The sequence below is a fragment of the Rhizobium sp. AG207R genome (assembly GCF_027109195.1).
Lineage (GTDB): Bacteria > Pseudomonadota > Alphaproteobacteria > Rhizobiales > Rhizobiaceae > Rhizobium > Rhizobium dioscoreae.
Map to the genome: position 1 here is coordinate 168,515 of NZ_JAEPVT010000005.1, position 56,035 is coordinate 224,549.

Sequence of the window (56,035 nt, forward strand, 5' to 3'; positions counted from 1 at the left end):
AGCTGGATCGACGGCGTGCCACTTGGCCAAAGTGGCGTGCCGCTGTCGCATTCGGCCGAGATGCAGGCCGACATCTTCTTTCGCGTCGGACAGAGCATGGCGACCATGCACGAACTTGCCGATGCTTGGGAGCCTCCGGAGCGTTTTCGCCGCCCAGCATGGAACGTCGAGGGTTTGGTCGGCGAAAAGCCGTTATGGGGTCGCTTCTGGGATTGCCGGGGCCTTTCGTCCGAGAGCACCACTGCGCTCTCGGCATTACGCGACGAACTACGCCGCACCCTTGGAGATGCAGAAGCTCAAGACTTCGATTACGGGCTGATCCATGCCGATCTGGTGCGGGAAAACATCTTTCTGACGGGAGCCGACGGCGATGTCGCCTTCATCGATTTCGACGATGCGGGACATGGTTTCCGCCTGTTCGATCTTGCCACCACCCTACTCAAGAACCGCAGAGAGCCCGCCTATCCTGCAATCGAGCAAGCGCTGATAGCAGGTTATCGCAGCCGGCGATCCCTCTCCGACGCGGCGCTGGCGGCCCTGCCCCTATTCATGGTGCTGAGGAGCCTTACATATATTGGATGGCTCGCGGGACGTCCGGAAATTCCGGGCAGTGTCGAGCGTCTGTCGCGTTACGTCAATGAAAGCCTGAAGATGGCAAGAGAGCTCGACTTTGCCGCTTGACATCTGCGAGATATTTATTAACGTGTTAAGTAATTACGGTCTCGGGAGGACTCAATGCCACATCTCGCCATCGAATATTCGGCCAATCTGGAGGGTCGCACCGATATCGGTGCGCTCTGCGAGCGACTGCTGAAGACGGTGCTGGAGACCGGACTTTTCGAGGTCGGGGCTGCGCGCGTGCGCGCCTTTCGCGCCGAGCACTACGCCATCGCCGACAAGCTGCCCGAAAACGCCTTCATCGACTTGAACTTCCGCATTGGCAAGGGCCGCACGCAGGAAGAAAAGAAACGCACCGGCGAGGCAATCTTCGCCGCAGCGATCGACGTTCTCGGCCCGCTTTTCGAGACGCCGCATTTCGCCCTTTCGCTTGAGATCCGCGAGATCGATGCGGAGCTCAGCTGGAAGAAGAACGCCATTCATCCGCGGCTTCGCGGCAAGTGACATTCCCTTCGTGGGACGACATAACACCAAAGGAATAGACGATGTCCAAACTGCAGGAAAACATCGCAAAGGCGGAAGGCTTTCTCGCCCGTTTCAAGGATCGCGGCATTCTCAACCGCATCAATGGCGAGGATGTCTCGGCCGATGACGGTTCCACTTTCGAAACGATTTCGCCTGTGGATCTGAAGCCGCTCGCTACCGTGGCCCGCGGCAAGGCAGCCGATATCGATCGCGCTGCAAAGGCCGCAAAGGCTGCCTTCGCAGAGTGGGCCGCGATGCCTGGTGAAGCCCGCAAGAAGCTCCTGCATAAGATCGCCGATGCGATCGTCGCGCGCGCCGAAGAAATCGCCTTCGTCGAGTGCATGGATACCGGACAATCCCTGAAATTCATGGCGAAGGCCGCTCTACGCGGTGCGGAAAACTTCCGCTTCTTCGCCGATCGCGCCCCGGAAGCCCGCGACGGCAAGACGTTGCGTGCGGAAGGTCAGGTGAACCTGACGACACGCGTGCCGATCGGCCCGGTCGGCATTATCACGCCCTGGAACACGCCCTTCATGCTGTCGACCTGGAAGATCGCGCCGGCGCTTGCCGCCGGATGCACCATCGTCCACAAGCCGGCCGAATTCTCGCCACTCACTGCGCGCCTTCTAGTGGAGATCGCCGAGGAGGCCGGCCTGCCGAAGGGTGTATGGAATCTCGTCAACGGTCTCGGCGAGGATGCCGGTCGCGCATTGACCGAACACCCGCTGATCAAGGCGATCGGCTTCGTCGGCGAAAGCCGCACCGGCTCGATGATCATGAAGCAGGGCGCCGACACGCTGAAGCGTGTGCATTTCGAGCTCGGCGGCAAGAACCCTGTCATCGTCTTTGCCGATGCCGATCTGGAACGCGCAGCCGACGCTGCCGTCTTCATGATCTATTCTTTGAATGGCGAGCGCTGCACGTCGTCCTCGCGCCTGCTGGTGGAGGAAAGCGTCTACGACAAGTTCACCGCGATCGTCGCTGAGAAGGCCAAGCGCATCAAGGTCGGACATCCCCTTGATCCGGAAACCGTCGTCGGCCCGCTCGTCCATCCCGTGCATGAAAAGAAGGTGCTGGAATATATTCAGATCGGCCGTTCGGAAGGCGCGACGCTCGCCGCTGGCGGCGAGAAAGTCAACGGCCCCGGCGGCGGTTGCTATGTCTCGCCCACGCTCTTCACTGGCGCCAACAACCAGATGCGCATCGCTCAGGAAGAAATCTTCGGGCCGGTTCTGACCGCCATTCCCTTCAAGGACGAAGCCGATGCGCTGGCGCTGGCTAATGAGGTCCAATACGGCCTGACCGGTTATCTCTGGACCTCGGACGTCACCCGCGCCTTCCGCTTCACCGATCACCTCGAAGCCGGCATGATCTGGGTGAACTCGGAAAATGTGCGTCACCTGCCCACACCCTTCGGCGGGGTCAAAAGCTCCGGCATCGGCCGCGACGGCGGCGACTGGTCCTTCGATTTCTACATGGAAACCAAGAACATCGCCTTCGCCACCAAGCCGCACGCCATCCAGAAACTCGGCGGCTGAGCCGCCAATATCTATAAGTACGCATAAGAGGAGGAACAAATGCCCCTGCCGAAACCCAATCTCTATCCGCCTTTCAACATCGTGCGTCTCAGCCATGTCGAATTCGGCGTTACCGATCTTGCCAAATCCCGCGCCTTCTATGTCGACACGCTCGGTCTGCAGGTGACGGATGAAACGGCCGATACGATCTATCTCAGGGCGATGGAGGAACGCGGCCACCACTGCATCGTGCTGAAGAAATCCGACAAGGCCGAAGCCCGCGATCTCGGCTTCAAGGTCTTCAGCGACGAGGATCTCGACAAGGCGGCGCATTTCTTCAAGGGCAAGGACCTGCCGGTCGAATGGATCGAGCGCCCCTATCAGGCGCGCACCTTCCGCACCCGTGACCCGCACGGCATCCCGCTCGAATTCTATTCGAAGATGGACCGCCTGCCGCCGATCCATCAAAAATACGCCCTCTACAAGGGCGTGAAGCCGCTGCGTATCGACCACTTCAACTGTTTCTCGACCAATGTCGATGAAAGCGTCGCCTTCTATAATGAGCTCGGTTTCCGCGTGACCGAATATACCGAGGATGCGGAAACAGGCCGCCTTTGGGCCGCCTGGACGCATCGCAAGGGCGGCGTCCATGACATTGCCTTCACCAACGGCCGCGGTCCGCGCCTGCATCACACCGCCTTCTGGGTGCCGACGCCGCTTAACATCATCGACCTGCTCGATCTGATGGCGACGACCGGCTGGGTCGCCAATATCGAGCGCGGGCCGGGCCGCCACGGCATCTCCAACGCCTTCTTCCTCTATATTCTCGATCCCGATGGCCACCGCATCGAAATCTATTGCTCGGACTATCAGACGGTCGATCCCGATCTGGAACCGATCAAGTGGGACCTCAAGGATCCGCAGCGCCAGACATTGTGGGGCGCCCCCGCTCCCAAATCCTGGTTCGAACATGGTAGCCTGTTTGCCGGTGCGGAAGTGGCCGAGCCTGATCTGAAGGCGCAGCCGATTATCGCGCCTTAAGCGTTACCATTGAGAGCGGGTGAAAAACGCCCGTTCCTCATCAACGTTCGAAAGTGCGAGGAGTCCGTCATGAATTTGAAAGACGCAACATTGTTCCGGCAGGCCGCATTGGTCGGCTGCGAGTGGATCGAGGCCGATCCCTCCAACGCGATCAAGGTCGACAACCCCGCAACGGGCGAGATCATCGGCCTCGTTCCCAATCTGGGCGCGGCCGAGACCAAAAAGGCGATTGCCGCAGCCGAAGCCGCGCAGAAGGAATGGGCCGCCCGCACCGCCAAGGAGCGCTCCGGCATCCTCAGGCGCTGGTTTGAGCTGATGATGGAAAACCAGGATGACCTCGGACGCATTCTGACGGCCGAACAGGGCAAGCCCCTGCCTGAAGCCAAGGGCGAAATCGCCTACGGCGCCAGCTTCATCGAATGGTTTGCCGAGGAAGCCCGCCGCGTCTATGGCGACATCATTCCCGGGCACCAGAAGGACAAGCGCATTCTGGTCATGAAGCAGCCGATCGGCGTCGTCGCGGCCATCACCCCCTGGAACTTTCCAAACGCCATGATTACCCGCAAGGCCGGCCCTGCCTTTGCCGCCGGCTGCGCCATGGTGCTGAAGCCTGCCTCGCAGACGCCATTCTCGGCCATTGCAATCGCCATTCTTGCCGAGCGCGCCGGCCTGCCCAAGGGCCTATTCAGTGTTCTCACAGGCTCGGCCCGCGCCATCGGCGGCGAGATGACCGCAAGCCCGGTCGTGCGTAAGCTCACCTTCACCGGCTCGACGGAAGTCGGCGCCGAGCTCTACAAGCAGAGCGCGCCGACCATCAAAAAACTCGGGCTGGAGCTCGGCGGCAATGCACCCTTCATCGTATTTGACGATGCCGATCTCGATGCCGCCGTCGAAGGCGCGATGATCGCCAAATTCCGCAACAATGGCCAGACTTGCGTCTGCGCCAACCGTCTCTACGTGCAGGACGGCGTTTATGATGCCTTTGCCGAAAAACTCTCGAAGGCGGTCGGCTCGCTGAAGACTGGTAACGGCTTCGATGAAGGCATCAATCTCGGCCCGCTGATCGACGAGGCGGCCCTTGCCAAAGTCGAAGAGCATGTCGCCGATGCGCTTTCCAAGGGCGGCCGCGTCGTTGCCGGCGGCCATCGCCACCAGCTCGGTGGACGCTTTTATGAGGCGACGGTACTTGCCGACGTCACGCCTGCCATGGCCGTAGCCAGGGAAGAAACCTTCGGTCCCGTGGCTCCCCTCTTCCGCTTCAAGGATGAGGCCGATGTCATTGCACAGGCCAACGACACCGAGTTCGGCCTTGCCTCCTATTTCTATGCCAAGGATCTCGCTCGCGTCTTCCGCGTCGCCGAAGCCCTGGAGTATGGCATGGTTGGCGTCAATACCGGCTTGATCTCGACAGCCGAAGCGCCGTTCGGCGGCATCAAGCTTTCCGGCCTCGGCCGTGAGGGTTCACGCTACGGAATCGAGGAATTCACCGAAATCAAATATGTCTGCCTCGGCGGCGTCATCTGAGGTCAAGAGAAGGCCATGAAAGCATGACCCATCCCAGATTCCTGTCTTTTTCGAGAAACGGCCGTCATCGCTACGGGCTCGCGGTCGACGGCGGTGTCGTCGACCTCTCGGCTCGCCATGGCGCGACATGGCCGACGCTGCGCGAAGTGATCGAGGTCGGTCGCCTCGTTCAACTCGCCGAGGAAGCCAAGACGTTAAAGCCGGATTTCGCGCTCGACGACATTCGCTTCGAAATTCCCATTCCGTCACCGGAAAAGATCATTTGCGTCGGGGTCAATTTCCCCGATCGCAATGAGGAGTACAAGGATGGGCAGGCAGCTCCCCCCAATCCCTCGCTTTTCATCCGCTTTCCGCGGTCTTTCACCGGGCACGATCAACCCCTGATCCGCCCGCCGGAAAGCCCGCAGCTCGATTATGAAGGCGAGGTCGTCATCGTCATCGGCAAAGGCGGTCGCCGCATTGCCGAGGCCGATGCCTTCTCGCATATTGCCGCTCTTTCGCTTTGCAATGAGGGCACGATCCGCGACTGGGTGCGGCATGCGAAGTTCAATGTCACCCAGGGCAAGAACTTCGACAATACCGGCTCGATCGGCCCGTGGCTGATCCCCTTCACGGATGCGGCCCAGATTGAAGACATAGCGCTCACGACCCGCGTCAATGGCGAAGTGCGCCAGAGCGACCGCACCAGCCGAATGATCTTCTCCTTCCGCAAGATCATCAACTACATCTCCACTTTCACTACGCTCGTCCCCGGCGACGTCATCGTCACGGGCACGCCGACAGGCGCCGGCGCCCGCTTCGATCCGCCGATCTGGCTAAAGCCGGGCGATGTCGTCGAAGTCGAAGCCGATGGCCTCGGTATCCTGAAAAATACCATTGCCGACGAGGTGCGCTGATGCTGTCGCAAGATGAAATCCAGGCTGCGGCCGAAAGCCTCGATCAAGCGGAGCGGACGCGCGTCCAGACCGGACTCCTCTCCCTCAAGCATCCCCAGATGACGATGGACGATTCCTATGCCGTTCAGGGCGCCTGGGTCAAAAAGAAGATTGCGCGCGGCCGCGAGCCGATCGGCTGGAAGATCGGGCTGACGTCGAAGGCAATGCAATATGCCCTAAACATCAACATCCCGGATTCCGGCGTACTCTTCGACGACATGGTGTTCGAAGATGGCGCCACCGTGCCGGCCGACCGCTTTATCCAGCCGCGCATCGAGGCCGAGATCGCCTTTGTCATGAAGGCGCCGCTCAAAGGCCCGAATGTTTCGATCTTCGATGTGCTGAATGCCACCGACTATGTGACGCCGGCTCTTGAGATCCTCGACACGCGCATCCTTCGCGTCGATCCCGATACGAAAAGGGCGCGCACAATCGTCGACACCATCTCCGACAATGCCGCCAATGCCGGCATCGTCACAGGCGGCCGCGCCGTGCGGCCTGATGAGATCGACATGCGCTGGATGGGTGCGATCGTCAGCCGCAATGCCGAAGTGGAAGAAACCGGGCTTGGCGCCGGCGTGCTCAACCAGCCCGCACGTGGCATCGCCTGGCTTGCCAATCGACTGTCGCAATATGGCGATGGCATCGAAGCCGGCCAGATCGTGCTTGCCGGCTCGTTCATCCGCCCGATCGAGGCGCGGCATGGCGATACGATCAATGCCGATTTCGGTCCCTACGGATCGGTTAGCCTGTTCTTTGCATGAAGGAGCGAGCCATGCCTGCGCCGAAAAACCTCTTCAAACAGGCCCTGAAGGAAGGGCGGGCGCAGATTGGCCTCTGGCAGGCGCTCGCCAATGCCTACACGGTCGAAATCTGCGCCGGCGCCGGCTACGACTGGCTGCTGCTGGATGCGGAGCATGCCCCGAACGATGTGCCGCTTCTCGTCTCGCAACTCCAGGCGATGAAGGGCACGGCGAGCCATGCTGTGATCCGCCCGCCAATCGGCGAGACCTGGATCATCAAGCAGATGCTCGATATAGGCGCACAGACTTTGCTGATCCCGATGGTCGACAGCAAGGAAATGGCCGAGGCCATGGTCAAGGCTGTTAGATACCCGCCGCATGGCGTGCGCGGCGTCGGCGCAGCCCTTACCCGCGCCTCCGCCTTCAACCGCATTCCGGATTACCTTGCGACGGCCAATGACGAGATCTGCCTGCTGCTGCAAGTGGAAAGTCGCGCCGGGCTTGCGGCGCTCGACGACATCGCCTCGACGGTAGGCGTCGATGGCGTCTTCATTGGACCATCCGATCTCGCAGCCGACATGGGCTATCTCGGCAAGCCGGGTGCCCCTGAAGTTCAGGCAGAAGTCGAAAAAGCGCTCACAAAAATCCAGTCGCATGGCAAGGCCGCCGGCATCCTGATCGGCGATCTTTCGCTGGCCAAACGCTATCTCGAACTTGGTGCCACTTTCGTCGCGATCGGCAACGACGTCACCCTGCTTGCCAATGCCACAATCAAGCTCCTTGACGATTTCAAGAAGGCGGATGCCGCCAAGCCGTCTCAAGACGTCAAGGTCTATTGAGCGCCGACGCCACCCTCCCTGCGTCGCGAGACCTTGCGCCTCATCGCGCAAATTTCGGCATGGGGAAAGCCTTGTGCACGCTCAGTCAAAACGGACTGCACAGCTGGACGCGACGCCTCCGCGAGCATCGGTCATGATGAACCCGAAAGCCAAGAGGAGGAAACATGCGTTTCAAGAACAAGACTGCCCTGATCACCGGCGGCGGCACGGGCATTGGCGCGGCCGTCGCCCGCCGTATTAGGCAGGAAGGCGGCAATGTCGCACTCGTGGGGCGCCGTCCCGAGCCGCTGAGAAGTGTTGCCGATGAAATCGGCGCTACCATCGTCGCGGCCGATGCCGCCGACGGCGCCGCGATGAAGGCTGCCGTCGAGAAGGTCGTCGCAACCCACGGCGGCCTCGATATCCTGATTGCCAATGCCGGCGGCCATGGCGTCGGGCCGACGGTCAGCATGTCGGACGAGACCTGGGATCTCGCCGTTCGTCTCAACCTCAACACCGCCTTCGTCAGCGCCCGCGAATCCCTGCCGCATCTCATCAGGAACCAAGGCAACATCGTCGTCCTCGCCTCGATTGCCGGACTCTTTGCCGGGCCGGATGCGGCGGGCTACGTCACCATGAAACATGGTTGCATCGGCCTCGCGAAATCGCTGGCGCGCGACTACGGCCGCAAGGGCGTGCGCACCAATACCGTCTGCCCCGGCTGGGTCACGACCGCCATGGCCGATGAGCAGATGGAATTCATCGTCAAGAAATACAAGCTGAACGGCATCGAGGAGGCCTACGCGCTCGTCACCAAGGACGTGCCGCTCGGCCGGCCGGCAACCGCAGAGGATGTCGCCAATGCCGTCTGCTTCCTGGCATCCGGCGAGGCATCGATGATCAACGGCGCGGTGCTCACCGTCGACGGCGGCGCCGGCACCGTCGACCTGCCGACGCTGGCTTTTGTAGAATAAAGGGAGGAAATAGAGATGAACCAGAATCCCAAGGACTGGAAAACCTACGACGAATTCGCCTATGGCATCGACACGAACCGTCTGCCCGCCACGGAGGCCCTGACCGGCTCGAGGCACAAGATCGCGTTCGACGATGGCCGTAGGTTGGAACTCTCCTTCGCCAAGGGTGAGGTGAAATGGTCGGATGGCAAGGACAGCGGGAACGACTTGTCCGAGGTGATCGAAGTCGCGCCGAAGACTTATTTCGTCGAGATCATCTTTGCCGGCCGCCCCAGGGAAGCCGAGACGCTGATCCTCAACACCGAGACGCGCCGCGTGCTTTCCATTTACTCGGTCGTTCGCGAGCTCAAGGATTCCGTCGGCGAGCCGCAGGTCGCGCAGATCTTCCGGCCGGGTGTTATTGAAGGTGGCGCCGCAAGCGGGCCGGTGCCGCACGAGAGCCGCGACCTGATCGGGCTCAGGGCTCATTTCACCTACAGCCCCAATCATGTCTACGAGCACACCTATCTCTCGTCGCAGCGCTATGCCTGGCAATGCCTTGTCGGCGTGCAGCGCGGCCACGGCGATGTTGATCTCACGACGACCTATAAGTTTGATGAAAATCTCTACATCTTCACCTTCCGTGAATTCAAAATCGCGGTCGCATCCACATTCTTCTACAATTTCAAGGATATGCGCTCGACAGGCAAGTTCCTCGGCATCACTGGCGACGGGCGCATCCAGAACAGCCCGGCCGGCGCCTTCATCCGCAAGGCCTCGATGACCTATTACCTGCCCGGCCAGGAACCCGTGTGAGGACGCCATGCGCACAGCATTCGATATCGTAAAGGCGCACTACGACGCCAATGACCGCCGCGACATGGATGGCATGCTTGCCGACATCGCCCTCGACTGCCGCTGGACCGAGATGGATGGCTTCCCTTGCGCCGGCACCTATGTCGGCCCGCAGGAGATCTTCAGAAACGTCTTCCAGGCACTCGGAGAGGCCTTCGAAGGCTACACCTTCAATCTCGAACGCCTGCTCGACGCCGGCGACGAGGTCGTTGGCGTAGGAGACTATAGCGGCACCAACAAGCAGACGGGAAAGACCTTCAAAGCCCGGGTCGTGCATGTCTGGGGCGTGGCGGGCGGCAAGATCCGGCGTTTCGAACAGTTCACGGACACGCTGAGAGTGGCTGAATCCATGAAATGAGAAACGAGGCGACCCGGCTCCGGCAGGGCCGCTTCATCAACTAAGACATATTGGCCTTGCGCCATTGCGACGGCGACACACCATATCGAAGGCGGAAGGCGCGCGAGAAATGCGCGCTGGAGGAAAAGCCGAGCGCGAATGCGATCTCGGATATTTCTCCCGCGTAGCCGCCGGCATCTCGCAGCTTTTCCGCAGCCTTTTGGACGCGCAAATCCCAGATGTAATCGGAAGGCGTCAGGCACTCCACTTCGAATGCGCGATAGACGTAACGCACCGAACAGCCCATGCGGCGCGCGATCATGGTTATCGTCAAGTCCGGCCGTTCGAGATTGAGATCGATGAAATCCCTGATCCGCTGCAGCAGTGTGTGAAGGGGGTTTGCGACCGGTATTGCCTGTTGCAGGTCGGCGCCAATCATGGTGCGCACGAGCTCGATCATGGTCTGGCCGACACTTGCGCGCCTGGCCTCGTCAAGATGATCGATCTCATGAATGGTCGAATCCATCAGCGACAAAAGGATCCGGCACATGCCATCCTTATCAGCATGCGCCGTGAAAGGTTGCGACAACCGTTCTAGGGCCGTCGCGGGCAGGCTATGGCGCGGCAATTGCAGCAACAATTGGCGGACCGGCGTACTGTTCGTCAGCATATAGGGGCGGCTGGGATCGTAGACGACAAGCGCATTCCGCGAGACGGGCGCATGCAATCCGCCCTGCGTCAGCGAAGCGCAGCCCTCAGTCTGCGCGATCAGTTTGATCGCGTCGGGATCATTCGGCGCTGCCGTCACATGATCGCCGAAGACGACATGCCGATCCGCCTCCAGCCGCGTCAGCCGGCAAGTACCCAGCATGGCAGAGGTCATGCGGCTCTTTTCCTCATCCGCCGTGCTGAAATCAAGCCGGACATTACCGAAGAGATTGCGCGCCAGCCCTGCGAACGATCGACCGCTGGCGCTATCGACATGCCGGTGAAGTGCTGCGGTCATGATTGCTGTCCTCAGGAGGTGAGATAACCGCCATCGACCGGCAGGCAGGCGCCGGTGATATAGCGCGCGGCATCAGATGATAGAAAGACGATCGCATCGGCGACTTCTTCGGACGCGCCCCAGCGGCCGGCGGGAATACGCCGCAGGATCGGCGTCGATGATCGTTCGTCGGCAAACAGCGCGCGGCTCAATGGCGTGACGATCCAGCCGGGTGCCACCGCATTCACGCGGATATCCGCCTGGGCGTATTCCTGGGCGAGCGATTTCGTCAGCTGCACGATCGCACCCTTACTGGCCGCATAGGCCGGACGATCGGCGGCGCCGAAGGTCGAATACATCGAGGCTATATTGACGATCGCCGACCCCGCCCGCATGCGCGGACGGGCCAGCCGGCAGCAATCCATGATCGACGTGAGATTGATCGCCATCACCTCGTCGAATGCGGTCTTCTGCCATTCGCCCCGATCCCTGCTAACACCGGTGCAATTGACGAGAATATCGATTGTCTCGACCGAGGAGAAGAAGGCTTCCAGCGCGCCAGGCTTCAGTACATCGAGTTCGCGATACTCGATCTGCCGACTTGTTGGCGCAATCGAGGCACCGAGCCCGAAACTCACCACACGGGCGCCGAGATCGGCAAAGCTCTGCGCGGTCGCTGCCCCTATGCCAGATGTACCACCGGCTATGACGACCGTTCGCCTCGCAAAAAGATCGGCAGAGAATGTCATGAAGGCTCCCTCGCGTCAGCTTGCCAGATAGGCGCCGTGCAGAATGTGCGGCTGGGCCTTGAGCGTCGCCGCGGCGCCGGAAAAGACCAGGCGTCCGCGCTCCAGCACAAGAGCCTGATCGGCAAGATCGAGGGCGAGATTGGCGAACTGCTCGATCAGCAAAACGCCTATGCCGCGCGCGGCGGCGATTTTCAGCGCCTCGGCCAACCGCTTGACGACGGTCGGTGCAAGGCCGAGCGACAGCTCGTCGACGATCATGAAGCGCGGCTTGGCGACGAAGGCCTGCGCCATCGCCACCATCTGCTTCTGGCCGCCGGAAAGATCCGATGCCGATTGACGCCGCCGTTCCGATAGTTCGGGAAAGATCTCATAGGCATGAGCCAGTCCCTCTCGTCGGGCAGCCGCCGATGTCTCCAGCGCTGCCACGAGAATATTATCCTCGACGGAAAGCTGCCCGAGCACGCGATGCCCCTCCGGCACGAGCGCAAGACCAGCGCGGCGAATGCGGTCAGGCGAGAACCCTTCGAGCGCCGCGCCGGCGAGGCATACGGAACCGCCACGCGGCAGGACGCCCGCCATGGCCATAACCGTGCTCGACTTTCCGGCACCGTTGGCCCCAAGCAGTGTCGTGATCTTCCCAGCCGTGACGGAAAACGAAATGTCATGGATTACGCGCTTGCCGCCGCGCTCGACGACGAGATTTTCGACGCTGATTTCCGACGTGGCGTCCATATCAGAACTCCCCTAGATAGGCGCGCCGCACATTGGGATCGGCAAGCACAGTCTGTGTCGGGCCAAGCGCCAGAAGCTTGCCGTAGTCGAGCACCATCGTTTCGCTGCACATGGAGCGGATGAGATCGACATCATGGTCGATAATCAGCACTTGTGCTCTGAATTCCGCTGGGATGCGCAGCACCAGCTCGCGAAAAGCCTTGCCCTCTTCTTCCGTCAGACCCGCTGCCGGTTCATCAAGCAGGATAAGCTTCGGCTCGCCGACAACGCATTTTGCCAGCTCGACGAGACGGCGCTGGAAAAGATTGAGGGATTGGCCGGGCCTCTCGGCGACATCGGTCAGCCCGACAAAGGCAAGGGCCTGCTCGACCGCACGGGCATGGTGGCCGGTGCCAACGACATGATCGGCGATCGCGGCAATATTGCCGGCAACGGTCAGATCCTCCACCACCTGCTCTGTCTGGAACGAGCGTCGCAGGCCGGCGCGCACGCGCTGCAGGGGCGTCATCGCCAGCAGCGGCCGCTCGCCGAGCGAGACCGATCCCTGGATCGGTCTCACGAAACCGGAGAGCACATTGAGCAACGTGGTTTTGCCTGCGCCGTTCGGGCCGATGAGACCGGCGACGGGCGCTGTCAGTGCCGCGCTCAGCTCATTAATCGGTCGGACACCACCGAACTGGACGATGAGATTGTCGATCTTGATCATCGTGCCCTCCCCGTGGAGAGAACGGCATTCAACCGGGCAATAAGAGCCGATATCTGGCCGGCAATGCCCGTCGGCGCGGTCGCCAGCGCATGGAACAGGGCGACGCCGAAGATCCCGATCGTGACATAGCCATCAATGCCGAGATCCGTGAGCAGGGCCGGCACGGCACGCAGCAACAAACCGGCGATGACGGCGCCGTACCAGTTGAAGACGCCACCGACGATGGCAAGTGCGAAGAGATTGAGGCTCTCGAAGGCGCCGAAGGCACGCCCGTCGAGCTGACCGACATTGCCTGCGAGCAATCCACCCGCAAGACCGGCAAGAAAGCCGCTCAACGCAAAGGCCCAGGCCTTATAGATCAGCACATTGACGCCGCTGGCAACCGCAACCGTCTCGCCTTTGCGGATCAGCGCCCATGCGCGACCGGGTCGGGCAAGTTTGTGCCATTGCGCGATCAGCAGGCCGATCGCTGCCGCGACACAAACATAGAGGAAATAGGAGACCTCGCCATCGGCGACTATTGGTCTTGCGAGCATTGCACGGCCGGAGCCATCGGCGCGACCCAGGAAGCCGGGACCGCCATCCGGAAAGCCCCAGGCGCTGATGACGATCTGAAAAGCGCCCGCCAGCATCAGCGTTACCAGCGCAAGATAAAGACCGCGCAGGCGCAAGGCGGGCAAGCCGAAAACCAGCCCCACGATCGAAGCGACCATACCGCCCGCAAGCAGGCTCAATTCAAAAGGCGGATGAAAGGCATGGCCGACACGAAGCGTCACCCAGCCGCCGACGCCGACAAGCGCGAACTGGCAAAGCGAGACGAGACCAAGCTGACCATAGAGGATGGCAAGCCCCGCAACGGACAGCGACAGAGCAACCGCGGATGTGGCGGCAGAAAGCCAGAAAGAATTGGCGAGCAAAGCGACGACGAGCGAGAAGATCAGCATCGTCACAGGCACGTGAAGAAGCTGCTTCGGCAGGCGCATCATCGATATGCTTCCGGCTGTTGGGGTGATTGTTTGCTCCTGAACGGTCATCGGTCCTTCAACGCGGCCCTGGCCGTGCCTCCGAGAATGGTGACCGCGACAAGCGCGATGATGAAGGGTGCTGCTGCGCGATAGGGCGATATCCAGGCGACAGGCGTCAGCACGGCCTCGGCAATACCGATCAGAATGCCGGCGACGGCCGTTTGCCACAGCGACTGCAACTGACCGAGGATCGCTGCGGCGATCGCCGGGATCACCAGCAAGGTCAGGAAGGTGCCCTGTAGCCGGACGAGATCGGCAAGCAGCAGGCCGGCAAGACCGGCGAAGATGCCAGTCATGATCCAGGCGGCGGTTTCCGTATAAAGGATGCGCACGCCAAGCATGGCGCTGAGATCGCGATCATTGGCAAGCGCCCTCATATCGAGACCAAGGCGCGTGCGAGTCAGAAGCAGAGTGATGGCAATGACCATGACGACGGCAAGAATGATGGCGATGATACGCGTAAAGGTCAGGCGCACGGCGAAAAGAGAGATGAACATCTGGTCGGTCGGGAATTGCAGGCGGCGCGGCAGCTCGCCCCAGATGACACCCATGATCGCGATCAGGATCAGCGCCGGTGCCAGGGTCCCGACGGCGCGCACGACGATATCGCGATGCGACAGCATGGGCGCGAGGACCCGACCATAAAGAAAACTGATCGTCGTCGAGACGGCAACGGCGGCGAGGATGGCGACGGGGAGCGGCATCTTCCACTCCAACAGTTGCCAGGCGCAATGCGCACCGATCGCGCCGAAGGCACCGAATGCGAAGTTGAGAACGCCAGTCGCCCGAAACAGGACGACCAGGCCGACGCCGGACAGCGCGTAAACAGCGCCGATCCCAAGCCCGGATATGATGAAAGGCAGGATGTTCATAAATCGATCCTTTCGGGTCGTTCGGTTCCGCGGATTTGCCGCGGAACCGAGGCAAGCGTCTGGGCTCAGTTGATGCCGGCGGACTTTTCAAAAGCACGCACGTCCTTCAGCTCCGGATCGGGCGATTGGGCGCAATCGGAAACGACTTTCCACTTTCCACCCTCGGCAACCGCCATGCGTGTCGTCGAATTGGCATTGTGGCGCGGCTGGCCATCGCCGAAGTACCAGGGAGCGCAGAAGATATCGCTCCTGAAGTCCTTGATCTCGCGCACGGCGGCAGAAGCCGTCTCGCGGTTGATCTTGGCAGGGTCAAGCGTCATCAGTGCCTTTTCGGCGATGCGAGCTGCGAGGTAGCCAGCCTGAGCAAAGGTATCGCGCGGATCAGACTTCTGGCCGTACTGATCCATGACGGCGAGCCAGTTCTGATTATCCGGCGTCTGCGCGTTCAGATCGTTGAATTCCATGTTGACATAGAACTTGTCGTCCCAACCCGAACCAATGGTAGCTGGAACCGAGAGATCATAGGCCGAGGCCGCGCTGAGGAAGGTGATCGTCTGGTTGAGCCCCTGTTCTTCGGCAGCCGTCAGCAGCGGCACGGCAACGCCCTTCGACAGGCCAAGCACGATGACATCCGGCTTGCTTGCGGCCGCCTGCAGGATGATCGATGTGGCGTCTGCAGAGCCCGGATCCATAAGGATCGTCTGGGCCGCAAAGCCTTTTTCCTTGGCAAGCAGCATCACGCCGTCACAGGACCAGGTGCCGACATTCGGGATGTTCGGGCCGATACAGACGACGGACTTCGCATTCAGCTTGTCGAGCGCGTAGCCCATGGCGCCGAGCATCGAGACGCGCGGCCCGGCATTGGTCGGCGCATAATTCTCAGCAAAATAGCATTCGCGCGGCACGCCGACGCCGGCGACGACAAGGATGCCGGACTTCTTGTAGAAATCGGCATTGGCGCCGCACTCGACATAACTGGAATTGCCGACCATCAGCACGGCCTTCTCGTCGTTGACGAGCTTGGCGGCGAGCTGCGCGGCGATTTCCGGATTCCACTGATCGTCCTCGACCAGATATTTGACCGGCCGCCCCTTGATGCCGCCATTGGCATTCAGGCAATCAAAATAGGCCTTTGCCGCCTTGGTGGAGTTGGAAAAATCATCCGGCCCGGTCTTGCCGGTAATGGCGCCGATGATGATCGGTTCGCCGGTTGCCGGCTTGCCAGTGTTGTCGCCGCAGGATGCGGCCGCATGCACGCTGAATGCCGATGCGAGCGTCAGAAAAAGGCCGATTGCCAGCCCTCTTAGATTGATAGGCATTGTCTCCTCCAGTTTGTTGTCCCGCTCCCCACGGGCTCTTTTCTTCCCCGACGTCCGGCTCAGCCGGAAATCGCCTTTCCAGTCATGAAAGCCGCAGCCTTGGCCGCGATCATCATCGTCGGTGCATTGGTGTTGCCGGATACCAGTGTCGGCATGATGGAGGCGTCGCAAACGCGCAGACCCTCGATCCCACGGACCTTCAGATCCGGCCCAACGACGGCCATGCGATCGTCCGCCCGGCCCATACGGGCCGTTCCCGCCGGATGGAACACGGTCTTGCAGGACTGGCGAATGTAATCGCGGAGCGCTTCGGGATCTTTCTCGACGCCCGGCTTCGGCAGCACGCGGCGCTTGACCAGCCTGGCAAGCGCCGGCGCGTCGAGGATGCGGATCGCCGTTTCCACACCGCGCACCAGGGTTTCAAGGTCGGCCGGATCGGAAAGCAGGTTGGCATTGAAATCCGTCTGCTCGGTCGGATCGGCGCTTTTCAATCGTATCCAACCGCGCGAGCGCGGCCGCAGATAGCATGGGCCAATACTCAAGCCGTGGCCTGGTTCCGGATCACGATCGACGAAACCGATCAGAACAGGCAGGACGTGGAACTGCACATCCGGCTGGCCGGTGCCTGACGTATCGATGAAACCGCCGCATTCGACGACATTGGACGACAGCAGGCCGCGATGCGAAGTCAGATAGCGCAGCATATGGCCGGCGGCCCGCAGCCCCTTGTCATGGCCGAGGATCGAGATCGGCTCACGCGTCTCGCCCTGTACCGGCACCTCGAGATGATCCTGATAATTGGCACCGACACCCGGCAGATCGGCAACGATCTTGATGCCCAGCGAAGAAAGATGCGCGCCGTCGCCGACGCCGGACAGCTGGAGGATCTTCGGTGTTGCGATAGCACCTGCGGTCAGCGCGATCTCCCGGGACGCCCTGAAGACTGTGCCATCGAGCAGCTCGACACCGGCGGCCTTCTGCCCTTCGAACAGGATACGGCCGACCTTGCGCTCCGTCAGCACGGTCAGGTTCGGCCGCTTCTCCGCCTCGCGCAAAAAGGCCTGGGCCGAGCTCCAGCGACGACCGCCATAGGTGGTGCTCTGATAGAAGCCGACACCGGCCTGATCCGCACCGTTGAAATCATCATTATGCGGAATGCCGATTTCGGTCGCCGCCTTGATGAAAGCCTCGCTCAATGGATGGCGATGGCGCGGGTCCGAGACACGCAGACCGCCCTTTTTCCCATGGTACTGGCCGTTCAGCCGCTCATTGTTTTCCAGAGAACGGAAGGCCGGCAGCACATCCTCGTAGGACCAGCCCTGGCAGCCCATCTGCGACCAGGTATCGTAGTCGTTGCGATGACCGCGAATATAGATCATCGCATTCACGGAGCTGCCGCCGCCGAGCACATTACCCTGTGGCACGATGCTCGGACGCCCATTCAGGCCCTTGTCAGGGTTCGAGGCATAGGGATGGATGTCAATGCCCTTGCCCAGCACCTTGAAGAAGGTCGCAGGAATGTGGATCCATGGGTCGGAATCCCGGCGGCCGGACTCGATCAGCAGCACCTTATGCGCCGGATTTTCTGAAAGCCGATTTGCCAGCACGCAACCCGAAGAACCGCCACCGACAATGATATAGTCGTAAGTCGTCATGGCTCAGCTCAATACGGTCTGGATCGTGGTGAATTCCTTCAGCCCTTCCGCGCCGAATTCGACGCCGATGCCGGACTGCTTGACGCCGCCGAAAGGTGCGTTCGGCTGGATCGTGCCATGCTTGTTGATCCAGACCGAGCCGCATTCGAGCTGCATCGCGTAGCGCTTCGCCTTCTCGACATCGGAGGACCAGACGGAGCCGCCAAGCCCAGCAGGATTCTGGTTGGCGCGAGCAACCACTTCGTCGATGTCGCTGTAGCGGATGATCGGCAGGGCCGGACCGAACTGCTCCTCATCGACCAGGCGCACGCCATGATCTACATCTGCGACGAGCGTGATCGGATAGAAATAGCCCGGGCGATCCATCGGTGCGCCGCCGGTCAGGATGCGCCCGCCATTGGCGCGCGCATCCTCGACCAGTTCGCGCACCTTGTTGAACTGCATCTCGTTCTGCACGGGGCCGAGAATGCTTGCCTCGTCCAGCCCGTCGCCGACGGCGATCTTGGAAGCATAGTCCGCAAGACCACGGCACACTTCCTCATAGATGCTGTCATGCACGTAGAGACGCTTCAGCGCCGCGCAGGTCTGGCCATTGTTGATGAAGGCGCCCCAGAAGAGGCCCTCGATAACGGCCTTCGGATCGGCATCAGGTAAAACGACGCCGGCATCGTTGCCGCCAAGTTCCAGCGTGAGGCGTTTGAGGGTCGCAACCGCAGATGCCATGACCTTCTTGCCCGTTTCCGTCGAGCCGGTGAAGGTCATCTTGGCGATGCCGGGATGGGCGGAAAGGGCGGCACCAATCCTGTTTTCGCCGGTGACGACGTTGACGACGCCGGGTGGGAGAACCTCGTTCATGATTTCGACGAGACGGATGGTCGACAGCGGCGTCAAGGGCGACGGCTTGATGACGACGGTATTGCCAGCACGAATAGCCGGAACGATATGCCAGCACGCGATCATCACGGGCCAGTTCCAGGGCGTGATCGAACCGACGACCCCGATCGGCTTGCGATGCAGCTCGACGCGGCCTTCATTATCGTCCTGCAGGATCTCGATTGGCAGATCCAGCTCGGCGGTATGGCGCGTCCATGCCAGCGCGCCACCGATCTCGAAGCGAGAGCCGAGACCGTTGAGCGGCTTGCCCTGTTCGCGCGTGAGCAGCTGGGCCAGCTCCTCGGCGTGCTCGCTGATCTTTTCCGCAACGGCATGGCAGGCCGCCGCACGTTCCCCGCTCGATACCTGCGACCAGCCCTTGAAGGCTTGCGCGGCCGCGGCAACGGCGCGATCGAGATCCGCTTCGCCGGCAAGCGGCATAAAGCCGACCACCTCGCCATTCGACGGGTTTTTAACCGGTGCATGATGGGACGTGGCAACAGGCTCGCCACCGATAAGCAGGGTATACTGCTTCACGACATTTTCCTCCCGTGACTTTCGGGAGGACTATGGCCTTTGCCCCAAAACCCGTCTTGGGGAGAAACGCGCCTCGTCTTGGACTGAAGCGCAGTCTCGCGCTTCAGTCCAATCTATGCGCCGGCTCGGCGGCGCGCAGCAGCTCGCTCGGCGCGCAATCGAACAGCTCCTTGAAGCTGCGATTGAAATAGGAAATGTCATTGAACCCGGCCGAATAGGCGACTTCGGCTATCGTCGTCGGATTGCGCTGCTCCTTGAGCTGCTCGATCTTTTCCCGCGCAAAGCGCAGCCGCTTGTCCCGAATGACCGTCGTGCAGGTCATGCCCATGCCCTGAAAATCCTGCTGCAGAGTACGGATCGAAATGCCGAGCCGTGTCGCCAGCCATTTGGCGCTGAGGTCGCTATCGGTCAGATGCTTGTCGATGAGGATATCGACCATCTGCATGCGCTTGCTGGCACTTTCGTGCAGGGAATTCAGGCTTGCCGTCTGGGCGCCTGTGGAGAGGAATGCCTGGCGGGTCGTGTCGAACATCAGCTGGCGAAGATAGGGCGAAGCTGCTTCATTATCCGGCGTGGTCATCATCTTGGCGATCAATGCACGCAGCATCATTGCCATCGGATCGCTCGCCTCGAGCTTGCGCGCAATATCAAAATCGATCTTGCTCTCGGAATACATCAGCTGCCGGGGCAGATGCAGCGACAGGTGATTGGAAAAGTGCCCGCGGAAATAGAAAGTTGTCGGTCGCGTGGAGTCGACAAGAATGCATTCGCCGACATCGAGGATGTTCTGCTGGCCGGAATGCTCGACGCCGCAGACGCCTTCCAGCTGCAGGATCAGGAACAGGTGCTCATTGGCGTCGCGGCGAATGTCATCCCAATCGCGATGAACATAGTCGAGATCATTGGAAACATGGGCGAATTCCATGCCGCAGACGTCGATGCGGCTGGCCATGCCTATGACGCTATCACCGCGCTGCACCGTGTGCGGATTGAAGTTGCCGCAAATGCTCTGAAGATCGTCAACCCACTGGTCGTAGGGCGTCGGCGACCAGGTCCGGTCGACCAGGCTGCGATTTTGTAGCAGGTCCAACTCCGCCTCCCAACAGTGTCAGCACCGCGGAAGACTGCTACAGATCTCCTGACGCGTCAATCAAATACTTAACACATTAACAAAATCGAAGGGGCCTCATTCCTCGCCGGCCGGGCCGTTCTCCAATTTCAGCGAGGCAAGCTCCTCCAGCATATCGAGCAGCTTCTCCACCCGCTCTTCGCCGAAACGGGCATCGATATCGGCATAGACTTTCTGGCTTTCCGGCATGACGTCCTCGACGATCGCCTGCCCTGCCGGGGTGATCTGCAGCAATACTCTGCGTCCGTCGGCATCATCCTTGTGCTTGGTGATGAAGCCGCGCTCCTCAAGCGAGCGGATCATGCGCGTGAGGCTTGGCGCTAGAATGGATGCCTTGTCGGCCAATTCGGTCGCGTCAAGCTGGCCGCCTTCATAGAGAATGCGAATGACACGCCACTGCTGCTCGGTTACGTCATGCGCCGCCAGGATTGGCCGGAAATGGCTCATGACCGCTTCACGGGCACGCAGAAGTCCGATCGCCAGCGAGCGGCGGCGATCGCGCAGCGGCCGCTTAGCTTGTTTTGCTGCGGTTTCAGGTTCGGGGCGCGGCCTCACGCCACTGTCTGTTCTGTTTTGCATCTTTTGCATGTTCGCTTCGATTACGGCCCTCACTGATTAACATGAGAATCATTCAAAGCAAGGCGATCGCATGATATCGATCAAAGCCGACGGCAAGGATCGTCGCCGCGCGGCGCGCTTTCTCGCAATGGACTACGGCACCTGTACCAGGCGGCCGCTGCCTCTGATTTCGGAACGCCGCAGCACCGGATGTCCGTAGAGTTCGATATTGCCGCTTCCGCTGATCGAGATGTCTGCATCCGCCGCAGCGGCGACTTCCGCATCGCCGCTGCCATGAATTCTGATCTTCACGGATTGAGCGGCCAGGTCCTTGAGACGTGCAGTGCCCGAACCCGATACATCCAGATCGACCGAGCGTGCGCTTCCCGTGGCCGTGACGCTGCCGCTTCCGGAGATCCTCAGGCGCAGATCTGCCTGATCGAGCTGCGACAGAGCGAGATCGCCGCTGCCCCGCACCCTCCAATCAGTGACGAGCGGCCCCGACAGGCTGACATCGAATTTGGAGTTGGACCAACCCGGATTGCAATCCATGCTCAGCCTCCCGCCCTCGAGCCGCACATGATCGAGAAGTGCGGGATCGCCGGTGATGACGGCCTCCGCCTTTCCGCCCGGCTGATAATGAACGGAGGCCGGGATATCGATCGTCAGGCTGCCACTGGAGCTGAAAGGCAGGATAACCTGCTGCCGGCCGGAAGCCGCAGATCCGCAGCTGGATTGCATGCCACCCCACCAATGCGCTGCGTTTGCCCAATCCGGCCCGGAAAGTCCGATGCCGAGCGCAAGAAAGACGAATGCACAAATCAGTCCGGTCGTCGCGACAGTCGCCAGCTTCCCGTTCATTGTCCTTTTCCTCCAACGATGTGCAGTCCGGCGCTCAAGCTCGACCTTCGTCCACTTGCGCCAGGCGGAAATGCAGGCGGGCATATTGCCCGAGCATGCGGATACCCAAACTCAAACCCATCAGCAGCAAAGCGCCGCCACCCACGAAGCAGCTCACCAGCCCGGCACCGACAAGCAGGCGGGCCAGCATGCCGACGGAAGGCAGGCCGATATGGAACAACACGGTCGTGACGATGATCTTCAGGCCAACGGCGCCGACGGCCACCAATGCGATCGCAAGGCCGAGCGTGACGAATATTGCCGCAAACAGCAAAGGCAGCAGGAAGAAGATATCGACGATGGCAAGGCCGGCCAGCGCCATCATGGCAGCCAACAGGTTCGGCACGCTCCAATGCGCCTCGAAGCGGCGCAGTCCGACATCCGCACGCAGCTCTCGCGCAATCCTGGCCGGATCGCCGAGAGCGGCGGAAACCTCCTCCTCGCTTCGGCCAGAGGCCTCGGATTCGGAAAAATGGGCGGCATAGTCGGCCACGATATCATCGACCTCGTGAGGAGGCAGGCCTGCAAGTCCCAATCTCAGCGTGCGCAAAAATGCTTCCCTGGTCACGGCAAATCCTCGAGTAGCTTGTCGACGGAGCCTGCTAGCGAGCGCCAGTCGCGGCGATGCGCTTCGAAAATCGAGCGCCCCAGCGGCGTGAGCCGATAATATTTACGCGGCGGCCCGTTGCTCGACTCGACGATGCGGGTCGCAACCAGTCCGTCATTCTGCATCCTGCGCATCAGCGGATAGATCGTTCCTTCGCCCATGCCGACCGCAGCAACCAGCGTACTCGCAATTTCATAGCCGTAGCTTTCGCCCCGCGAGAGCACGGCCAGGACGCAAAGATCGAGCACGCCCTTCCGCAATTGAACTTGGATCGAGTCAGTCATGAACGCCTCAGCTTTACAGAACGAATATAACAAGCTATCTGTTTATGCAAGGTAGCTGGATGGTTTTTCGCAGCCGGCATGCGGCGTCCTCGCGTGGTCGTCTGGCCTACTACGGACCGGCACACCTTGCCGTCTCAGCCATTGCGCAGCGTATATTTCTGTTTAAATGGAGCAGTTGTCATGATCCGCTTTAGCCTTGCCCTCGCGGCCGCGCTCTTTCTTGTCGCGTCATCGGGATATGCGGCAGGTTTGAAATTCATTCGCATCTCAGGTGATGGGGATAATCCGGCGATCGACGCCGCCATATGGTCTCCTTGCACAACCCCTCCCACCGAAGTGAAGATCGGAGCTCTGGCAATACCGGCAACGCCGGATTGTCCAATTGCAGGCAAGGAGCTGCCACTCATCATCGTCTCGCATGGCTATGGCGGCTGGTATCTCGGCCATCACGATACCGCAGAAGCGCTTGCCGACGCTGGCTTCATTGTCGTCGCCATCAATCATCCGCACGCCAATCATGCCGACATGAGCCGGGCAAACGGTCTTGGCGTATTGATCGAGCGACCTGCCGATATCAAGCGGATCGTCGATTTCGTGCTTGGTGCCTCCCCCGATGCTGCGAGGATCGATCCGCAGCGGATCGGCTTCTACGGATTTTCCCAGGGCGGATATACCGGTCTCGTCGTTGCGGGAGCCAATCCGGATTTTACCAAGCTGCCTCCACGCCGTTCAGATCCAAAAGCAGCCGGCTGCCCGCCAGCGGACCATGCTCAGCCTCCGCGGCGACAACCGCTACCACAATCATTGACCCACGACCCCCGTATCAAGGCAGTCGTTGTAGCTGACCCGCTGAGCATCGTCTTCCAGACTGTGGACAGCGTGAAAGATGTCAGAGTTCCGCTTCAGCTTTGGGGCTCGGAACTTGGAGGGGGTGGTGGAGCATCTCCCGAAAATGTCGCGACGCTTGCGCGCCTATTGCCGGAAAAGCCTGATTTTCGGATCGTCCCCAATGCCGTGCATTTGTCGTTTCTGACGCCCTGCCCGGAAATACACCCATCGTCCGATGCCTGCATCGACGCGCCGGGGTTCGATCGCATCGCGTTTCATAGGCAGTTCAACGCCGCGGTCGTCGCATTTTTCCGCCAGCACCTGATGAAACCGTAACAGCGAAGGTGTCCGCGTGTCGAACGCCGTCGAATTATGCGCAGACATTATCAGTGTTGAAACTCGTCCGCGAATCCGATCAGATCAAGACATGACGAAAACGATACGCATTGCGGCGGCTCTGGTGTTGCGCCCGGACGGGAAAACATTGCTCGTGCGCAAGCGCGGTACCGCTGCCTTCATGCAACCCGGCGGCAAGATGGAGCCGCAGGAGACGCCGGAGACGGCGCTGATCAGGGAACTCTTCGAAGAGCTGGGGCTTACCGCAGAGGCTAAGGATCTGATTTTTCTTGGCGGTTTCCAGGCGCCAGCTGCCAACGAGCCAGACCATACCGTCGTTGCAGATATATTCCGGCTGCATGTGGGCGATACGGCAATCACGGCAGCGGCAGAGATCGAAGAGATCCGCTGGGTATCACCCCAAGATCCGGGAGATATCACCATGGCGCCGCTGACCGAACATCATGTCCTGCCATTCCACCCGCAACGGTCACATCCACGATGTGACTGACATCCAACCCAGGCAAGGCGAAAGCCGGCAGGTCCCGCACCGTTCTTGGCAAACAGATATTTGAACGCCGGCGCCTCGCATCTCCTGAAGGCGTGCAATTTGAATATTGTGGTAAAATGAGAATATAACAGTTCTAAACTTCTATCGCCTGATATTTACTATGAAAATAAACCAAGGACAAAGAATATCCAAAGTCACGTCAATTTTTATTGAAAGCAAAAACAACATTGGATACATAAATAAAAAACATTGCGTGAGGCCGAAAATGAAAAGGGAAAATACTGCCAGCCATGAAAGGTATATTGAGCTCACGAGCAAGATTGTCTCTGCCTACGTACTTCGCAATGCGACAACGCCGGAAGACTTACCCAGGCTCATCACGGAGACTTATTCTGCACTGACAGGCTCTCAGCAGGCCGCCTCATCAACGACGGCGGTGGAAAAGCTGTTGAAGCCGGCCGTGCCGATCAAAAAATCCATAACAGACGACTATCTGATCTGCCTCGAAGACGGCGGAAAATACAAGTCGCTCAAGCGGCACCTGAACAGCAAATACGGTCTGACGCCCGAAGAATATCGAAGGAAATGGGGCTTGCCCGCGGATTATCCGATGGTCTCGGCCTCCTATGCAGCCACAAGATCGACGTTGGCAAAGCAGGCTCTCTTGGGCCATACGAAAAACCTGACCGACATTCCTCCGGCGGTCGAACCACCACGGCGCCAGCGGAAGGCCGGCTAATCCGGATCGTTTCGTCACGCACCATAACCATGCCGCCCGTTTTTCGAACGGGCGGTTTGCTTTTTGCATGAACAAAATTGATCACGGGCTGGGGTATAAATTCAGGACCGCCCCTTGGCAGTGGGCTGGCACCTCATGATTTCGCTCGCCAGCCTGGATGCGATCCGCTCGCAGCCGTTAAGACGTTTCGATCGTCCTGGCATTGACCGTGATGGCGCGGCCGGCGAACCAACCGTTGATCGCGGCACCGAGGCCAAGCAGCAGGAATAGGATGGAACTCCATGCGAAGCTTCCAGTCCAACCATGAATCATGCCGACCACAAGCGGACCGATCGCAGCAAGCAGGTAACCCACGAATTGCGCCATGCCGGAGAGATGCGCGGCAACATGCGCATCGGGCGAACGCAATACGATGACAGTCAGCGCCACCGCGATCAATCCGCCCTGCCCGATGCCCTGAAGCACGGCCCAGAACCAGACCGTCCAGAGCGGAGCAAAGAGCAGCCCCAGCAAGGCGACGACGGCAATTGTGCAGAGGATGACATTGATCGCGCGCTGATCTCTACCCTTGACGGCGATATGAGGCGCCACCAAGCAGGCGGCCGCCTGCACCATGACCGAGGCAGATACGATGACGCCAGCCGTCACGCCGTCGAGACCACGTTCACGCAAAATGGGCACCAGCCAACCAAAGACGCAATAGGCGAGCGCCGATTGCAGTCCCATGAAAAGCGTTACCTGCCAGGCGATGCGGTCGCTCCACAAACCGGTAACACGAAAGCCGGCGCGCCGCGCCTGGCTGCGCGCCCCGATTACCTGCGGCAGCCAGAGAAGTCCGACGGCAAAGGCAGGCAAGGCCCAGACGGCCAGCGCGCCGCCGAGCGAACCGCCGAGAGCATGCTCGACAGGAAGCGTAAAGCCGGCCGCACTCGCAGCTCCCGCGCATAGCGCCATCGTATAGCAACCGGTCATAAGCGCCGCCTTATCGGGAAAATCGCGCTTAACCACGCCCGGCAACAGGACATTGCCGATAGCAATGCAGGCGCCGGCCAATGCGGTGCCCAAGAACAGCAGCGAAATCGAAGAAAAGCCTCGCAGCGCCGTGCCCAGCGCGAGCAAGAGAATGACACCGAGCAGGACGCGCTCGGTCCCCACGCGCTGTGCCAGCCTTGGCGCAAGCGGTGAAAACAGCCCCATGCAAATGACGGGCAAGGTCGTAAGAATACTGGTGCCGAAGGCGGAGAGGCCAAGACCGGTCCGTATCTCCGGCAAGAGCGCCGATGCGCTGGAAAAAACCGGCCGCAGATTGAAAGCGATGAGCACAAGGCTCGCACCCAGCAAAAACCTGCCGATCGGCGACTTGCCTCCATGCGGCAGCGGTGCGGGAACTTCATCAGCCTCGGCATCGATCAATTCGACGGAGGCGAGATTTTGCGAGGACATAGTCATGACATAAGCAACCGATCAAGTGTAGCGACGATGGGGGCCATGAAGCGGCGCACGGCTCTATCTGCCGCTTCGGGGCTGCCGGTTTCGATGGCGTCGACGATGGCGATATGCGCCTGCATATCCGGCTCGGGGATATCCTCGCCGAGCGTCGCCTCGATGGTCTCGGCAATCGAGAGGGAGAAGAACTCATAGATTTCGATCATCGCCCTGTTCTGCGAGGCCGCGACGACAGCCTTGTGGAAGGCAAGGTCACGCTCGATGAACGCCGCCTTGTCGCCGCCGGCATAGTTGCCGCGAGCAACCAGCAAGGCGCGCAATTGCGAAACGGCTTCAGGGGAATGACGTAAGGCGGCAAGCCTTGCTGCCTCGACCTCCAGTGCAAGCCGGGCCTCGAACTGGTCTCTTAATCCGGCGCGGCGGGCCATGTCCAGTGGCCGACCAACATCTGTGTTCGACCGGACATAGGTCCCGGATCCTTGCCGCGTCTCGAGATAGCCCTGGGACACCAGGACCCTCACCGCCTCACGAACTGTGCCGCGGCTGACGGACAGCATGGACGAGAGGGAGGCCTCGTTGGGCAGCTTTTCGCCAACGAGCCAGCGGCGGCTGGTAATCTCGCTGCGAATTGCCTCCACGGCCGTATCTGCAAGCGTCGTTTTGGTCAGAGCGCGCATGGTTGGATTTCATCAAGTCATCGGATGACTTTATCACTTAGTCAATCAACCATCTTCAGTCAATATATTTTCAGCAAGGCGAGCAATCGGTTGGCTACGGCGATGTGGCGGCGATGGCGAAACCGAAGGCGGAGATGCAAGTCATAGGCGGATCCGGGATCTGGCAGAGCACCCCAAATCATGGCGAAGGGCTTGCAGCAGATTTGACGCTGGCTGGAGCTTCTCGGAATGAAATAATGCCTGTCCTATGGCATGAAATCCCTATTTGATGGCGCCCGAACGAGCCATGGCCGCCAGGCCGATCGCCGCTACCAGGGAGAATGCCGCCGGGAGGTAGAAAACGTTCGGAAGCCCGAGATAGGCAACGCCGACACCTCCTACACCGCCGCCAAGGGCGCTGGCGAGCGCCGAGGAGCTCATGAAGATCGCCGAAGCCGTCGCGACTGCATTCGGGAGCAATCTTTGAGCAACGATCAGTCCGAGGACCATGTAGAGGCCCCAGACTCCGCCCATCAGCATCTGGCCGGCAAACATGCCCATGGCCGTCGGCCAGGCCGCAAAACAGAGGTTGGCCATGACGCCGCAAATCGCGGCGACACACATCATCCATAAGATGCCGATCCGTCGCGCCAGCACGACACTGAAGGGCATGAGGATGAGTTCGATGAATGGCTGCGTTCCTATCACCGAGCCCTGAATGGAGGGATCAAGCTTGAGCTGGTCCTGCATATAGAGCAGCAGGAATCCGTATTTGATCGGCTCGCCGGCATAGACGAGGACGTAGAGACCTGTAAAGGCCAGCAGCGGCAGCATTTCGGACCAGTCGACGTGACCAACGGCATCGGTCTTCTTGTCGGCTCGCTGCCCCGGACCAACAAGCGCATGTAGTGTTCCGAGCGGCAGGATCTGCGCGAAGAAACAGATCGCCGTTCCCCACAACATGGCGCGAAGCCCGATTTCGACAGCAAACCAGGCGCCAAGAAACGGCCCGATGACCCAGCCCGCGGTCAAAGCCATGCGGATGATGGCCACGACGCTGTCATTCGCACCGGCACCCTTGACTTTGAGATCGTCATGGATGGCGGTGAAGAGCTGCGAGGTGGCAGATCCGGAAAAACCCAGAATGACGGTGCCGATCACGAACGGCATCCATGGTTGCGTCGAAAGGGCGATCCCCGCCCAACCAACAGCGCCGGCAACGGCACAAAGCCGAAAAAGACCAAGACGCCTTCCAGTTCTGTCGGAATAGCTGCCAACAAGATAGCCGGCAATCGGTGCGGTGAGACCGGTGAGATAATAGAGCCCCGCCATTGGCAAGGACGCCCCAAGTTCCTTGACGAGGAAAAGAACGATCTGCGGCAGCGAGGCGGATGTTGCAAGCCCGGAGAGAAACAGCGCAAGCGTCGCGCCGCGATACAGCGGCGAAACCCATACCTGCTGGATCGCCGTGGCCCTGCTGGAGGTCGTCGGGGATTGCGCGTCCATAGCCCCATCCGTCTTAACGGTTGTCGAAACGAGTTTGCCGGTTGATCGGCGGGACGCCCTGATCGATTGCAGCAAAAGCGAATTCTGCTGTCCGATGAACCTCACGCCTACGTCCGGGGTGTTGCATATCCTTCGATCAAAGCGGATCGGGAGGCAAATGGTTACATGGAGCTTGGACCCATCTCGCAGAGATTGTCCACACCATTCATCATATCAATTATAGTAACCGGACTCAGCCCGGCATTGCTCTCGAATAGGCTGCCAGAATGAAGCGTTCGGCCTGGAACAGATATTTCTCCAGGGCGTCGGCAGCACTCGCCGGCGCCCCCTCCTCCAGATGCGCAAGAATGGTCGCGTTTTGGCCGACATAGGGAGCATGCAGATATTCGGGATCGCGGATCAGCCCGAAGACGAGGCGCAGTTCAAGCGAGATCTGCGCATAGAAGGCTGAAAGCCGAGGACTATCAGCAAGCTCGACGATCGCGGCATGAAAGGCGATATCAGCGCTGCCGACCTCCAGCCATTCGCCACGATCGCGATGCTGCACGGCAGCCTCGATGGCAGCACGCATCTTGTCGACGCTTGGATGGCGGTGATGCGCGTTGGCAAGCGCCGAACACTCGATCAGCCGGCGAATATGGAAGATATCCATGATCGTGGAGATGCTCGGCGTGGACACGAAGACGCCGCGATTGGCTTCGTGACGCAGCACGCCCTCTTTCGTCAGCAGCCGGAAGACTTCGCGCAGCGTGTTGCGCGAGACCTGTAGCTCCTCGCAAAGAGCTGCTTCGGACAGGTGGCTACCCGGCGATAGCATACCGCTGATCACGCGCTCACGAATGCGGGCAGCTGTCAGTTCCGCCAGCGTCTGCCCCGCCTCAGCGACCGATGTCGGCTCGATGCTCGCAAGATTTGTCTGCTTCATTTGCTCTCCCGGTGCCTGCACTCAATCGTCTTCGATGTCCGGCCATATCAGGCGTTTGCTGAGAAGCGTACAGCGTTCTCATGCTTGTCTGCAGCAGTCGCACCACCCCAACGGCAAGTCCGCTGGACGATTTTATGCAGGTTTGTCCCCATTTTTTATTGGCAACACGAAAATTGTTGAACAATATAGACCAGATTGTTGTTTGATGCTATCTCATGCCTAACAAATATAATGGGAACGCGGATACAGATGTTCATAAGACGCCTGTTTTGTAGAAAAACATCGCCAGCCTTTGCCAGGCCGCAACGGGTGTCCGCATGAACATGCTACTATCCGGCTGTGGCGGCGATCCCGGTGAGCGCACCTGCATCATCGACGCAAAGTGTGACACGGCAATCGTCTCCGATGCCATGAACGACCTGCCCAATATCGAGGTAAGCGCATGACGGCTGCTACAGGCGACAACAAACCGCTTCTGTCTGTCGCGGATCTGACTGTGCGGTTTGGCGAAAATCGCGTCGTCGAAGGACTTTCCTTTTCGGTCCAGCCGGGGCGAACGCTCGCAGTTGTCGGCGAATCCGGCTCCGGCAAATCCGTGACCTCGCTTTCGGTCATGCGGCTTGCCGATATGATGGGCGCGCGCTTCGAGACTGGCAGCATCCTCTTCAACGGCAAGGATCTGCTGAAGCTTTCGCAGAAGGAGATGCGCACGGTTCGCGGCAAGGAGATCGCCATGATTTTTCAGGAGCCGATGACCTCGCTCAATCCGGTCTTCACCATCGGCGACCAGATCTGCGAGGTCCTTCTCCTTCACGAGAAGATCGGCAAGTCCGCCGCAATGGCGGAAGCGCAGCGCCTGCTGGAGATGGTGCGTCTGCCGGATGCACGGGCACTGTTGAACCGCTATCCGCATCAGCTTTCCGGCGGCATGCGCCAGCGCGTGATGATCGCCATGGCGCTTGCCTGCCGCCCGAAGCTGCTGATAGCCGACGAGCCGACGACTGCCCTTGACGTGACGATCCAGGCGCAGATCCTCAACATCATGCGGGACCTGCAAAAGGATCTCGGCATGGGCATGATCTTCATCACCCATGACATGGGCGTGGTGGCCGAAATGGCCGACGATGTCGTTGTCATGTGGAAGGGCAAAAAGGTCGAGGAAGGCCCGGTTCGCGAGATATTCGCCAATCCCAGACACCCTTATACGAAGGCGCTTCTCGCCGCAGTGCCGAAGCTTGGCAGCATGACCGGTCAGGATTTTCCAAAGCGCATGCCACTAACCGTCCTCGACGGCGGCGAGCCGAAGATTGTCGGTGAGGAACGGGTCCAGAATACTGCCCGCTACGACCAGCAGCCGCTCCTGTCCGTGCGCGATCTCTTCGTGCGCTTCGATATCAAGAAGAATATATTCGGCCAGGTCACGCATCGCTGCAGTGCCGTCCAGAAGGTCGCTTTCGATATTCATCCCGGTGAAACCCTGGCCCTCGTTGGCGAGTCCGGCTCCGGCAAGTCGACGATCGGCCGCACCATCCAGCAACTGCAGAAAGCGCGATCGGGCGAAATCACCTTCAATGGCAAGAGCTTCGCCGCCATGTCGCAGCTCGAACGCTTTCGTCTGCGACGTGACGTGCAATACATTTTCCAGGATCCGTTCGCCTCGCTCGACCCGCGCAAGACGGTCGGCTTTTCGATAGCGGAACCGATCAACACCCATGGCATCATCTCCGGATCGAAGGAGGTTCGTCGCCGAGTGGACGAACTTCTTGAGCGCGTCGGACTGACGCCGGCTCATGCCGATCGCTATCCGCACGAGTTTTCCGGCGGGCAGCGCCAGCGTGTCTGCATCGCCCGTGCCCTGGCCTCCGATCCCAAGCTCATCATCGCCGACGAGGCGCTTTCCGCGCTCGACGTGTCGATCCAGGCCCAGATCATCAATCTCTTGATGGATCTCCAGGCGGAACGCGGGCTCGCCTATCTGTTTATCAGCCATGACATGGCCGTCGTGGAGAAGATCAGCCATCGCGTCGCCGTCCTCTATCTCGGCCAGATCATGGAAATCGGCAGTCGCCGCCAAGTCTTCGAAACACCGATGCATGCCTATACGCAGCGCCTTCTCTCGGCCGTTCCGATCGCCGATCCGACGCAGGAGCGCAGAACCGCCCTGCTGGAGGGCGAGATCCCCAATCCCGTCCGCCGCGTCGGCGACGAGCCGCCGATCCTGGCTCACGAGGAAATCACCTCAGGCCACTTCATCGCCAAGAGCGCCTGAACGACCACCAACCACTGCATCGATCTGAAGAGGAAACAGGTTCAATGAAAACAATAAAATGGGGATTGAAGACCGCTCTGACGGCACTTGTCATGTCAGGCGTCGCGATCAGCGCCGCTCCGGCCTTCGCGGCCGGCAAGCTGACGGTTTCGTCGTCGCAGGATCCCGGCAGCTGGGACCCGATCGACACGTTCCTCGTGGCATGGGCTGCCGTTTCGACCAACATCTTCGACGGCCTCACCTATCGCGGCCCTGATCTCAAGCTGGTCCCGGGTCTTGCCGAATCCTGGGAAGAGCTGGATCAGGGCAAGCGCATCCGCTTCAAGCTCCGCCATAACGTGAAATTCCATGACGGCGAGCCCTTCAATGCCGAAGCGGTGAAGTTCACCTTCGACCGCCTGCTCGGCGAACAGGGCGCCAAGGGACCGCAGCGCTCGAACTACACGGCTATCGAAAGCGTTGATATCATCGACGACTACACGGTCGATATGAAGCTGAAAACGCCCGATCCGGTGCTTTTGACGAAGCTTGCCGGCTATGGCGCGATGATCGTGCCGCCGAAATATATCAAGGAAAAGGGGGAGGATTACTTCAACCTCAATCCGGTCGGCACCGGCGCCTTCAAATTCGTTTCCTATACGCCGAAGGTGAACATCAAGCTCGAAGCCAACCCGGATTATTGGGGCGGCGCACCGAAGCTCTCCGAACTGGAATATCGCTTCATCAGCGAGCCGGCGACTGCCGTTGCCGAGCTTCAAGCCGGCCGCGTCGATATCGTCATTCCGCCGACCATCCCGATCGGCATGCTGCCGGTCATTCAGGGTGACTCAAAGCTGGAAATCGCCAGCGTTCCCGGCCCGACGGTCGATGCACTGCGCTTCAACACCCGCGACGGCATTACCGCCGATCCGCGCGTGCGCAAGGCCATCATCATGGCAGTCGATCGCGACACGATCGTCAAGTCGATCCTTGCTGGCCAAGGAACCGAAATCGTCAGCTTCCAGAATTCGCTTTCCTTCGGCTACGATCCCGACCTGAAGCCGCTTCCCTATGATCCGGCAGGCGCCAAGAAGCTGCTCGCCGAAGCCGGTGTGAAGCCGGGCGCGGCATTGCAGATCGACATTCGGGGCAACGACGCAACCATGAACGAGGTGGCGCAGGTCGTGGCAAGCTATCTGCAGATGGTCGGCCTCACCGCCACCATCAAGCCGTATGAAACCAACGTTCTGCTGAACGACATCATCCCGCAGGGTAAGACCGGCGCGATGTTCCAGCAGAAATGGGGCGGCTGGACCTTCGATTACGACAACACGGCCTATTCGATGTATCACTCCGGTGAAAAGTGGAACCCTTATGAAAAGGATGCCGCTCTGGACAAGCTGTTGGAATCGCAGCGCCCACTCACCGACCGCGCCCAGCGCGAAAAGGTGCTGAAGGACATCGGCAAGTATGTCGCCGACAAGGCGCTCGAACTGCCGCTCTACAACAGCAATGCGATCTACGGCGTCAGCAAGCGTGTCAAAGGCTTCGTGCCCGCTCCGGATACCCGCATCAAGCTGAACGAAGTCACCGTCGACTAATCATCAAGCAAGACGCCGCCGGCCCGGCCGGCGGCGTCATCCGAAAGCTCTCGGGGTAAGAACGTGGCCGGTTTTCTCATCAAGCGATTGCTTCAGGCGATTTTCGTCGTAATCGCCATCACCCTTCTCGTCTCATTCGCCATCCGCCTCACCGGCGACCCTGCCGTGATGATGTTTCAGGGCGGCGGCAGCATGACCGAAGACGACCTGGCCCGTATCCGCACAGCCCTTGGCACGGATCAACCTTTCCTCGTGCAGTATTTCACCTTCCTGAAGGGGCTGCTGACGCTCGATTTCGGCCGTAGCTTCACGGGCGGTACGCCGGTCTCGCAGCTGATCGCCAATGCCTTGCCCGCCACGCTGCTGCTCGCCTTCATCTCCATGGTGGTCTCGATCGCGATCTCCATCCCGCTCGGCATCAAGGCAGCGACTGCACGCGGCAAGACGGCGGACCAGGTGATCCGCGTTCTCTCGCTCCTCGGCCTCTCCTTCCCGAACTTCTGGCTGGCGCTGATGATGGTGCTGTTGTTTTCCATCACGCTCGGCTGGCTGCCACCGAGCGGCATGGTCGGCATTTCGAGCTACGTCATGCCGGCCGTGACGATGGGCGTGATCCTGACGGCGACGAACGTCCGCCTGGTGCGCACCGCCATGCTGGAAACGCTGCAATCGCAATATATCATGGTCGCACGCGCCAAGGGCCTTAGCGAAAGCAAGGTGCTCTACAAGCATGCGCTGCGCAATTGCACGATACCGCTCATCACTTATTTCGGCATCCAGTTCGGCGGGCTGCTCGGCGGCATCGTCGTCATCGAGCGCGTCTTCAACTGGCCCGGCCTCGGCACGCTGGCATTCGACGCCGTCGGCGCCCGCGACTACCCGGTCTTGCAGGGCGTGATCACCGTGCTGGCGCTGTTCATCATTGGCGTCAACCTCCTCGTCGACATCGCCTATGGCCTTGTCGATCCCCGTATCCGCACGGAGTAACGCCGATGGCCGCCACAGTTTCTCACCGTTCGCGTTTCTACAGCTTCGAATTCATATTCGGTGTATTGCTCACCGCTGTCATTTGCCTTGCCGTGCTGCTCTCCGACATACTTTTTCCAGGCGGCGCGGAAAAGATCGATCTGATGGCAAGGCTTGCAAGGCCCTTCGCCAGCCTCGCCCATCCTTTCGGAACCGACCCACTCGGGCGCGATGTGCTGGCCCGTGTCGTTGCAGGCGGCAAGATATCGCTGACCGTCGGCCTCACCTCCGTGATCGGCGGCGTGGTTCTCGGCGTGCTGGTGGGGCTTGCCGCGGGTTACTACCGTGGCATCTGGGACATGCTGCTGATGCGCTTTGCCGACGTCCAGCTTGCCATGCCCTTCATTCTTCTGGCGATCACCTTCATCGCCATTGTCGGCGGCAGCCTCACCAACACCATCATCCTGCTGATCGTATCACAATGGGTGCAGTATGCGCGCCTCGTGCGCGGTTCGGTGCTGAGCCTGCGCGAGCGGGAATTCATCCTCTCGGCGCGCGCGATCGGCGTCAAAGACTGGCGCATCATCTTCCAACACCTGCTGCCGAACCTCATCGGACCGGTGATCGTATTGATGACGCTGAACATCGCCACCAACATTCTCCTGGAAAGCAGCCTGACCTTCCTCGGACTGGGTGTCGACCCGACAATTCCGAGCTGGGGCGGCATGCTGGCCGATGGCCGCACTTATCTGCAGACGGCGTGGTGGGTGAGCCTTTTCCCGGGCGTCGCAATCCTTTTGACCGTACTTGGCCTCAATCTTCTTGGCGACTGGCTGCGCGACAGCCTCGACCCGACCGGCAGAACGACAAGGTAAGACATCATGACCGTGATTTTCGAAAGAAGTTTTGAGGGCACGCTGTCGCGCCTCGTCGCCGATGCCAGACCCAACCAGAATTTCGAGGCATGGACTTTCGATGACAGAGAAAGCCGCCAGCAGACCGAACGCAAGCTCGCGGAAAAAGGCATAAGCGCTCGCATTCGCAGCGCCTACAAGCCGCTGGTCAATGCCTTCGTCGAAGAAATCGATCTGCATGATGTGAATGCGATCGAGATCCGTTATCCGGTTCATCCCAGCGCGCCGGAAAACCGCTTTCGCCTGGAAGCCTATCCGCTCGCGGCAATGGTGGGAAATCGCAAGATCACCTTTACCGCGCGAGCCGACAGCGACTTTCATTACGACGTTCTGCTGAAAAACAAAGCCGGCGAAGACTGCCAATTGAAGGTGCTGGCGCCCAATCGCGTCCATATCGATGCCGCCGGCGAAACGAGCGTTTCTCCGACCGGCTGGCTCGTGCCGGACGGCAATGCGGCGGGCAACCGGCTCGCCACCGATTATGAACAACTCTTCGAGGAGACCATTGCTGCGGTCACACACTTCGACTGGGGTGCAAGAGAACCCTATTTCGAGGAACTGAACATTCGTGTTGCCCTGCCGGCGGCGGATGAAGCTTTATCCATTGGCGATGAGGTGATGAGCCTTCGCGAGGCGCTGCATGAAGACTTCTATTTCTCGCTGCTCGAATTCTTCCAGAAGAAATCCGGCCGTCCGCTCGGCGACCGCGGCCTGAAGCCGGGTCAGATCGTTCCGCAGATCCTGCAGTCCTCTGGCCAAATCTCTGTCAAAGTCGAAACGCAGCCGCTATCCACGCGCTATTGGGATGGCCCGGAACAGCAGATCGAGACGGCAACAGAACCGTTGGCCGTACAGCAGATCGAGGCCGAGCTTGCCAAGATTGGCGGCGAAGCGTTTGAGGCCGTCACACGCTCTGGCCGCACAGTTGGAGCGCGCTACATCAAGGGCCGCGACGCGGCCGTGATGATCAGCGGTGGACAGCACGCCAACGAGACGACCGGGGGTGCGGGTGCCTTGCGTGCGGCACGTCGGCTGGCCGGGATCGAAGGCGCGCATTTCACCATTTCGCCGCTGGAAAACCCGGATGGCTACGCCCTTCATCAGCGCCTGCGCCAAGACAGCCCGCGCCACATGTATCATGCCGCCCGCTACACCGCTCTCGGTGACGATCTCGAATATCGGACCGAAGAGACTGCCGGTCCTTATCTCTTTGAAAAGGAAATCCGCTTCCAGGCGGAAAGGCTGAGCGGCGCACGGCTGCACGTCAACCTGCATGGCTACCCGGCCCATGAGTGGACGCGGCCGCTCTCCGGTTATGTCCCGCGCAACTTCGCCATGTGGACACTGCCGAAGGGCTTTTTCCTGATTGCCCGTTATCATTCCGGCTGGGCGGCGCAGGCCGAGCAGCTTCTGGACAAGGTGACCAGGCACCTCGGCGCCATCCCGGGACTGCTGGATTATAACAACCGCCAGATCGCACTCTATGAAATCCATGCCGGCGAAACCGGCTTCCGCACCATCAACGGCTTCCCGTGCCTTGCCAATATCGACGATCGCCATACGGTACCGATGACCTTGATTACCGAATATCCGGACGAGACCATCTACGGCGAGGCGTTTGTCGCCGGCCACACCGCACAGATGGAAACCGTGCTTTCGGCCTATCGCGCCTGGCAGGAGATCATGGCTTCGAGTTAATCGGACGGGATGATCGGAGCATGTCGAGCAGCGCGGTCATCGCACTGGACGTATAGCCGTCCTTCCGCCTTACGAAGAGCGTATCCACCAGCGACCGCTCCGGCGGGAGCTCGTGGATTGCAACCCTGCCCTCCCGGGCGGCAGCAGCGACGACACCTCTCGGCAGGAGAGTGACGCCGACGCCTGCCGACACACAGCTAATGATCGTATCGAGAGAGCCGAACTCCAGCGGCTTCGCGGTGACGATACCCATATCGGCAAGAAGCGACTCCAGCCGCTGCCGATAAGAACATCCGATCTGGAAGACGATGGTCTTCAGATCGGCGATATCGGCCAAATCGTCCATTCCGCCAATGGCGGGCGATGTCACGAGAACAAGTTCTTCGCGAAAGATCATCTCGTGATCGAGATCGGGATGGCTGACGGGACCTGCCACGAAGGCGCCCTCGACCCGGCATGAAACGACATCGTCGATCAGCCGGCGGGTCGTGCCCGTCGCGACGACGAGGCGCACCTGTGGATATGTCTTGGCGAATTGGCCGAGGAGCGGCGACAATCGCAGCGCCGTGGTCGTCTCCAGGCTGCCGAGGGAAAGCGTCCCGCCCGGCTCACCATCATCCCTAGCGGCAGTACGGGCATCGGTCAGAAGCTTGGTGATGCGCCCGACAAATGGCAGAATTCGTTGCCCCGCCGGCGTGGTCGACACGCCCCTGGCATGCCGCTGGAACAAGCTGACGCCCAGCTCTTCTTCCAATGCCCGGATCCGCGCTGTCACATTCGATTGAACGGTATGCAGCTCCTGTGCTGCCCGGTTCATGCTGCCGTGCCGCGATACTGCTTCGAATACCCTAAGATCGGATAGGTCCATCTTCCTCTTATCTCCAATAGAGATAACTGCTCTCATAATAATTCATTTTTTATGATATAACGCGCGGCGTATTCTCTCAAGCACAGATAGTTGAGAGAGTTCCCATGACCGAAACCACCACGCACGAAACCGACAGGAACCATCATGATGCTCATATGGCATGGCGTGCCATCCTGTCGGCATTCTGCGCTTGCCTGATCGGCATCGGTCTTGCCCGTTTCGCCTATACGCCGCTCCTGCCCGCCATCGTCGATAACAATTGGTTCGAAGCCTCGGCGGCCGCCTATCTGGGTGCCGCAAATCTTTCCGGCTATCTGGTCGGCGCATTGCTCGGGCGGACGGTCGCCGCCCGTGCCTCCACGGTCCTGACGCTCAGGATCATGATGCTTGCCGCAACGACAGCCTTCTTCGCCTGCGCCTTTCCTGTCAACTTTCCATGGTTCTTTGTGTGGCGTTTTGCAGCCGGCCTTGCCGGCGGCGCCCTGATGGTTCTGGCAGCGCCGACCGTCCTGCCGCTGATCGCACCGTCTCGCCGAGGGCTTGCCAGCGGTATAATCTTCATGGGCATCGGCGCTGGCATCGCACTATCGGGCACATTGGTGCCCCTGCTGCTGCGACAGGGCTTGCGTGAGACATGGCTCGGCCTCGGCGCCTTATCGCTGCTGCTTACGATCATCGCCTGGACCGGATGGCCGCGCGAAATCGCCGGCCACACCGCCGCGAGCCATCATGCCACGCATGTCCCGAAACGCTGGACGCTGCGCGCGCTCTACATCGAATATGCTTTGAATGCCGCCGGCTGGGTTCCGCATATGATCTTCCTCGTGGATTTCGTTGCCCGCGGCTTGGGAGAGGGCTTGCAGGTCGGCGCGGAATACTGGGTGCTGTTTGGCCTCGGCGCGACCATCGGCCCCATCCTCGCCGGCCATTTGGCCGATCGCACGGGTTTTGCCGCAGCGCTGCGGTTTGCCTTCCTTCTCGAGGCCGTCGCAGTCGCCATTCCCACCTTTGGTCTCGGGCAGGCTTGGCTCATCGCGTCAAGCCTGATCGTCGGCGCCTTCGTAACCGGTACGGTTCCCCTGATACTCGGGAGGATCGCGGAATTGCTGCCGCACCATCCGGCGCAGCAGAAGGTCGCATGGAGCCTGGCAACCGTATTCTTTGCCCTGTTTCAGGCGGCCGCGGCTTATGGACTTTCCTTCATCTTCGCCCGAACCGGCGGAAACTACAGGGTCCTCTTCTTGATCGGAGCCGGCGCAATGGTTCTCGCTTTGGCGATCGATCTCACCATTGCGGTGTTGGTCCGCGCTCCTCAGGAGAATGCCCAAGGTCCCGACACCTAACAATAGGAGAACATGGCATGACAAAGCTTTTGACTGAAATTACCGGCAGTGAAAACATGATGGGGAATGGTGGTGCACTCGATGCGCTCATCGGCTTTTATCGCGCCTTCAACGCCGGTGACCTGGAAGCACTGGCCGCCAACTGGGCCGATGGCGGCAAGCCAAGCATGGACAATCCGATCGGCGGCATCCGGCGTGGATGGCCGTCGATCCGTGAAGGCTATGCAAAGCTGTTTGGTGGAAAGGCGAAAGTCCAAGTCGCATTCCATGATTTTACCAGCCAGGGCGGCGATGACTGGCATCTGTTCGTTGGCCGGGAGCGGGGAAGTTGCGTCACCGCCGACAGGAATATCGAGCTTCGCATCCGCACGACACGCTGGTTCACCCGGATCGACGGCGTCTGGCGTCAGCTCCACCATCACGGCTCCATTGAGGAACCTGCCCTGCTTGCTGCCTATCAGGAAATCATCTTCGGTGAGCCATTGGAGCGACCGGCGTAGATATTGGCACGAGATTTTGGCCCTCTGCGCGCTACCTTGCCCACATGGCGCCAAAGTTTCACGCGAGTTGGGATTCATGAGGCATTTTCTGCTGCTGTTCGCCAGCCTGTCCATTCTCTGCCTGGGGTCTTTTGCACCGCCGGCACAGGCCGAGGGATTCGTTCGCGCCGATCATCAGCGGATCGTCGACGGCAAGGGCAATCCCCTCATCCTGCGCGGTCTCGGCCTCGGCGGCTGGATGGTGCAGGAAGGCTATATGATGGGGCTTTCCAATCTGAAGGCGCAGCACATCATTCGCCGCCGCATTTCCGAAGTCATCGGCGAGAAAAGGACCGAGCAATTCTATCGATCCTGGCGCGAGAATGCGGTAACGAAAGCCGATATCGACGCGATGGCCAAATGGGGCTTCAACAGCGTACGCCTGCCGATGCACTGGAAGCTATTCATCGAGGACAAGCACGGCAAGAACACGTCCAAGAACATTGTCTGGAACGAGGAGGGCTTTCGGCGGATCGACCTTTTGATCCGCTGGCTGAAAGCCAATGACATGTACCTGATCCTCGACCTGCATGCGGCACCCGGCGGCCAGGGTCACGACATCGCCATTTCCGATCGCAATCCGAACAAGCCGTCGCTCTGGCACAGCGATAAGAACCAGACAATGATGATCGCGCTCTGGAGCGAGATTGCGCGGCGCTACAGGGACGAGCCGACGATCGCGGGCTATGATCTGTTAAACGAACCGAACTGGGGTTTTCAGGACAAGAAAGATAAGGGCGGCTGCCGCGAGACCGAAAACCGGCCGCTGCGTGACATCTATCAGCGCACCATCCGCGCCATCCGCGCGATCGATACCAACCATATGCTTATCATCGAGGGCAATTGCTGGGGCAATAACTATGCCGGCATATTGCCGATCGACGATCGCAACACGGCGCTCAGCTTTCACAAATACTGGACACCGACGACGCAGGAATCGATCGAACCCTTCCTGAAGCTGCGCGAGCAATATGATATGCCGCTATGGAACGGTGAATCCGGCGAAAACAATAATGATTGGTATGCCCGCGCCGTCGCATTGCAGGAAAGAAACGGCATTGGCTGGTCGTGGTGGCCATTGAAGAAGATGGGCGCCGGCAATCCGCTGGAGATCAAGACGAATGCAAATTATCGCCGTCTGATTGCCTATCTCCGCGGCGAGGGCAAGAAACCTTCCGCCAAAAGCGCCTTTGCCGGCTTGATGCAGCTTGCAACCGACAGCCGCTATGACAGGAATATCCATCATCAAGCCGTGCTCGACGCCTTGATGGGACCTTCGCGCAAATCAGGCATTGCCAAGTAGGATCACGGTCGATCCATTGGCGCGAGATGCCCCATATCTCCCGGAATCCAGCTACCCCATTGCATGCCTGATGGTCTTCGAGAGACGCAGCAGAAACGGAGGCCGAGACGAAGCCACAAGCTTCCACGAGAGGATGGTCTTTGCCATATCCCGAGGCAAGACACCGATCGAAAGAAACCATCCGGCCAGCATCAGGCGACGCTTTCGCGACGCATTCATCTTGAGACTGGCAACCGCGCCGGCCATAGCAAGAGAGAGCCTGGAATCATTCGCAACGGGATGTTGGTCCCTGTCGATGCAAAGCGATGCCAGACGCTCCTCCAGATGGACGGGATCGCGCAGGCCGGCATCATCGGGCATGTCCAATCCGATCTCCGTTGCCTGATCCGACAGGGCCTCCAACCGGCGGAAATCATGCGCTATGCGCCAGCGTGCGCGCTGACCGAGCTTTTCGGCAAAGACGGAATGATTGGCGCCATGTATGCGATAGGCGCCGAGGCAATCTTCGATGGAGGTCACTTCACCATGGAGCGGCGCAACCGTGGCAAGATATCCATCGGCGCCCTGGCGAAACTCCGGTTCCGGGACCGGCATGACCTTGTCCAGCACCGAACGCTTGAACGCAAGACCGCTGGTGACCGTTGTCTGATAGCGGCCTTTCCGCAGTAACTCCGGAGTGACATCGCCGGAATCGAAGGGCAGTTCTACCGGCGGAAATACATCCTTTACATGCATCTGTTCATCAACGATATGCAGCCTGAACTGTACCTGGGCTGTCTTCTCTTCAAAGGCTTCAACAACCTCTGATACAGCATTCGGATAGAGATAATCATCCGCATCGAGAAACAGCACGATCTCTCCGTGGCTGGATGCGAAGCCGGTGTTGAATGCTGCAGCATGTCCACCGTTCACCTCACGCAGACATGTCTTTATTCGAGAGCCATAGGAGGCGATGACGTCAACCGTCGCATCCGTCGATGCATCATCGACTACAATGACCTCGGCATCGTCGTAATCCTGATCCAACGCGCTGTCGATACTGCGCCTCAGAAAATGCGCGTAGTTGTAGTTCGCAATGACGATGGAGACGGGAGTGCGGTCTTGGATGGAATACATCGCATTGAACCTCGCAGATCTGCTTTGGTCGCGGCGAACCTTCTCATTCAGGTCCTAATGAATGACGTCGATACTGGCCGGGATAGATCCTGACGCATAAGTGGTATTACGTGATATCCTATGCAGCCGATGCTTGGATCCTGTTGATCCGTCTTGCCTTTCCGAGCCTCACCAGTTTTATGGCTTTTGAATGACCGGCCGGCACGATGTGAATGCCGGCCACGCTATTCATTCGATAGATTCTTACTTCACTTGATAACGTCGAGCTGCGGTAGAGCGCGAAAGATTAGGCTTCAAGGCCTGCCGTGCATCTTCATAAGCCTTCTGCAAATCGACGTCTTCGAGAGCAGGGATCGTCGCAAGCTCGCCCCGATCAAAGCCAACCAGCGCTGCATCGACCATATCCTCGGTCGACATGACGATCTCCGATGGCAGATGTTCGACGGGGACACCGGCGACCGCCCAGAATTCCGTTGCAGTCGCGCCGGGCAGAACTGCCTGTACGCGAATATTCTTATCCGCCAGCTCATGCTTGAGGGACTGGCTGAAGGCAAGGACGAAGGCTTTCGTGCCGCCATAAACGCCATTCAGCAATTCCGGTGCGATTGCGACGATCGACGCAATATTGATGAGGGAGCCGCCACCACGCTGAACAAAGCCTGGCACCGCTGCATAGGTCAGCCGCATGAGCGCCGTGACATTCAGATCGATCATCTGCTGCATCTTGTCGACATCGGCCTCCAGCAAAGGTGCCGCCCCGCCAAAGCCGGCATTATTGACGAGAAGCGTAATCGCTTCATCCGTCTTCAGCACATGCTCGATACGCCGCAGCCCATTCGCCGAGCCGAGATCTGCGGCGATCACTTCGACCTTGCATCCCGTCTCTGTACGCAGCCGATCCGCAATCGCCGAAAGCCGGTCTTCATTGCGCGCCACCAGAATAAGGTCGTAGCCCCGGTGGGCGAGCCGGTGCGCATAGACGGCGCCAATGCCCGAAGAAGCGCCCGTTACCAATGCCTTGCCCGATGAATTTGTCATTGTTTCCATTCCTTGTCCTGCGGCGTCACTATTCCGCTGCAATAACAATACGCGCGGATGCCGATGACCTAAATGTCATATTCACCACGTTTTCAGACATTTCAGAACGGTAAATAATGGCTCGAATCGTAGAAAATTGATGCCGTTCGCGACCGATAAATGCTATAAGCACCTTTTCCAGCCGTGAGCTTTGCCATGCATTCCATCGGATTTCTCGTCTTCCCCGGCTTTCAGGTCATGGGATTTACCGCAGTGACCGCCTTCGAGGTTGCAAATCTGGCGAGCGAGAGGGAGCTCTATCGTGTAACGCTGCTATCGGAAACAGGAGGGCCTGTACGCTCATCGGCGGGGTTCTGTGTCGAAACGGAGGCATTTGGCGACGCTGCCTTTGATTCTCTTTTCATAGGCGCGGCGACGGAAGTTTCATCGACATCTCCGGCGATCCTCGACTATATCCGTCGGGCAGCAAAATCCGCCCGGCGCGTCGCGGCTCCATGCACCGGCGCCTTTGCTCTGGCTGAAGCCGGCCTGCTCGATGGTCGCCGCGCAACGACACATTGGGTCTTTGCGCGAGAGCTGCGGGATCGCTTCCCCGCGCTGAAGGTCGATGAAGACAAAATCTTCATCATCGATGGGTCCATCTGGACATCGGCGGGCATGACCGCCACCATCGACCTCGCCCTTGCGATGATCGAGAAGGATCACGGCGAGGAGCTGGCACGAGCAGTGGCCCGAAAGCTCGTCGTCTATCACCGCCGCGCCGGCGGGCAATCGCAATTTTCCACGCTTCTCGAGCTGGAGCCGAAGTCCGACCGTGTTCAACGCGCGCTCGACTTTGCCGGACGAAATCTGCGCAAAATCGTATCGGTCGAGGAGCTGGCAGAGGCGGCAAGCCTCAGCCCGCGCCAGTTCAACCGCGTCTTCCGCAGCGAGACCGGCCAATCCCCCGCCAAGGCGATCGAGAACATGCGGGTGGAGGCTGCGAGATTGATGATCGAAGACGGCCGCCATTCGATGGACGAAATCGCCACCGAAGTCGGCTTTGCCGATCGCGAGCGCATGCGTCGCGCATTCCTGCGCGTGCTGGGCCAGCCGCCGCAGACGATCCGCCGCAACGTACGCGCTTTCGGGTAGATGTAGCCGGCGAAGAACGAAGTCGCGGCCGCCATCAAGGCCCATAGCGAGAAGAGGTGAGATCGACCGAAAGGGGCGGCTTGTACCCGCTCCTTTCGGATTGCTGCACGGCATGGAATGAACCTTCTCCGAGCGGAGCGTCATTGCCCACTCGCCACGATCGCTCAGTTCAAGGAGAAGTCCTGCTCAACACATTTGGCCGTAGCGATCTTATGCCGCTGCCTCGAAGCATTCACTACAACGATTGCTGCATGGTCTGTCGGCCACATCACCGACCATCGGCAGGTTGATCCGATGCGCTAGGAGCTCCAATCAATATGTCAGCACCAATAGCCGCATAGTCCCTCATTGAGCGCGCGTCTCTCTTCCGGTTCAGTTTAACTCCTGGGGCCGGCAATGTCGAAGATACATCCGCCATGATGCTTGTTCGATGGCGCAACTACACACCCTCGATGACATCAGCATATCTCAGGCAAGAAAAAGCCCGCATGAAGCGGGCTTCTTAGTCTTATTCTGCTGCGCCTGCAGCTTTCGTCTTGCGCGTGCGCTTCGGCTTTGCTGCCTCTGCAGCAGCCGGTGCGGGAGCGGCAACCGAAGCGGCCTTTGTCCGGGTAGCTTTGGGTGCCGCAGCTTTTGGTGCTGCCTTGGTAGCAGCAGGCTTGGCGGCGGCCGACTTTACCGTTGCCGCGGGCTTGGCAGCCTTCGCCTTCGTCTTCGAAGCCGTTGCCTTGCCTCCAGTCTTTGCCGCGTTCAGGAGTGCGACGCGACGTTGGCGGTTCTGCTCGAGAGCCTGCTGGAAGCCGACATCATTCTCCGCATGAAAGGCCAGATCATCGAGAAACTCAGCCACGTCCTTGACCGTGTCGACAACGACGTAGCTCAATCCACGACCGGCATTGATGGAGTCGCGGCCGACCGTCACGCCAAAGCCACCGGGGACACGCTGGAACCAAGTAGAGCGCCACTTCTTGAAGCCTGCAGCGTCTCGCTCGTACTCCTCCAGATATGCCTTCTGTTCCGCTACTCGAGCACGAAATGTATCGACAACATTGCGTGCGCCAGCCTTCGGCTTATCAGCCTTTTTTGAAGTCCATTTCTCAAGAAAGTTTGCCATTGATCCGATCTCTTCAGGTTAGCGTTCTTTGTCAAGCCGCCGTTGCTTAGGAAGCGATGACGAAGCTCCTCCGCATGGATGCCCGCATATATGTAAAGGATAGATGTATAATGGCAACATAATACGTCATTATTGTCGACAATCTGGCCTTTGCAGCCGCCTTTGGAGAGCAAAGACGCTCAATTTTCGCAAATTTTCCGACCCGATTGGCCATTTCCGGACATGATCTGAAAACTTCGGCAAGGCGTGCTGCGGTGCATCCTTGCTTGGAAATGCTCTATGGCGATGCACAAACCTTGCGGGCGTGTCGAGGGGTAGTTGATGCCGTCTCTGGCTCTTGCCGCCACTTTGTTGTCCGGCAAACTCCTATGCATTCGCCTCTACGAGACCGAGGCCCGAGATAGCAACCTCTGCGCTCGGTCCGTATGCACCTCGGGATCACTCCATGATCCTGTGAGTTTTTCCTCTCTACACTGCCTTCGTCAGCTCGCCATACGGATCCAGCACGAACTTCGTTGCAGCACCTCGATTGAAATTCTCATATCCTTGTGCAGCATCTTCGAGCGAAATGATCCTGGAGTTGACAATATCTGCAATCGGCAGCCTGTCCTGCAGGATCGCCTGCTTGAGCTGGCGATTGTATTTCAACACCGGCGTCTGTCCCGTATGAAAGGATAGTACCTTTGCCTTGCCGAGACCGAAGCGCAGAGACAGGCTGCCCTGTTTCGCGGCACTGTCTACGGCACCGGGATCTTTCGTTACATACAGTCGGGGAATACCGATCGAACCGGCGGCTCCTGTCGTCTCCATCATTTGATTGAGCATGATCACCGGCTGCTCGCCGCTGAATGACCAGGCACCTCGGAGCCGACTGCATCGATCGCACTATCCACCTTATGGGTGCCGATGACTTCAGCGATCATATCGCCCAGACGATCGCTCCTGGAAAGATCGATGGTTCGAAGCCAACCTTGCATGTGCAGGGCGATCCTTGTCGAGCCTGACCGACGCTGTCCGCGCCGGTCAGGTCCGGAAATTATCAGACCGCCCGCTTCAACGCATCGCCAAGCATGGAGACGATCGTTTCGATCTCTGCGCGCTCGATGATGAGTGGCGGAGAAAGAGCGATAATATCGCCGGTTACGCGGATCAACAGGCCCTTCTGGAAGCAATCGACGAAGACGTCGTAGGCCCGCGTGCCCGGGGCGCCATCACGCGGCGCGAGTTCTACAGCGCCGACTAGGCCGAGATTGCGGATATCGACTACATGCGGCAGGCTCTTCAGTGAATGCAGCGCATTCTGCCAGTCCTCGGCCAGTTCGGCTGCACGCGTCAGCAGACCTTCCTCCTCGTAGATTTCCATGGTCGCAAGCCCCGCGGCGCAGGCGACCGGATGGCCGGAATAGGTATAGCCGTGGAAGAGCTCGATCTGGTTTTCCGGGCCGGTCATCAGGCCATCATAGATCTTGCGGCTGGCAAAAACGGCGCCCATCGGTATCGTGCCGTTGGTGATGCCTTTTGCCGTCGTGACAAGATCGGGAACAACGCCGAAATATTCGGTTGCAAACGGGGTGCCCAAGCGGCCGAAGCCGGTGATCACTTCATCGAAAATCAGCAGGATGCCATATTTGTCGGCGATGGCGCGCAGCCGCTCCAGATAGCCCTTCGGCGGCAGAACGACGCCGGCAGAACCGGACATCGGCTCGACGATGACGGCGGCGATCGTTTCAGCCCCGTGCAACGCGACCAGCCGTTCGAGGTCTTCCGCAAGCTCGATGCCATGGGCCGGCAGGCCCTTGCTGAAGGCATTGCGCTCGATATCGAGAGTGTGACGCATGTGATCGGCAGGGATCTGCGGGAAGACGCGGCGGTTGTTGACGAGGCCGCCGACGGAAATTCCACCGAAGCCGACGCCGTGATAGCCCTTTTCGCGGCCGATGATGCGGGTGCGCGTGCCCTGGCCGATAGCGCGCTGATAAGCGATGGCGATCTTCAGCGCGGTGTCGACCGACTCGGATCCGGAGCCTGTGAAGAAGACGCGGTCGAGCCCGGCCTCCGGACCGCCCGGCGCATGCGCAGCGAGCTTTGCCGCAAAGTCGAAGGCGATCGGGTGGCCCATCTGGAAGGTCGGCGCATAGTCCATGGTGGAGAGCTGGCGCTCGACCGCCTGTGCGATCTTCCTGCGGCCATGGCCGGCATTGACGCACCAGAGGCCTGCCGTCCCATCAAGCACCTTCTTGCCGTCGACATCGGTGTAATACATGCCGTCGGCGGCTGCGAGCAGACGCGGAGCCGCCTTGAACTGCCGGTTTGCCGTGAACGGCATCCAGAAATTTTCGAGAACAGGGGTGTTGGAATGCGTGATCTTGTCCATGGTCGCCTCCATTGCATTATCCCTGACATCAGCGATTTTCCTGTTTCGAACAAGACCTTTTCTTGCTGAATTTAACCCATTGATTTTGCTTATATCACATGAGATGTTTTCGATATTTCGAACATCTGAAACCCGAGACCGTCATGTCCGTCGATATCGGCAATCGCCTGCGTCATCTGCGCCTTGCGCACAATCTTTCTCAACGCGAACTCGCCAAGCGCGCGGGCGTTACCAATTCGACGGTCTCGCTGATCGAATCCAATTCGGCTAATCCATCCGTCGGTGCGCTGAAACGCATCCTCGACGGCATCCCGATCGGCCTTGCCGAATTCTTCGCCTTCGAACCGGAAGCACCGAAAAAGGCTTTCTACGCGGCTGAGGAGTTGGTCGAAATCGGCAAAGGCCCGATTTCCTATCGGCAGATCGGCGAAAACCTCTTCGGCCGCAGCCTTCAGATCTTGAAGGAGTGCTATCAGCCGGGCGCCGATACCGGCAAGGTACCACTGGTGCACGAGGGAGAGGAAGGCGGCATCGTGCTCACCGGCCGCCTGGAGGTGACGGTGGATGACGAACGCCGCATTCTCGGCCCAGGCGATGCCTACTACTTCGAAAGTCGCCGCCCGCATCGCTTCCGCTGTGTCGGGCCATATCCCTGTGAAGTCATCAGCGCCTGCACGCCGCCCAGCTTCTAGTGGACGGGTAGGCCGGATGGCCTGCGCTTACCATCGGCATCGATCACGACGTCGGCTACGAACGCCCGCACCCTGTTCTTGTCCGCAGTACCGATCGTCCTGATGAGATTGGCGATGTCCAGGCGATCTGGATGGAGGAAGACAACATCGGCAGCCGAGGCCACGGATGGGTTCTCGCCATGACGATACGCTGTCGCGACCACGGGCTGTCCCTGCGGCGGGCGCGGCGTGATCGAAGGACCGAGAACTTGAAAGCCACTGCCCTTGAAATTGATGTAATGCAGCTTCGAGCCATCCAGAAAGCGCTGACTTTCCTTATCTCGAATGACCGCTCCATCTTCCCAGCTGTCCCATAACCCCCGCACGACATCGACGACATCAAGCGCGTCCTGACGCAAGGCGGCGCTTCCCGCTGCAGGAAAGCCATTGAGGGCGCCAATAGCTTGCCGGGCATGCACGGCCCTCGATCCATCATAATGCTGAACCAGAAAACCCGCCCTGCCCTCGCTTACGAAATCCAGCGTCGCGATGGCGGTCGAGACATGAAACGGCTCGAGGAAATTGACCGCTGCGCCGGGGATGATTCTGATATTGCTGCTGCTCGCGGCAAGCCAGTTTGCAAGCAGCACGGCATCCAGCCCGTCGCCGTCAAGACGGGCAAAGCCGTCTTCCAGCGTCACAAAATCGACCACCGTGTCGAAACGCGCAACAAGCGCCCGCCAGAATTTCTTCTGAGCGTCGCGCGAATTGCGGTTTGCGCGGCAACATCTAATCCGATGCCGACCCTGAGACCATTTGGATGCGTCATGTGAAGTCCTGTTTCGCGATATTGTGGAACTCGAAGGCAGATCCGATTTCTTGTCAGGATCTGCCGATAGCCATCGGAGACGCCATGCCCGTCACGCAGCGGAGGTTTCGTGAGCCGCCAGGCGGGCGATAATCTGCTGCTCCTGCCCGGCCTTGAGCGCAGTCACGCGCGCCGTAGCCTCCTCAAAGGAGGCGGCAGGCGGATAGATCGGTGTCAGACCGGGTGCTCCCGCCTTTTTACCGATATGCTTTTCGAACGGCAGGGAGCGATAGAGGCTCGGGTCGACGGTCGGGTCGAAAAGAGGGCGATAACCGAGCGACAGATAGAAGGCCACGGCCTCCGGTTGGCGAAAGCCGGTGCTAAGGTAGGCCCTGTTATAGCCGAGTTGCCCGGCACTCTCCTCGAGCGCGATCATGATGCGGCGTGCCAGTCCCTGACGCCGGAGATCCGGATGCGCCCATATCCGCTTGAACTCAGCGGTTTCGTCGTCGTGGCTCATAAAGGCGCCGCCGGCAATGGTCTGACCGTCGCGCTGCAGCAGGAGAAAATCGCCAAGCGGCGGGGCGAACAGCGCACTCGGATAACGCATGATTTCCGCTCGCGCGCCGCCCGGGCGGCTGACGGCGCCATATCTGCTATCATACTCGCTGGCAAGACCATCGATCAGCGGTTCCGCCGCCGGGTCCAGCAATGACGACCGGACTATGATATCGTTCATGCATATGCCTCCAAACAATGTTCTGAAGGCTGCCCGGGATCGATCGTGAGGATCGCCGATCTTGCCGACCACTCTGCAAACTCCGCTCAGCGCTTCGCAGGCAGAGCATGCATGATCGATGGTGCGCTTCGCACGGCACGATCTTTCATTGTGCGGTCGATGATTGAAACATCGTTGCCCGATTCTTTTGTCTATTAAAATTATAGATTATATTGTCAAATTTATGCAACCAAAGAGCCGCACAAGCGCACCAGCTCACCGCCCTGTTTCGCGGCATACAAGAGAACATCGGGAGATCGAGCCACAGACGCCTGGATATTCGCGACCCGTTTATTCGCACCAAACCTAGTCAGCAGAAGATTGCTCCGCACCTCGAAAATGAAGTAACCGATGAAGAATAGCGATGCCCAGGAACGTAGGCATATTCGCTCTGAATGAAATGAGTTAGTGGCTCTCGCGCGGAACCTTGGCGCCGCGTCCGCCGACCAGGAAATCTAGGTCGGCGCCGGTATTGGCCTGCATGACCGTTCGAACGTAAAGGCCTTGGTATCCTGAGGTCATTTCCGGCACCGGTTCCTTCCAGGCCACGCGCCGCCGTGCAAGCTCATGGTCCGGAACGTCGAGAACCAATGTGCGGGCCTCGACGTCGAGTGCGATGAAATCCCCTTGCTCGACGAGTGCCAGCGGACCGCCGGCGGCGGCTTCCGGCGATACATGCAGCACCACGGTTCCGTAGGCCGTGCCGCTCATGCGGCCATCGGAAACGCGCACCATGTCGCGTACGCCTTTCTCCAGCAGTTTGCTTGGCAAAGCCATGTTGCCGACCTCGGCCATGCCGGGATAGCCGCGCGGACCGGCCCCCTTCAGCACGAGAACGGAATTCTCATCGACATCGAGGTTCGGATCGTCGATCCTGGCATGGAAATCCTCGATAGTCTCGAAGACGACGGCGCGGCCGCGATGACGCATCAGATGCGGCGATGCGGCCGATGGTTTGAGCACCGCCCCATCAGGCGCAAGATTGCCCTTGAGGACGGCAATTCCCCCGCTGTCGACGAGCGGATTTGACCGGCTGCGGATGACGTCCGGATTGCGGTTGACGACATCGGCAATATTATCTCCGACGCTCCCCCCCGATACGGTGAGTGCATCGAGATGGAGGAGGTCGGAAATTTCCTTCATCACGGCGGGAATGCCGCCGGCATAACAGAAATCCTCCATGAGGTATTTGCCCGACGGCATGAGGTCGACGATCGTCGGCACGTCGCGCCCGAGCCTGTCCCAATCCTCCAGTGACAGGTCGACGCCGATACGCCCGGCGATGGCGAGCAGATGAACGACGGCATTGGTCGATCCGCCGATCGCGCCATTGATCTTGATGGCATTCTCGAACGCCTGCCTCGTGAGAACCTTCGAAAGCCGCATATCTTCCTTGACCATCGCGACGGCGCGGCGCCCGGTCATCCGGGCAAGCCGCGCCCGTCGGGCATCGACGGCAGGCCATGCCGCATTGGTCGGCAGGGCAACGCCGAGGGCTTCGACCATCGACGCCATGGTCGAGGCCGTTCCCATTGTCATGCAGTGGCCGGGCGAGCGTGACATGGCACTTTCCGCATCCATGAACTCCTGCCGGCTCATGGTGCCTGCCCTCACTTCCTCGGAGAATTTCCAGACGTCCGTGCCGGAGCCGATCGGCTTGCCGCGAAAATTACCATTCAACATCGGCCCGCCTGAAATGACGATCGTCGGCAGATCGCAGCTTGCCGCACCCATCAGCAGCGATGGTGTGGTCTTGTCGCAGCCGGCCATCAGGATGACGCCGTCCATGGGATTGCCGCGGATCGCCTCTTCGACATCCATGGAAGCGAGATTCCTGAAGAGCATCGCAGTCGGCCGCAGATTGGACTCGCCGCAGGAGAAGACCGGAAATTCAAGCGGCAATCCGCCGGCTTCCAGGACGCCGGCCTTGATATGCGTGACCAGTTCGCGGAAATGCGCGTTGCAGGGCGTAAATTCCGAAAACGTATTGCAGATGCCGATGACGGGGCGGCCGTCGAACACATCATCGGGCAGGCCACCATTCTTCATCCACGAGCGATGGATGAAGCCATCCTTGTCCACTCCGCTGAACCACGCCTGCGACCGCCGCTTTGGATCCTTGGTCATGATTGCCTCTTTTGTATTATAATTTATTTTTTTGTTATACAAATAAGCCATAGCGGTCAAGCGCGGTAGCGCTTGTGACCACAGGCTGAAGACGCTAGACATGTCTCGATTTTTGGGAAAGGCAGATGGCCGGAATGACTTCGGACGCCGATGATGCAAGCCTCGGCACCAACAAGAGATACCACGACGCGATCGTGCACGCGCTGGGTGAGCGGATCGTCGGTGGCGCACTTGCGGCCGGAGCCTCCATCGGAACGGAACAGGAGCTCTGCGATCATTTCGGGACATCGCGTACCGTCATCCGGGAAGCCATCAAGATCCTGTCGGCCAAGGGCCTTCTCGAAAGCCGCCCGAGAAGCGGCACCAGAGTGACCGATCACTCGGAATGGCTGCTGCTTGACCCGCAGGTCCTCGCATGGAGGCTCGGCGCGGAAAACGGCAGCGAGAGGGCACGTATCGATCTCTATGAACTCAGGCAATCCTTCGAGCCGGCCGCGGCGGAGCTTGCCGCCGCGCGTGCGACGCCGCAGACGCTACAGAAAATGAAACATGCCTTGCTCGGCATGACCCTCGCCTCGACCGCGGACGAAAAGATCGAGCACGATCTCGCATTTCACACCGCCATTTTGGCAGCGACCGGCAATGCCTTCTATCTGGCATTGGGGTCGCTGATCTCAGTGGGGCTGAAGCATGTGTTCAAGGCGGGGCTGCAACGGACTGCAAAGGAGGACGAACGCTGGATACGCCGTCACCAGAATGTCTATGAAGCCATTGCCGGCGCCGATGGTCCGGGCGCTGCCGAGCAGATGAAGAACCTCCTGCGCGAGGCGCTGGAGGTCCAGAAGCTGGAATTGCCGCAATCCGAAAATTAGAAGCAGATCGGCTTCAGAAAGATCCGAGCCTCTTAGCATGCAAGGCGACAAGTTCCTCGCCGAACGGTGTCGGACGCATGGCAGGCGCGCGATCGCGAACCGTGAGCCCCGCCCGCTCGGCAAACAGCCGCTTGCCGTAGCACATCAGGTGCTCGATCCCCTGCATGACGGCAACGGCGGATGGGAGCATGGCACGATAGATTTCCTCGGCACGGACCTCATTCCCAGCGCGAAAGGCGGTGTATGCGTCGACCGCATAGTCGATGAGATCGGGAGCGAGAATGTAGCCGGCACAGCCTGCCCGCAGCCCGTCAAGCAATTCCAGGCCACCTCGACCGTTGAAAACAGGCACGCCCTCGCCGATCGCCTTCATCAACGCCTTGATCTCGATGGCCGAGCCCTCCGCCTTCAACACCTTTACATTGGGATGGGCAGCGCGCAATGCCGCGAGATCCGGTCCCGTCAGGCCGCGTCCGAGAAAGGCAGGGGCATTCTGGATCGCCACCGGCAGGTTCGTCGCATCCACGACGCGGCCGAAGAAGCCAATATATTCGCCCACGCCGAAAGTGCCGACCGGTGGCGGCTGGAGGATCACCCAGTCAGCGCCAACGGCTTCGGCGTGCCGCACCTGCTCGACCTGCTCGGCAACCGAAGTGCCGAAGATGGTGAAGGCGAGCGGCAGGCGGCCGGCATTGTCCTCGGCAAGCCATTCCATCACGGTCCGGCGCTCGGCGGCCGTCAATTTGAAGACCTCCGTAGCAAGGCCGAGCGCGGCAAGCCCATGCACGCCTGCCGCCACGCAAATCTCGGTCTGCCGCTTCATCGCCGACCTGTCGAGCTTTTCCTCCTTATCGAAGAGCGCGTAGAGGATCGCATGAATACCGTGCAGTTTCTCAGGTTCGAACGCCATCTCGTTTCGCCTTATTGTTTAGAAAGCCGAAGGGCCGGCGCACCTTTGCGGGCGATTGCGATGCCGAGGAGGCCACCCGCGATCAAGGCGGCAGCCACCAGCGTCAGCGCCACATCATAGTTTCCGGTCGAATCCTTGATCCAGCCGATCACCGGCGGCAGGGCGAGGCCTGCGACATTCGCCAGTGCATTGATGAGCGCGATCGATACGGCCGCCGCAATCCCCGAGACGAACTCGGTGGTGACAGCCCAGAAGATCGGAATAACCGCCCAGTTGAGTGCCACCGAAAGGACGAGCAGCAAGTAGGACAGCCGTGGATCGCCGGCATGGGTCGCACCGAGAAGGCAGACACCGGCCAGGGCGAGCGGAAGCCCGAGATGAAACGCGCGCTCGCCGGTTCGATCGGAATGCCTGCCATTGAAGAACATGAAGGTACAGGCAGCCAGAAACGGCACCGCCGAAAGCAGGCTTACCGCCAGATTGCCGCCGCCGGACAGGCTCTTGACGATCAGCGGCATGAAAAGCGTGATGCCGATCGTCCCGAAGGCCTGAAGCAGCCAAAAGACGGCAAGCATCCAGACGCGAGTGTTGGAAAAGGCGGCACTCCAGGATGCATGATGCGGGACAGGCGCCTTCTCCTCCTCGGCGGCGATGGTTCGCTCGAGGCCATCCTGCTGCTTGGTCGTGAGCCATGTTGCGTCTCGCGGGCGATCGGGCAGGAACTTCAACACGACGAAGCCCAACAGGATGGCGGGAATGCCTTCGATCAGAAACACCCAGCGCCATCCCGATAGGCCGAGAATACCGTGCGCATTGAGCAGCAGGCCGGAGAGCGGCAAGCCGATGACCGATGCGAACGCTGCGCCGATATAGAAGAAGGACATGGCGTTCGCCCTGTCGCGCGACGGATACCATTTCGCGAGATAGTAGATGATGCCCGGCGTGAAGCCGGCCTCGGCCGCCCCGAGAAGGAGGCGCATTCCATAGAGCTGATAGGCGCTGGAAATGAATGCCATGCCGGCAGCAATGATGCCCCAGCTGATCATGATGCGGGCAATCCAGCGGCGTGCGCCGAACCGGGCCAGCAGCAGCTGCTCGGTATTTCGAAGACGATATAGGTCGCGAAGAATATGCCGGCCGCCAGCCCGTACATCTGGCTCGTCAGGCCCAGCTCCTCATTCATTCCGAGCGCGGCGACGGAGATATTCGACCGGTCGATGTAAGCGACGAGATAAAGCAGCATCAGGAACGGCAGGATGCGCAGATTGATGCGTCGGACCGCCTCCGCATTGGTATCGAAATTCATTTCCCTCTCCACGACACTCATCGGCACCCTACAAACATCATACCTTTAACATATGATGTTTGTAGGGTGCAACAAGCTATTTGCTTTTGTCACCGCATTCTGGTTGGTCTCGTTGGCGATGGAGGCGAAGGACCGACGCATGACGAAGACAAAGCCGAACAGGACGACAGCCCTCGTGGAGGCCCTCGGCATCCGCATCGCGTCCGGACAGATCCTCCCCGGCGCCTATCTTCCCTCGGAAGGCGAACTGGAGCAGGAATTTGGCGTCAGTCGCACGGTCGTACGTGAAGCGGCGAAGATATTGTCGGCCAAGGGTCTCGTGACCGTCAGGCAGCGCACGGGCACGCGAGTAGAGCCGCGAGAGCGATGGCAATGGCTCGATGGGGAATTGATCGCATGGCTGTCGCGCGGACGGATCTCGCACGATGAGCTTATGGCTTTTGCCGAGGCCCGCAAGATCATCGAGCCTGGGGCCGCCGCGCTGGCGGCATTGCGGGCAACCGATCTGGAACGTCAGGCGATCCTCGACATCTATCGCCGCATGGAACGGGACCAGAAGGACC

56 protein-coding genes and 1 pseudogene (2 of these 57 cut by a window edge) are annotated in these 56,035 nt (G+C 59.8%); 27 read left to right on the plus strand and 30 right to left on the minus strand.

Translation table 11 applies throughout. The features are described from left to right. The 11 genes from JJQ51_RS13245 to JJQ51_RS13295 form a co-directional block, all read left to right on the plus strand. Positions 1 to 681, plus strand: partial view of a homoserine kinase gene (locus JJQ51_RS13245; protein ID WP_152092975.1) — the 3' portion only. It extends 339 nt beyond the left edge of the window; 681 of the gene's 1,020 nt are visible here — the last part of the coding sequence; its start codon lies off the left edge, out of view; it ends in the stop codon at positions 679 to 681. 54 nt (positions 682 to 735) lie between these two features. After that, a complete protein-coding gene (locus JJQ51_RS13250) occupies positions 736 to 1,122 on the plus strand; it encodes a 5-carboxymethyl-2-hydroxymuconate Delta-isomerase (protein WP_269244801.1) in 387 nt (128 codons plus the stop codon). A 41-nt stretch (positions 1,123 to 1,163) separates the two neighbouring features. Then, a complete protein-coding gene (hpaE, locus tag JJQ51_RS13255) occupies positions 1,164 to 2,681 on the plus strand; it encodes a 5-carboxymethyl-2-hydroxymuconate semialdehyde dehydrogenase (protein ID WP_269244802.1) in 1,518 nt (505 codons plus the stop codon). Between the two features lie 39 nt (positions 2,682 to 2,720). Then, on the plus strand, positions 2,721 to 3,701 hold the full coding sequence (hpaD, locus tag JJQ51_RS13260; RefSeq protein WP_145319700.1) for a 3,4-dihydroxyphenylacetate 2,3-dioxygenase: 981 nt from the start codon (positions 2,721 to 2,723) through the stop codon (positions 3,699 to 3,701). A gap of 69 nt (positions 3,702 to 3,770) precedes the next feature. Next, positions 3,771 to 5,225 (plus strand): NADP-dependent succinate-semialdehyde dehydrogenase, encoded by a 1,455-nt coding sequence (gene gabD / locus JJQ51_RS13265; RefSeq protein WP_269244803.1) that lies wholly within the window; start codon positions 3,771 to 3,773, stop codon positions 5,223 to 5,225. Positions 5,226 to 5,248: 23 nt separating this feature from the next. Further along, positions 5,249 to 6,121 carry a fumarylacetoacetate hydrolase family protein gene (locus JJQ51_RS13270; RefSeq protein ID WP_269244804.1) on the plus strand — a complete coding sequence of 291 codons (873 nt, stop codon included), beginning with the start codon at positions 5,249 to 5,251 and terminating at the stop codon, positions 6,119 to 6,121. Then, on the plus strand, positions 6,121 to 6,924 hold the full coding sequence (hpaH, locus tag JJQ51_RS13275) for a 2-oxo-hept-4-ene-1,7-dioate hydratase (protein WP_113329287.1): 804 nt from the start codon (positions 6,121 to 6,123) through the stop codon (positions 6,922 to 6,924). The genes JJQ51_RS13270 and hpaH overlap by 1 nt, the downstream gene beginning before the upstream one ends. A gap of 11 nt (positions 6,925 to 6,935) precedes the next feature. After that, positions 6,936 to 7,742, plus strand: a complete 807-nt coding sequence (gene hpaI, locus JJQ51_RS13280; RefSeq protein ID WP_113329784.1) for a 4-hydroxy-2-oxoheptanedioate aldolase — start codon at positions 6,936 to 6,938, stop codon at positions 7,740 to 7,742. Positions 7,743 to 7,906: 164 nt separating this feature from the next. Further along, positions 7,907 to 8,695, plus strand: coding sequence for an SDR family NAD(P)-dependent oxidoreductase (locus tag JJQ51_RS13285; RefSeq protein ID WP_269244805.1), 789 nt, complete (start codon positions 7,907 to 7,909; stop codon positions 8,693 to 8,695). Between the two features lie 15 nt (positions 8,696 to 8,710). Beyond that, positions 8,711 to 9,490 carry a MoaF C-terminal domain-containing protein gene (locus JJQ51_RS13290; protein ID WP_269244806.1) on the plus strand — a complete coding sequence of 260 codons (780 nt, stop codon included), beginning with the start codon at positions 8,711 to 8,713 and terminating at the stop codon, positions 9,488 to 9,490. Between the two features lie 7 nt (positions 9,491 to 9,497). Next, positions 9,498 to 9,887 (plus strand): nuclear transport factor 2 family protein, encoded by a 390-nt coding sequence (locus tag JJQ51_RS13295; protein WP_269244807.1) that lies wholly within the window; start codon positions 9,498 to 9,500, stop codon positions 9,885 to 9,887. Positions 9,888 to 9,927: 40 nt separating this feature from the next. Here JJQ51_RS13295 and JJQ51_RS13300 read toward each other — a convergent pair whose 3' ends face one another. The 14 genes from JJQ51_RS13300 to JJQ51_RS13365 all read right to left on the minus strand — a co-directional run bounded on the left by JJQ51_RS13300 (position 9,928) and on the right by JJQ51_RS13365 (position 22,797). After that, positions 9,928 to 10,872: a helix-turn-helix domain-containing protein gene (locus tag JJQ51_RS13300; RefSeq protein ID WP_113350894.1), complete on the minus strand. Its 945-nt coding sequence runs from the start codon at positions 10,870 to 10,872 to the stop codon at positions 9,928 to 9,930. A gap of 11 nt (positions 10,873 to 10,883) precedes the next feature. Continuing rightward, complete coding sequence (locus JJQ51_RS13305; RefSeq protein ID WP_145319675.1) at positions 10,884 to 11,600, minus strand: SDR family NAD(P)-dependent oxidoreductase; 717 nt, start codon at positions 11,598 to 11,600, stop codon at positions 10,884 to 10,886. A 15-nt stretch (positions 11,601 to 11,615) separates the two neighbouring features. After that, positions 11,616 to 12,332 (minus strand): ABC transporter ATP-binding protein, encoded by a 717-nt coding sequence (locus JJQ51_RS13310; protein WP_269244808.1) that lies wholly within the window; start codon positions 12,330 to 12,332, stop codon positions 11,616 to 11,618. Position 12,333: 1 nt separating this feature from the next. Continuing rightward, positions 12,334 to 13,038, minus strand: a complete 705-nt coding sequence (locus tag JJQ51_RS13315; RefSeq protein ID WP_113350891.1) for an ABC transporter ATP-binding protein — start codon at positions 13,036 to 13,038, stop codon at positions 12,334 to 12,336. Then, the gene (locus JJQ51_RS13320; RefSeq protein WP_113350890.1) at positions 13,035 to 14,072 is read right to left on the minus strand and encodes a branched-chain amino acid ABC transporter permease; all 1,038 of its coding nucleotides are present in this window, start codon (positions 14,070 to 14,072) and stop codon (positions 13,035 to 13,037) included. Before JJQ51_RS13320 ends, JJQ51_RS13315 begins: the two co-directional genes overlap by 4 nt. Then, positions 14,069 to 14,935 carry a branched-chain amino acid ABC transporter permease gene (locus tag JJQ51_RS13325; protein ID WP_113329296.1) on the minus strand — a complete coding sequence of 289 codons (867 nt, stop codon included), beginning with the start codon at positions 14,933 to 14,935 and terminating at the stop codon, positions 14,069 to 14,071. Before JJQ51_RS13325 ends, JJQ51_RS13320 begins: the two co-directional genes overlap by 4 nt. 65 nt (positions 14,936 to 15,000) lie before the next feature. Then, on the minus strand, positions 15,001 to 16,254 hold the full coding sequence (locus JJQ51_RS13330; protein ID WP_113329297.1) for an ABC transporter substrate-binding protein: 1,254 nt from the start codon (positions 16,252 to 16,254) through the stop codon (positions 15,001 to 15,003). A gap of 59 nt (positions 16,255 to 16,313) precedes the next feature. Beyond that, positions 16,314 to 17,909, minus strand: coding sequence for a GMC family oxidoreductase (locus tag JJQ51_RS13335; RefSeq protein ID WP_113350889.1), 1,596 nt, complete (start codon positions 17,907 to 17,909; stop codon positions 16,314 to 16,316). 3 nt (positions 17,910 to 17,912) lie between these two features. Continuing rightward, positions 17,913 to 19,319, minus strand: a complete 1,407-nt coding sequence (locus tag JJQ51_RS13340; RefSeq protein WP_269244809.1) for an aldehyde dehydrogenase family protein — start codon at positions 19,317 to 19,319, stop codon at positions 17,913 to 17,915. Between the two features lie 103 nt (positions 19,320 to 19,422). Beyond that, entirely contained in the window at positions 19,423 to 20,409 is a 987-nt protein-coding gene (locus tag JJQ51_RS13345; RefSeq protein ID WP_152092993.1) for a helix-turn-helix domain-containing protein, read from the minus strand. Between the two features lie 96 nt (positions 20,410 to 20,505). Continuing rightward, complete coding sequence (gene hpaR / locus JJQ51_RS13350) at positions 20,506 to 21,027, minus strand: homoprotocatechuate degradation operon regulator HpaR (protein ID WP_113329785.1); 522 nt, start codon at positions 21,025 to 21,027, stop codon at positions 20,506 to 20,508. A gap of 132 nt (positions 21,028 to 21,159) precedes the next feature. Further along, positions 21,160 to 21,867, minus strand: a complete 708-nt coding sequence (locus JJQ51_RS13355) for a GIN domain-containing protein (protein ID WP_113329301.1) — start codon at positions 21,865 to 21,867, stop codon at positions 21,160 to 21,162. A 34-nt stretch (positions 21,868 to 21,901) separates the two neighbouring features. Continuing rightward, positions 21,902 to 22,474 (minus strand): DUF1700 domain-containing protein, encoded by a 573-nt coding sequence (locus JJQ51_RS13360; RefSeq protein ID WP_183808688.1) that lies wholly within the window; start codon positions 22,472 to 22,474, stop codon positions 21,902 to 21,904. Then, positions 22,471 to 22,797: a PadR family transcriptional regulator gene (locus JJQ51_RS13365; protein ID WP_092707768.1), complete on the minus strand. Its 327-nt coding sequence runs from the start codon at positions 22,795 to 22,797 to the stop codon at positions 22,471 to 22,473. The genes JJQ51_RS13360 and JJQ51_RS13365 overlap by 4 nt, the downstream gene beginning before the upstream one ends. 180 nt (positions 22,798 to 22,977) lie before the next feature. On the opposite strand from JJQ51_RS13365, the gene JJQ51_RS13370 reads away from it, so the two are divergent. The 3 genes from JJQ51_RS13370 to JJQ51_RS13380 all read left to right on the plus strand — a co-directional run bounded on the left by JJQ51_RS13370 (position 22,978) and on the right by JJQ51_RS13380 (position 25,211). Then, positions 22,978 to 23,961 carry an alpha/beta hydrolase family protein gene (locus JJQ51_RS13370; RefSeq protein WP_152092995.1) on the plus strand — a complete coding sequence of 328 codons (984 nt, stop codon included), beginning with the start codon at positions 22,978 to 22,980 and terminating at the stop codon, positions 23,959 to 23,961. Positions 23,962 to 24,052: 91 nt separating this feature from the next. After that, positions 24,053 to 24,472: an NUDIX hydrolase gene (locus JJQ51_RS13375; protein ID WP_152092996.1), complete on the plus strand. Its 420-nt coding sequence runs from the start codon at positions 24,053 to 24,055 to the stop codon at positions 24,470 to 24,472. Between the two features lie 265 nt (positions 24,473 to 24,737). Further along, on the plus strand, positions 24,738 to 25,211 hold the full coding sequence (locus tag JJQ51_RS13380) for a MucR family transcriptional regulator (protein WP_113389508.1): 474 nt from the start codon (positions 24,738 to 24,740) through the stop codon (positions 25,209 to 25,211). 177 nt (positions 25,212 to 25,388) lie between these two features. Here JJQ51_RS13380 and JJQ51_RS13385 read toward each other — a convergent pair whose 3' ends face one another. The 4 genes from JJQ51_RS13385 to JJQ51_RS13400 form a co-directional block, all read right to left on the minus strand. After that, positions 25,389 to 26,660, minus strand: coding sequence for a CynX/NimT family MFS transporter (locus tag JJQ51_RS13385; RefSeq protein ID WP_269244810.1), 1,272 nt, complete (start codon positions 26,658 to 26,660; stop codon positions 25,389 to 25,391). Beyond that, on the minus strand, positions 26,657 to 27,334 hold the full coding sequence (locus JJQ51_RS13390) for a FadR/GntR family transcriptional regulator (protein WP_112721871.1): 678 nt from the start codon (positions 27,332 to 27,334) through the stop codon (positions 26,657 to 26,659). Before JJQ51_RS13390 ends, JJQ51_RS13385 begins: the two co-directional genes overlap by 4 nt. A 261-nt stretch (positions 27,335 to 27,595) precedes the next feature. Then, on the minus strand, positions 27,596 to 28,819 hold the full coding sequence (locus JJQ51_RS13395; protein WP_269244811.1) for an MFS transporter: 1,224 nt from the start codon (positions 28,817 to 28,819) through the stop codon (positions 27,596 to 27,598). Between the two features lie 232 nt (positions 28,820 to 29,051). Then, positions 29,052 to 29,744, minus strand: coding sequence for a GntR family transcriptional regulator (locus JJQ51_RS13400; protein WP_113329310.1), 693 nt, complete (start codon positions 29,742 to 29,744; stop codon positions 29,052 to 29,054). A gap of 317 nt (positions 29,745 to 30,061) precedes the next feature. Between JJQ51_RS13400 and JJQ51_RS13405 the strand changes: the two genes are divergently transcribed. The 6 genes from JJQ51_RS13405 to JJQ51_RS13430 all read left to right on the plus strand — a co-directional run bounded on the left by JJQ51_RS13405 (position 30,062) and on the right by JJQ51_RS13430 (position 37,171). Beyond that, positions 30,062 to 30,190 (plus strand): hypothetical protein, encoded by a 129-nt coding sequence (locus JJQ51_RS13405; RefSeq protein WP_267903988.1) that lies wholly within the window; start codon positions 30,062 to 30,064, stop codon positions 30,188 to 30,190. Next, entirely contained in the window at positions 30,187 to 32,013 is a 1,827-nt protein-coding gene (locus JJQ51_RS13410) for an ABC transporter ATP-binding protein (protein WP_269244812.1), read from the plus strand. The genes JJQ51_RS13405 and JJQ51_RS13410 overlap by 4 nt, the downstream gene beginning before the upstream one ends. A gap of 44 nt (positions 32,014 to 32,057) precedes the next feature. Beyond that, a complete protein-coding gene (locus JJQ51_RS13415) occupies positions 32,058 to 33,593 on the plus strand; it encodes an ABC transporter substrate-binding protein (RefSeq protein ID WP_269244813.1) in 1,536 nt (511 codons plus the stop codon). A gap of 63 nt (positions 33,594 to 33,656) precedes the next feature. Continuing rightward, a complete protein-coding gene (locus tag JJQ51_RS13420; protein ID WP_269244814.1) occupies positions 33,657 to 34,580 on the plus strand; it encodes an ABC transporter permease in 924 nt (307 codons plus the stop codon). 5 nt (positions 34,581 to 34,585) lie between these two features. After that, complete coding sequence (locus JJQ51_RS13425; protein WP_269244815.1) at positions 34,586 to 35,434, plus strand: ABC transporter permease; 849 nt, start codon at positions 34,586 to 34,588, stop codon at positions 35,432 to 35,434. A 6-nt stretch (positions 35,435 to 35,440) separates the two neighbouring features. Then, the gene (locus JJQ51_RS13430) at positions 35,441 to 37,171 is read left to right on the plus strand and encodes a M14 family metallopeptidase (RefSeq protein WP_269244816.1); all 1,731 of its coding nucleotides are present in this window, start codon (positions 35,441 to 35,443) and stop codon (positions 37,169 to 37,171) included. On the opposite strand, the gene JJQ51_RS13435 is transcribed toward JJQ51_RS13430, so the two are convergent. Next, entirely contained in the window at positions 37,155 to 38,039 is an 885-nt protein-coding gene (locus tag JJQ51_RS13435; protein ID WP_269244817.1) for a LysR family transcriptional regulator, read from the minus strand. The genes JJQ51_RS13430 and JJQ51_RS13435 overlap by 17 nt on opposite strands. Positions 38,040 to 38,143: 104 nt before the next feature. On the opposite strand from JJQ51_RS13435, the gene JJQ51_RS13440 reads away from it, so the two are divergent. The 3 genes from JJQ51_RS13440 (at position 38,144) to JJQ51_RS13450 (ending at position 41,224) form a co-directional block, all read left to right on the plus strand. Further along, positions 38,144 to 39,382, plus strand: coding sequence for a YbfB/YjiJ family MFS transporter (locus JJQ51_RS13440; RefSeq protein WP_269244818.1), 1,239 nt, complete (start codon positions 38,144 to 38,146; stop codon positions 39,380 to 39,382). 17 nt (positions 39,383 to 39,399) lie between these two features. Then, positions 39,400 to 39,882: a YybH family protein gene (locus JJQ51_RS13445; protein WP_113350873.1), complete on the plus strand. Its 483-nt coding sequence runs from the start codon at positions 39,400 to 39,402 to the stop codon at positions 39,880 to 39,882. 76 nt (positions 39,883 to 39,958) lie between these two features. Further along, complete coding sequence (locus tag JJQ51_RS13450) at positions 39,959 to 41,224, plus strand: glycoside hydrolase family 5 protein (protein ID WP_183808699.1); 1,266 nt, start codon at positions 39,959 to 39,961, stop codon at positions 41,222 to 41,224. A 51-nt stretch (positions 41,225 to 41,275) separates the two neighbouring features. On the opposite strand, the gene JJQ51_RS13455 is transcribed toward JJQ51_RS13450, so the two are convergent. After that, entirely contained in the window at positions 41,276 to 42,340 is a 1,065-nt protein-coding gene (locus JJQ51_RS13455) for a glycosyltransferase (protein ID WP_145319604.1), read from the minus strand. Positions 42,341 to 42,583: 243 nt separating this feature from the next. Beyond that, positions 42,584 to 43,378, minus strand: coding sequence for an SDR family NAD(P)-dependent oxidoreductase (locus tag JJQ51_RS13460; RefSeq protein ID WP_113389504.1), 795 nt, complete (start codon positions 43,376 to 43,378; stop codon positions 42,584 to 42,586). Between the two features lie 195 nt (positions 43,379 to 43,573). Between JJQ51_RS13460 and JJQ51_RS13465 the strand changes: the two genes are divergently transcribed. Further along, the gene (locus tag JJQ51_RS13465; protein ID WP_113329321.1) at positions 43,574 to 44,512 is read left to right on the plus strand and encodes a GlxA family transcriptional regulator; all 939 of its coding nucleotides are present in this window, start codon (positions 43,574 to 43,576) and stop codon (positions 44,510 to 44,512) included. Positions 44,513 to 45,020: 508 nt separating this feature from the next. Here JJQ51_RS13465 and JJQ51_RS13470 read toward each other — a convergent pair. From JJQ51_RS13470 to JJQ51_RS13480, 3 genes and pseudogenes are all read right to left on the minus strand, one after another. After that, positions 45,021 to 45,626 (minus strand): hypothetical protein, encoded by a 606-nt coding sequence (locus tag JJQ51_RS13470; RefSeq protein WP_113329322.1) that lies wholly within the window; start codon positions 45,624 to 45,626, stop codon positions 45,021 to 45,023. Positions 45,627 to 46,094: 468 nt separating this feature from the next. Further along, positions 46,095 to 46,599: pseudogene (locus JJQ51_RS13475) on the minus strand (formaldehyde dehydrogenase, glutathione-independent); the annotation flags it as partial. Positions 46,600 to 46,665: 66 nt separating this feature from the next. Further along, positions 46,666 to 48,000 (minus strand): aspartate aminotransferase family protein, encoded by a 1,335-nt coding sequence (locus JJQ51_RS13480; protein ID WP_113351070.1) that lies wholly within the window; start codon positions 47,998 to 48,000, stop codon positions 46,666 to 46,668. 143 nt (positions 48,001 to 48,143) lie between these two features. Between JJQ51_RS13480 and JJQ51_RS13485 the strand changes: the two genes are divergently transcribed. Continuing rightward, positions 48,144 to 48,692 (plus strand): cupin domain-containing protein, encoded by a 549-nt coding sequence (locus JJQ51_RS13485; RefSeq protein ID WP_069610031.1) that lies wholly within the window; start codon positions 48,144 to 48,146, stop codon positions 48,690 to 48,692. On the opposite strand, the gene JJQ51_RS13490 is transcribed toward JJQ51_RS13485, so the two are convergent. The 3 genes from JJQ51_RS13490 to JJQ51_RS13500 form a co-directional block, all read right to left on the minus strand. Then, positions 48,689 to 49,372 carry an LLM class flavin-dependent oxidoreductase gene (locus JJQ51_RS13490; protein ID WP_162748764.1) on the minus strand — a complete coding sequence of 228 codons (684 nt, stop codon included), beginning with the start codon at positions 49,370 to 49,372 and terminating at the stop codon, positions 48,689 to 48,691. The two genes, JJQ51_RS13485 and JJQ51_RS13490, sit on opposite strands and share 4 nt — an antisense overlap. Positions 49,373 to 49,591: 219 nt before the next feature. Continuing rightward, positions 49,592 to 50,218 (minus strand): GNAT family N-acetyltransferase, encoded by a 627-nt coding sequence (locus JJQ51_RS13495; protein WP_113350869.1) that lies wholly within the window; start codon positions 50,216 to 50,218, stop codon positions 49,592 to 49,594. 444 nt (positions 50,219 to 50,662) lie between these two features. Further along, positions 50,663 to 52,384: an IlvD/Edd family dehydratase gene (locus JJQ51_RS13500; RefSeq protein WP_113389503.1), complete on the minus strand. Its 1,722-nt coding sequence runs from the start codon at positions 52,382 to 52,384 to the stop codon at positions 50,663 to 50,665. 125 nt (positions 52,385 to 52,509) lie between these two features. On the opposite strand from JJQ51_RS13500, the gene JJQ51_RS13505 reads away from it, so the two are divergent. Continuing rightward, positions 52,510 to 53,256 (plus strand): FadR/GntR family transcriptional regulator, encoded by a 747-nt coding sequence (locus JJQ51_RS13505; RefSeq protein ID WP_113329324.1) that lies wholly within the window; start codon positions 52,510 to 52,512, stop codon positions 53,254 to 53,256. Positions 53,257 to 53,269: 13 nt separating this feature from the next. Here JJQ51_RS13505 and JJQ51_RS13510 read toward each other — a convergent pair whose 3' ends face one another. From JJQ51_RS13510 to JJQ51_RS13520, 3 genes are read right to left on the minus strand one after another with little or no spacing between them, the layout of a single operon-like run. Continuing rightward, complete coding sequence (locus tag JJQ51_RS13510) at positions 53,270 to 54,166, minus strand: dihydrodipicolinate synthase family protein (protein ID WP_113350867.1); 897 nt, start codon at positions 54,164 to 54,166, stop codon at positions 53,270 to 53,272. Between the two features lie 11 nt (positions 54,167 to 54,177). After that, positions 54,178 to 55,212 (minus strand): MFS transporter, encoded by a 1,035-nt coding sequence (locus JJQ51_RS13515; protein WP_210248387.1) that lies wholly within the window; start codon positions 55,210 to 55,212, stop codon positions 54,178 to 54,180. Then, positions 55,209 to 55,472 carry a hypothetical protein gene (locus JJQ51_RS13520; RefSeq protein WP_210248386.1) on the minus strand — a complete coding sequence of 88 codons (264 nt, stop codon included), beginning with the start codon at positions 55,470 to 55,472 and terminating at the stop codon, positions 55,209 to 55,211. The genes JJQ51_RS13515 and JJQ51_RS13520 overlap by 4 nt, the downstream gene beginning before the upstream one ends. Before the next feature lie 139 nt (positions 55,473 to 55,611). Between JJQ51_RS13520 and JJQ51_RS13525 the strand changes: the two genes are divergently transcribed. Next, on the plus strand, positions 55,612 to 56,035 hold the 5' portion of the coding sequence (locus JJQ51_RS13525) for a FadR/GntR family transcriptional regulator (protein ID WP_113350866.1). It continues 278 nt past the right edge of the window; 424 of the gene's 702 nt are visible here — the first part of the coding sequence; it begins with the start codon at positions 55,612 to 55,614; its stop codon lies off the right edge, out of view.

Coding starts and splice junctions, on each gene's coding strand:
- JJQ51_RS13330 (WP_113329297.1), bottom strand. CDS start 16,254: ATGCCTATCAATCTAAGAGGGCTGGCAATCGGCCTTTTTCTGACGCTC.
- JJQ51_RS13400 (WP_113329310.1), bottom strand. CDS start 29,744: ATGAAGCAGACAAATCTTGCGAGCATCGAGCCGACATCGGTCGCTGAG.
- JJQ51_RS13315 (WP_113350891.1), bottom strand. CDS start 13,038: ATGATCAAGATCGACAATCTCATCGTCCAGTTCGGTGGTGTCCGACCG.
- JJQ51_RS13460 (WP_113389504.1), bottom strand. CDS start 43,378: ATGACAAATTCATCGGGCAAGGCATTGGTAACGGGCGCTTCTTCGGGC.
- JJQ51_RS13355 (WP_113329301.1), bottom strand. CDS start 21,867: ATGAACGGGAAGCTGGCGACTGTCGCGACGACCGGACTGATTTGTGCA.
- JJQ51_RS13465 (WP_113329321.1), top strand. CDS start 43,574: ATGCATTCCATCGGATTTCTCGTCTTCCCCGGCTTTCAGGTCATGGGA.
- JJQ51_RS13455 (WP_145319604.1), bottom strand. CDS start 42,340: ATGTATTCCATCCAAGACCGCACTCCCGTCTCCATCGTCATTGCGAAC.
- JJQ51_RS13520 (WP_210248386.1), bottom strand. CDS start 55,472: ATGAATTTCGATACCAATGCGGAGGCGGTCCGACGCATCAATCTGCGC.
- JJQ51_RS13310 (WP_269244808.1), bottom strand. CDS start 12,332: ATGGACGCCACGTCGGAAATCAGCGTCGAAAATCTCGTCGTCGAGCGC.
- JJQ51_RS13380 (WP_113389508.1), top strand. CDS start 24,738: ATGAAAAGGGAAAATACTGCCAGCCATGAAAGGTATATTGAGCTCACG.
- JJQ51_RS13515 (WP_210248387.1), bottom strand. CDS start 55,212: ATGATCAGCTGGGGCATCATTGCTGCCGGCATGGCATTCATTTCCAGC.
- JJQ51_RS13250 (WP_269244801.1), top strand. CDS start 736: ATGCCACATCTCGCCATCGAATATTCGGCCAATCTGGAGGGTCGCACC.
- JJQ51_RS13425 (WP_269244815.1), top strand. CDS start 34,586: ATGGCCGCCACAGTTTCTCACCGTTCGCGTTTCTACAGCTTCGAATTC.
- hpaI (WP_113329784.1), top strand. CDS start 6,936: ATGCCTGCGCCGAAAAACCTCTTCAAACAGGCCCTGAAGGAAGGGCGG.
- JJQ51_RS13290 (WP_269244806.1), top strand. CDS start 8,711: ATGAACCAGAATCCCAAGGACTGGAAAACCTACGACGAATTCGCCTAT.
- JJQ51_RS13435 (WP_269244817.1), bottom strand. CDS start 38,039: ATGGACCTATCCGATCTTAGGGTATTCGAAGCAGTATCGCGGCACGGC.
- JJQ51_RS13415 (WP_269244813.1), top strand. CDS start 32,058: ATGAAAACAATAAAATGGGGATTGAAGACCGCTCTGACGGCACTTGTC.
- JJQ51_RS13325 (WP_113329296.1), bottom strand. CDS start 14,935: ATGAACATCCTGCCTTTCATCATATCCGGGCTTGGGATCGGCGCTGTT.
- JJQ51_RS13410 (WP_269244812.1), top strand. CDS start 30,187: ATGACGGCTGCTACAGGCGACAACAAACCGCTTCTGTCTGTCGCGGAT.
- hpaR (WP_113329785.1), bottom strand. CDS start 21,027: ATGCAAAACAGAACAGACAGTGGCGTGAGGCCGCGCCCCGAACCTGAA.
- JJQ51_RS13430 (WP_269244816.1), top strand. CDS start 35,441: ATGACCGTGATTTTCGAAAGAAGTTTTGAGGGCACGCTGTCGCGCCTC.
- hpaD (WP_145319700.1), top strand. CDS start 2,721: ATGCCCCTGCCGAAACCCAATCTCTATCCGCCTTTCAACATCGTGCGT.
- JJQ51_RS13480 (WP_113351070.1), bottom strand. CDS start 48,000: ATGGACAAGATCACGCATTCCAACACCCCTGTTCTCGAAAATTTCTGG.
- JJQ51_RS13440 (WP_269244818.1), top strand. CDS start 38,144: ATGACCGAAACCACCACGCACGAAACCGACAGGAACCATCATGATGCT.
- JJQ51_RS13495 (WP_113350869.1), bottom strand. CDS start 50,218: ATGAACGATATCATAGTCCGGTCGTCATTGCTGGACCCGGCGGCGGAA.
- JJQ51_RS13375 (WP_152092996.1), top strand. CDS start 24,053: ATGACGAAAACGATACGCATTGCGGCGGCTCTGGTGTTGCGCCCGGAC.
- JJQ51_RS13505 (WP_113329324.1), top strand. CDS start 52,510: ATGGCCGGAATGACTTCGGACGCCGATGATGCAAGCCTCGGCACCAAC.
- JJQ51_RS13510 (WP_113350867.1), bottom strand. CDS start 54,166: ATGGCGTTCGAACCTGAGAAACTGCACGGTATTCATGCGATCCTCTAC.
- JJQ51_RS13450 (WP_183808699.1), top strand. CDS start 39,959: ATGAGGCATTTTCTGCTGCTGTTCGCCAGCCTGTCCATTCTCTGCCTG.
- JJQ51_RS13365 (WP_092707768.1), bottom strand. CDS start 22,797: ATGACTGACTCGATCCAAGTTCAATTGCGGAAGGGCGTGCTCGATCTT.
- JJQ51_RS13305 (WP_145319675.1), bottom strand. CDS start 11,600: ATGACATTCTCTGCCGATCTTTTTGCGAGGCGAACGGTCGTCATAGCC.
- JJQ51_RS13295 (WP_269244807.1), top strand. CDS start 9,498: ATGCGCACAGCATTCGATATCGTAAAGGCGCACTACGACGCCAATGAC.
- JJQ51_RS13300 (WP_113350894.1), bottom strand. CDS start 10,872: ATGACCGCAGCACTTCACCGGCATGTCGATAGCGCCAGCGGTCGATCG.
- JJQ51_RS13470 (WP_113329322.1), bottom strand. CDS start 45,626: ATGGCAAACTTTCTTGAGAAATGGACTTCAAAAAAGGCTGATAAGCCG.
- JJQ51_RS13285 (WP_269244805.1), top strand. CDS start 7,907: ATGCGTTTCAAGAACAAGACTGCCCTGATCACCGGCGGCGGCACGGGC.
- JJQ51_RS13445 (WP_113350873.1), top strand. CDS start 39,400: ATGACAAAGCTTTTGACTGAAATTACCGGCAGTGAAAACATGATGGGG.
- JJQ51_RS13395 (WP_269244811.1), bottom strand. CDS start 28,819: ATGGACGCGCAATCCCCGACGACCTCCAGCAGGGCCACGGCGATCCAG.
- JJQ51_RS13270 (WP_269244804.1), top strand. CDS start 5,249: ATGACCCATCCCAGATTCCTGTCTTTTTCGAGAAACGGCCGTCATCGC.
- hpaE (WP_269244802.1), top strand. CDS start 1,164: ATGTCCAAACTGCAGGAAAACATCGCAAAGGCGGAAGGCTTTCTCGCC.
- hpaH (WP_113329287.1), top strand. CDS start 6,121: ATGCTGTCGCAAGATGAAATCCAGGCTGCGGCCGAAAGCCTCGATCAA.
- JJQ51_RS13500 (WP_113389503.1), bottom strand. CDS start 52,384: ATGACCAAGGATCCAAAGCGGCGGTCGCAGGCGTGGTTCAGCGGAGTG.
- JJQ51_RS13390 (WP_112721871.1), bottom strand. CDS start 27,334: ATGCGCGCTCTGACCAAAACGACGCTTGCAGATACGGCCGTGGAGGCA.
- JJQ51_RS13485 (WP_069610031.1), top strand. CDS start 48,144: ATGTCCGTCGATATCGGCAATCGCCTGCGTCATCTGCGCCTTGCGCAC.
- JJQ51_RS13385 (WP_269244810.1), bottom strand. CDS start 26,660: ATGACTATGTCCTCGCAAAATCTCGCCTCCGTCGAATTGATCGATGCC.
- JJQ51_RS13320 (WP_113350890.1), bottom strand. CDS start 14,072: ATGACCGTTCAGGAGCAAACAATCACCCCAACAGCCGGAAGCATATCG.
- JJQ51_RS13370 (WP_152092995.1), top strand. CDS start 22,978: ATGATCCGCTTTAGCCTTGCCCTCGCGGCCGCGCTCTTTCTTGTCGCG.
- JJQ51_RS13405 (WP_267903988.1), top strand. CDS start 30,062: ATGAACATGCTACTATCCGGCTGTGGCGGCGATCCCGGTGAGCGCACC.
- JJQ51_RS13335 (WP_113350889.1), bottom strand. CDS start 17,909: ATGACGACTTACGACTATATCATTGTCGGTGGCGGTTCTTCGGGTTGC.
- gabD (WP_269244803.1), top strand. CDS start 3,771: ATGAATTTGAAAGACGCAACATTGTTCCGGCAGGCCGCATTGGTCGGC.